Annotated in this window: 47 protein-coding genes; 29 read left to right on the plus strand and 18 right to left on the minus strand. The window is 75.1% G+C overall.

Going from position 1 to position 50332, the window contains the following annotated elements:
* Positions 1-7: 7 nt before the first annotated feature.
* The 3 genes from ACFVU7_RS33170 to ACFVU7_RS33180 form a co-directional block, all read right to left on the minus strand.
* Entirely contained in the window at positions 8-1483 is a 1476-nt protein-coding gene (locus tag ACFVU7_RS33170; protein WP_117485437.1) for an FAD-binding protein, read from the minus strand.
* 1650 nt (positions 1484-3133) lie between these two features.
* Positions 3134-5065 (minus strand): flavin-containing monooxygenase, encoded by a 1932-nt coding sequence (locus tag ACFVU7_RS33175; protein WP_388048761.1) that lies wholly within the window; start codon positions 5063-5065, stop codon positions 3134-3136.
* 44 nt (positions 5066-5109) lie between these two features.
* On the minus strand, positions 5110-6003 hold the full coding sequence (locus tag ACFVU7_RS33180) for a class I SAM-dependent methyltransferase (RefSeq protein WP_074006253.1): 894 nt from the start codon (positions 6001-6003) through the stop codon (positions 5110-5112).
* 1405 nt (positions 6004-7408) lie between these two features.
* On the opposite strand from ACFVU7_RS33180, the gene ACFVU7_RS33185 reads away from it, so the two are divergent.
* Genes ACFVU7_RS33185 through ACFVU7_RS33195 form a run of 3 tightly spaced genes read left to right on the plus strand, consistent with a single transcriptional unit; the run spans position 7409 to position 9449 of the window.
* The gene (locus ACFVU7_RS33185) at positions 7409-7669 is read left to right on the plus strand and encodes a hypothetical protein (protein ID WP_049656300.1); all 261 of its coding nucleotides are present in this window, start codon (positions 7409-7411) and stop codon (positions 7667-7669) included.
* Positions 7670-7710: 41 nt separating this feature from the next.
* Positions 7711-8697, plus strand: coding sequence for a 3-oxoacyl-ACP synthase III family protein (locus tag ACFVU7_RS33190; RefSeq protein WP_049656304.1), 987 nt, complete (start codon positions 7711-7713; stop codon positions 8695-8697).
* Positions 8694-9449: an SDR family NAD(P)-dependent oxidoreductase gene (locus ACFVU7_RS33195; RefSeq protein WP_049656301.1), complete on the plus strand. Its 756-nt coding sequence runs from the start codon at positions 8694-8696 to the stop codon at positions 9447-9449. The genes ACFVU7_RS33190 and ACFVU7_RS33195 overlap by 4 nt, the downstream gene beginning before the upstream one ends.
* Positions 9450-9861: 412 nt before the next feature.
* On the opposite strand, the gene ACFVU7_RS33200 is transcribed toward ACFVU7_RS33195, so the two are convergent.
* On the minus strand, positions 9862-10263 hold the full coding sequence (locus ACFVU7_RS33200; protein ID WP_388048763.1) for an Imm7 family immunity protein: 402 nt from the start codon (positions 10261-10263) through the stop codon (positions 9862-9864).
* Positions 10264-10438: 175 nt separating this feature from the next.
* On the opposite strand from ACFVU7_RS33200, the gene ACFVU7_RS33205 reads away from it, so the two are divergent.
* The 3 genes from ACFVU7_RS33205 to ACFVU7_RS33215 all read left to right on the plus strand — a co-directional run bounded on the left by ACFVU7_RS33205 (position 10439) and on the right by ACFVU7_RS33215 (position 13665).
* On the plus strand, positions 10439-12094 hold the full coding sequence (locus ACFVU7_RS33205; protein ID WP_388048765.1) for an alpha/beta fold hydrolase: 1656 nt from the start codon (positions 10439-10441) through the stop codon (positions 12092-12094).
* A 258-nt stretch (positions 12095-12352) separates the two neighbouring features.
* Positions 12353-12790: a VOC family protein gene (locus ACFVU7_RS33210; RefSeq protein ID WP_387820634.1), complete on the plus strand. Its 438-nt coding sequence runs from the start codon at positions 12353-12355 to the stop codon at positions 12788-12790.
* A gap of 329 nt (positions 12791-13119) precedes the next feature.
* Positions 13120-13665, plus strand: a complete 546-nt coding sequence (locus ACFVU7_RS33215; protein WP_388048767.1) for an SMI1/KNR4 family protein — start codon at positions 13120-13122, stop codon at positions 13663-13665.
* A gap of 489 nt (positions 13666-14154) precedes the next feature.
* On the opposite strand, the gene ACFVU7_RS33220 is transcribed toward ACFVU7_RS33215, so the two are convergent.
* The gene (locus ACFVU7_RS33220) at positions 14155-14811 is read right to left on the minus strand and encodes a TetR/AcrR family transcriptional regulator (RefSeq protein ID WP_388048769.1); all 657 of its coding nucleotides are present in this window, start codon (positions 14809-14811) and stop codon (positions 14155-14157) included.
* Positions 14812-14933: 122 nt separating this feature from the next.
* On the opposite strand from ACFVU7_RS33220, the gene ACFVU7_RS33225 reads away from it, so the two are divergent.
* Positions 14934-15986: an alpha/beta fold hydrolase gene (locus tag ACFVU7_RS33225; RefSeq protein WP_388048771.1), complete on the plus strand. Its 1053-nt coding sequence runs from the start codon at positions 14934-14936 to the stop codon at positions 15984-15986.
* Between the two features lie 238 nt (positions 15987-16224).
* Here ACFVU7_RS33225 and tpx read toward each other — a convergent pair whose 3' ends face one another.
* Both tpx and ACFVU7_RS33235 read right to left on the minus strand, forming a co-directional pair.
* The gene (gene tpx / locus ACFVU7_RS33230) at positions 16225-16725 is read right to left on the minus strand and encodes a thiol peroxidase (protein ID WP_049659074.1); all 501 of its coding nucleotides are present in this window, start codon (positions 16723-16725) and stop codon (positions 16225-16227) included.
* Positions 16726-17236: 511 nt separating this feature from the next.
* Positions 17237-18220 (minus strand): oxidoreductase, encoded by a 984-nt coding sequence (locus ACFVU7_RS33235; protein WP_388048773.1) that lies wholly within the window; start codon positions 18218-18220, stop codon positions 17237-17239.
* Between the two features lie 82 nt (positions 18221-18302).
* Here ACFVU7_RS33235 and ACFVU7_RS33240 point away from each other — a divergent pair, with 82 nt between their 5' ends.
* Positions 18303-18983, plus strand: a complete 681-nt coding sequence (locus ACFVU7_RS33240) for a TetR family transcriptional regulator (RefSeq protein WP_388048775.1) — start codon at positions 18303-18305, stop codon at positions 18981-18983.
* Positions 18984-19135: 152 nt separating this feature from the next.
* Here the strand turns inward: ACFVU7_RS33240 and ACFVU7_RS33245 are convergent, their stop codons facing one another.
* Complete coding sequence (locus ACFVU7_RS33245; protein ID WP_049661667.1) at positions 19136-19498, minus strand: hypothetical protein; 363 nt, start codon at positions 19496-19498, stop codon at positions 19136-19138.
* Positions 19499-19872: 374 nt separating this feature from the next.
* On the opposite strand from ACFVU7_RS33245, the gene ACFVU7_RS33250 reads away from it, so the two are divergent.
* From ACFVU7_RS33250 to ACFVU7_RS33270, 5 genes are all read left to right on the plus strand, one after another.
* Entirely contained in the window at positions 19873-20259 is a 387-nt protein-coding gene (locus tag ACFVU7_RS33250; protein WP_049660971.1) for a VOC family protein, read from the plus strand.
* A gap of 107 nt (positions 20260-20366) precedes the next feature.
* Entirely contained in the window at positions 20367-20684 is a 318-nt protein-coding gene (locus ACFVU7_RS33255) for a helix-turn-helix transcriptional regulator (protein ID WP_198959518.1), read from the plus strand.
* A 101-nt stretch (positions 20685-20785) separates the two neighbouring features.
* Positions 20786-22030, plus strand: coding sequence for an MFS transporter (locus ACFVU7_RS33260; protein WP_388048777.1), 1245 nt, complete (start codon positions 20786-20788; stop codon positions 22028-22030).
* 227 nt (positions 22031-22257) lie between these two features.
* Positions 22258-22680, plus strand: a complete 423-nt coding sequence (locus tag ACFVU7_RS33265; protein WP_388048778.1) for a YwqJ-related putative deaminase — start codon at positions 22258-22260, stop codon at positions 22678-22680.
* Positions 22677-23420 carry an SUKH-3 domain-containing protein gene (locus tag ACFVU7_RS33270; protein WP_388048779.1) on the plus strand — a complete coding sequence of 248 codons (744 nt, stop codon included), beginning with the start codon at positions 22677-22679 and terminating at the stop codon, positions 23418-23420. The genes ACFVU7_RS33265 and ACFVU7_RS33270 overlap by 4 nt, the downstream gene beginning before the upstream one ends.
* 102 nt (positions 23421-23522) lie before the next feature.
* Here ACFVU7_RS33270 and ACFVU7_RS33275 read toward each other — a convergent pair whose 3' ends face one another.
* Positions 23523-24491 carry a phosphotransferase family protein gene (locus tag ACFVU7_RS33275; protein WP_388048780.1) on the minus strand — a complete coding sequence of 323 codons (969 nt, stop codon included), beginning with the start codon at positions 24489-24491 and terminating at the stop codon, positions 23523-23525.
* Positions 24492-24675: 184 nt separating this feature from the next.
* Here ACFVU7_RS33275 and ACFVU7_RS33280 point away from each other — a divergent pair, with 184 nt between their 5' ends.
* Positions 24676-25671, plus strand: a complete 996-nt coding sequence (locus ACFVU7_RS33280; protein ID WP_388048782.1) for a zinc-dependent alcohol dehydrogenase family protein — start codon at positions 24676-24678, stop codon at positions 25669-25671.
* A gap of 45 nt (positions 25672-25716) precedes the next feature.
* Here the strand turns inward: ACFVU7_RS33280 and ACFVU7_RS33285 are convergent, their stop codons facing one another.
* Both ACFVU7_RS33285 and ACFVU7_RS33290 read right to left on the minus strand, forming a co-directional pair.
* Entirely contained in the window at positions 25717-26016 is a 300-nt protein-coding gene (locus ACFVU7_RS33285; protein ID WP_375874208.1) for an ArsR/SmtB family transcription factor, read from the minus strand.
* Positions 26017-26712: 696 nt separating this feature from the next.
* Entirely contained in the window at positions 26713-27585 is an 873-nt protein-coding gene (locus ACFVU7_RS33290; RefSeq protein WP_049659476.1) for a bacterial transcriptional activator domain-containing protein, read from the minus strand.
* A 485-nt stretch (positions 27586-28070) separates the two neighbouring features.
* Here ACFVU7_RS33290 and ACFVU7_RS33295 point away from each other — a divergent pair, with 485 nt between their 5' ends.
* The 14 genes from ACFVU7_RS33295 (at position 28071) to ACFVU7_RS33360 (ending at position 41197) form a co-directional block, all read left to right on the plus strand.
* Positions 28071-29282: an aminotransferase class I/II-fold pyridoxal phosphate-dependent enzyme gene (locus ACFVU7_RS33295; protein ID WP_049659474.1), complete on the plus strand. Its 1212-nt coding sequence runs from the start codon at positions 28071-28073 to the stop codon at positions 29280-29282.
* A gap of 158 nt (positions 29283-29440) precedes the next feature.
* A complete protein-coding gene (locus tag ACFVU7_RS33300; protein WP_388048784.1) occupies positions 29441-30676 on the plus strand; it encodes a beta-ketoacyl-[acyl-carrier-protein] synthase family protein in 1236 nt (411 codons plus the stop codon).
* Positions 30673-31602, plus strand: a complete 930-nt coding sequence (locus ACFVU7_RS33305) for a MaoC family dehydratase (protein WP_388048786.1) — start codon at positions 30673-30675, stop codon at positions 31600-31602. Before ACFVU7_RS33300 ends, ACFVU7_RS33305 begins: the two co-directional genes overlap by 4 nt.
* A gap of 5 nt (positions 31603-31607) precedes the next feature.
* Positions 31608-33128 carry an AMP-binding protein gene (locus ACFVU7_RS33310; RefSeq protein WP_388048788.1) on the plus strand — a complete coding sequence of 507 codons (1521 nt, stop codon included), beginning with the start codon at positions 31608-31610 and terminating at the stop codon, positions 33126-33128.
* A gap of 70 nt (positions 33129-33198) precedes the next feature.
* On the plus strand, positions 33199-33480 hold the full coding sequence (locus tag ACFVU7_RS33315) for an acyl carrier protein (protein WP_049656700.1): 282 nt from the start codon (positions 33199-33201) through the stop codon (positions 33478-33480).
* Positions 33481-33485: 5 nt separating this feature from the next.
* Positions 33486-34514, plus strand: coding sequence for a hypothetical protein (locus tag ACFVU7_RS33320; RefSeq protein ID WP_049656702.1), 1029 nt, complete (start codon positions 33486-33488; stop codon positions 34512-34514).
* Positions 34507-35418 carry a tryptophan synthase subunit alpha gene (gene trpA, locus ACFVU7_RS33325; RefSeq protein ID WP_388048790.1) on the plus strand — a complete coding sequence of 304 codons (912 nt, stop codon included), beginning with the start codon at positions 34507-34509 and terminating at the stop codon, positions 35416-35418. The genes ACFVU7_RS33320 and trpA overlap by 8 nt, the downstream gene beginning before the upstream one ends.
* The gene (locus tag ACFVU7_RS33330; RefSeq protein WP_049656703.1) at positions 35412-35786 is read left to right on the plus strand and encodes an ectoine synthase; all 375 of its coding nucleotides are present in this window, start codon (positions 35412-35414) and stop codon (positions 35784-35786) included. The genes trpA and ACFVU7_RS33330 overlap by 7 nt, the downstream gene beginning before the upstream one ends.
* A gap of 168 nt (positions 35787-35954) precedes the next feature.
* The gene (locus tag ACFVU7_RS33335) at positions 35955-37100 is read left to right on the plus strand and encodes an acyl-CoA dehydrogenase family protein (protein WP_049656704.1); all 1146 of its coding nucleotides are present in this window, start codon (positions 35955-35957) and stop codon (positions 37098-37100) included.
* The gene (locus ACFVU7_RS33340) at positions 37097-37813 is read left to right on the plus strand and encodes a hypothetical protein (RefSeq protein ID WP_074006269.1); all 717 of its coding nucleotides are present in this window, start codon (positions 37097-37099) and stop codon (positions 37811-37813) included. The genes ACFVU7_RS33335 and ACFVU7_RS33340 overlap by 4 nt, the downstream gene beginning before the upstream one ends.
* Positions 37810-38511 (plus strand): indole-3-glycerol-phosphate synthase, encoded by a 702-nt coding sequence (locus ACFVU7_RS33345; RefSeq protein ID WP_049656707.1) that lies wholly within the window; start codon positions 37810-37812, stop codon positions 38509-38511. Before ACFVU7_RS33340 ends, ACFVU7_RS33345 begins: the two co-directional genes overlap by 4 nt.
* Positions 38508-39440 (plus strand): alpha/beta hydrolase, encoded by a 933-nt coding sequence (locus ACFVU7_RS33350; RefSeq protein ID WP_388048792.1) that lies wholly within the window; start codon positions 38508-38510, stop codon positions 39438-39440. Before ACFVU7_RS33345 ends, ACFVU7_RS33350 begins: the two co-directional genes overlap by 4 nt.
* 183 nt (positions 39441-39623) lie before the next feature.
* The gene (locus ACFVU7_RS33355) at positions 39624-40418 is read left to right on the plus strand and encodes an MBL fold metallo-hydrolase (protein ID WP_388048793.1); all 795 of its coding nucleotides are present in this window, start codon (positions 39624-39626) and stop codon (positions 40416-40418) included.
* Positions 40419-40519: 101 nt separating this feature from the next.
* Positions 40520-41197, plus strand: a complete 678-nt coding sequence (locus ACFVU7_RS33360; protein WP_388048795.1) for an NAD(P)H-binding protein — start codon at positions 40520-40522, stop codon at positions 41195-41197.
* A 155-nt stretch (positions 41198-41352) separates the two neighbouring features.
* On the opposite strand, the gene ACFVU7_RS33365 is transcribed toward ACFVU7_RS33360, so the two are convergent.
* The 3 genes from ACFVU7_RS33365 to ACFVU7_RS33375 form a co-directional block, all read right to left on the minus strand.
* Positions 41353-42570 (minus strand): MFS transporter, encoded by a 1218-nt coding sequence (locus tag ACFVU7_RS33365; RefSeq protein WP_388048796.1) that lies wholly within the window; start codon positions 42568-42570, stop codon positions 41353-41355.
* A 67-nt stretch (positions 42571-42637) separates the two neighbouring features.
* Positions 42638-43594: a LysR family transcriptional regulator gene (locus ACFVU7_RS33370; protein ID WP_388048798.1), complete on the minus strand. Its 957-nt coding sequence runs from the start codon at positions 43592-43594 to the stop codon at positions 42638-42640.
* Positions 43595-43660: 66 nt separating this feature from the next.
* Positions 43661-44869 carry a serine hydrolase domain-containing protein gene (locus ACFVU7_RS33375; RefSeq protein ID WP_388048800.1) on the minus strand — a complete coding sequence of 403 codons (1209 nt, stop codon included), beginning with the start codon at positions 44867-44869 and terminating at the stop codon, positions 43661-43663.
* 233 nt (positions 44870-45102) lie between these two features.
* Here ACFVU7_RS33375 and ACFVU7_RS33380 point away from each other — a divergent pair, with 233 nt between their 5' ends.
* Positions 45103-45849 (plus strand): MarR family transcriptional regulator, encoded by a 747-nt coding sequence (locus tag ACFVU7_RS33380; RefSeq protein WP_387968870.1) that lies wholly within the window; start codon positions 45103-45105, stop codon positions 45847-45849.
* A gap of 110 nt (positions 45850-45959) precedes the next feature.
* Here ACFVU7_RS33380 and ACFVU7_RS33385 read toward each other — a convergent pair whose 3' ends face one another.
* From ACFVU7_RS33385 to ACFVU7_RS33400, 4 genes are all read right to left on the minus strand, one after another.
* Positions 45960-47210, minus strand: a complete 1251-nt coding sequence (locus ACFVU7_RS33385; protein WP_388048802.1) for a hypothetical protein — start codon at positions 47208-47210, stop codon at positions 45960-45962.
* A gap of 308 nt (positions 47211-47518) precedes the next feature.
* On the minus strand, positions 47519-48358 hold the full coding sequence (locus ACFVU7_RS33390; protein ID WP_388048804.1) for an alpha/beta fold hydrolase: 840 nt from the start codon (positions 48356-48358) through the stop codon (positions 47519-47521).
* A gap of 108 nt (positions 48359-48466) precedes the next feature.
* A complete protein-coding gene (locus ACFVU7_RS33395; RefSeq protein WP_388048806.1) occupies positions 48467-49423 on the minus strand; it encodes a helix-turn-helix transcriptional regulator in 957 nt (318 codons plus the stop codon).
* Positions 49424-49540: 117 nt separating this feature from the next.
* Positions 49541-50074 (minus strand): pyridoxamine 5'-phosphate oxidase family protein, encoded by a 534-nt coding sequence (locus tag ACFVU7_RS33400; protein WP_380740899.1) that lies wholly within the window; start codon positions 50072-50074, stop codon positions 49541-49543.
* Between the last annotated feature and the right edge of the window lie 258 nt (positions 50075-50332).

Consider the following 50332-nt stretch of genomic DNA (forward strand, 5'->3'; position numbering starts at 1 on the left):
TTGTGTGTTAGGGGAAGATGTTTTGGCCGGGGGTGAGGGTGTGGGTGGGGTCGTAGGTGTTTTTGGCGTTGGTGAGGGTGGTCCAGTGGGGGCCGTAGTGGTTTTGCCAGTCGGTTTGGGTCATGTTGGGGATGGCGCCGACGAGGTAGCGTTTGGCGCCGAGTTGGGTGGCGGTGTTGTAGAGGGTGCGGTTGCGGGTGAGGGCGGGTTGGGGGTTGGTGTTGGGGTGGGGGAAGGCGAGGAAGTCGAAGAGGTAGGTGGTGGGTTCGTTGGGGGTGATGGCGAGGGGGTGGGTGAGTTTGTTGGTGTGGAAGGGGTAGCAGAGGAGGAGGCCGGCGCCGATGTCGTCGGGGGTGATGTGGGGGAGGGCTTGGTTGAGGAAGGTGGGGGTGGTGGTGGCGGGGAGGAAGAGGGAGAGCCAGGGTTTGGGGGCGTTCCAGTAGCCGAGGTTTTTGATGGTGTCGGCGAAGGTGTCGGCGCGGTAGGTGTAGTCGCGGTAGGTGGTGTCGTTGGTTTCGGTGGTGGTGGGGTTGAGTCCGGTGAGGAGGGTTTGGGGGTTGGGGGGTGTGGTGTTGTAGTGGGCGACGGCTTCGATTTTGTAGCGGGGGGGTTGTCCGTTGGGTTGGATGAGGATTTCGCCGACTTGGGAGGGGAAGCGGCCGTCGTTGAGGATGGTTTGTTGGTCGGTGAGGAAGGTGTGTTGGTCGTTGTAGGTGAGGGTGAGGACGAGGGCGCGTGTGGGGGCGGGGATGAGTTTGACGGTGGCGCGGGTGATGATGCCGACTTGGCCGGCGCCGGCGAGGGCGGTGTGGAAGAGGTCGGGGTTGCGGGTGGGGGTGGCGGTGAGGATGCGGCCGGTGCCGGTGACGATTTCGATGGATTCGACGGTGTCGGCTTGGAGGCCGTGTTTGTGGACGGTGGAGCCGATGCCGCCGATGCTGATGGTGCCGCCGATGGAGAGGTGGAGGTAGTCGGTGAGGCAGGGGGGTGTGAGGTTTTGGGCGAGGGCGGCGTCGGTGAGTTGGGCCCAGGTGACGCCGGCGTCGACGGTGGCGTTGGTGGGGGTGATGGTGTGGATGCGGTTGAGGGCGCGGGCGTTGATGCTGATGCCGCCGGCGGCGCCGGCTTGGCCGTAGTTGGAGTGTGATTCGAGGTCGTTGCCGGTGCCGCTTTGGCCGTTCATGGCGACTTTGAGGCCGTTGTGGCGGGCGTAGTTGATGATGTTGGCGATGTCGTGGGGGCCGGCGGGGTTGAGGACGGCGTAGGGGGTGGTGGTGGTGAGGCGGCCGAAGTCGTGGGCGTGGGCGGTGGTGGTGGTGGGGTTGGTGGTGAGGGTGCCTTGGAGGGGGGGTAGGGGGGCGATGTGGCCGGGGGGTGTGGGGGTGTTGGTGGTGGCCCAGGTGCGGGTGGTGGTGTTGAAGCCGATGATGGTGGCGGCGGCTGCGGTGAGGAGGGTGCGTCGGGTGAGGTCGGGGTGGGTCATGCGGGGTGGTCTCCTTGGTGGTGTGGGTGGTTGGTGGTGGGGGGTGGTGGGCGGGCCTGGTTGGTGCGGTGTTCGCGGGGCCGGCGCCCTGGAGGGTGTTAAGTCTCTTTAGCGCCGGGGTGGTTGTGGGCGGTGTCCGGGCCGGTGGTGGTGGCGTCCTGGCCGGGCGGCCGGGTGGCGGTGTCCGGGTGCGCTGGGTGGTGTCCTTGGGCGGGCGGGTCGCGGCGGCCCTGTTGGTCCGGGGTGGTGCGGGAGAGGGGTGACCGACCGGGCCATGGGGCCGGTCGGCGAAGTGAAGTCCCGTTCGTTTCGGGCTTGTTGATGCTGGTATGGGACCTCGGTCTTGCCTGCCTGCCGGTCCTGTCCGGCCCCCTGTCGGTTTCTCCGGTGTTGCTGTACTGCGACGGCGTCCGTCCGTACTGGTTCCTGCTGGGGCTGCCGGCCCCGCTGGCTCTGCCGTTTCGCTCTTGCTGTCCTGCTCCAGCCGGTCGTACTGGCCGCTTCTGCCGGTTTCACCGCAGTGGTCGTACCGGTTGTTCCTGTCGACTGCTTCTACTGGCGTCGTTGTTGCCAGTGCACGGGCTTCGTCGGTTCGGGCCGTGCTGGTCTTCGGGTTCTGCCGGCCGGTGCCCTGTTGATCTGATCGTCGTGGCCTTGCGGGCCGTTCCTGCTGGCCCGTGCCGACCGCTTCCAGCGCTCTGGTCCTTGCCGACTGTTCCTGCTGTCGGTACTGGTCCTGGTGCTCTGGTTTTGCGGGTATCGCCGGTGGTTCCTGCCGGTCCCGTCGCCCAGGTGGACCGGCCCTTCTCGGTCGTGCCGTGGTGCGAGTACGTCCGTCCGTGCTGGCTCCTGCTGGTGCTGCCGGCCCTGCCGGCCCTGTCGGCCTCACCGGCCCGGTCCTGGCGGCTGCCCGGGTGGCTCTGCTGGCCCGGTCGTTCCGGCGCTGCCTGTTCGCTGGTGGTACTGGTTGTGGTGGTGCGGGGCTGGTTCTCTTGCTGTTCTGCTTCAGCTGGTCGCGCCGGCCGGTCTTGTTGGTCCGGCCGTAGTGGCTGTACCGGCTCTCCTGCTGGGCCGTTCCTGCTGGCCCGTGCCGACCGCTTCCAGCGTTCTGGTCCTTGCCGGCTGTTCCTGCTGTCGGTACTGGTTCTGGTGTCCTGGTTTTGCGGGTGTCGCCGGTGGTTCCTGCCGGTCCCGTCGTTCCGAGCGCATCGGCCTTCTCGGTCTTGCCGTGCCGGCGGTGTTGGGTGTTCCTGCCGGTCTTCGGGTCTCACCGCATTTGGCTTCGTTGGTCCTGGCCGTGCTGGCTTTTGCCGCTGCCTGGTGCCCGGTGCCCGGTGCCCGCGCCGTGGGCTGTGTGTTGTTGCTGTGGGGTGGGTGGCCGGTCCGTGGTGTGGGCCGGCCTGTCCGTTGTCCCCTTGCTCGTTGTCCCTTGCCCGTTGTTCTTGTTCCCGGTGCCGGTTGTCCCTGTCCGCGTGTCCTTGCCCCGTTGTCCGTTGGCCTTGTCCGTGTCCCGGTGCCTGTTGGCCTTGTTGGTGTGTCCTCGTCCTTGTTGAGGCCGTGGGCGCGTGCGTGCGGGTGTGGGCGCGGGTGGCCGTTGGCGTGCGTGCGGCCGTGGCGGCGGTGGGTGCCGTGCGTGGGTGTGGGGGTGGGTTAGGGGTTGGGGGTGTGGTTGGTGTGGGTGGTGGTTTGGTAGTTGGTGAGGTCGAAGGTGCGGGTTTGGTGGCGGAAGCGCCAGGTGTAGGTGGGCCAGATGGAGGGGTTGTTGCCTTTGGTGTCGGTGTACCAGCTGGTGCAGCCGCCGGTGTTCCAGACGGTGTTTTTGAGGCGGTTTTGGAGGGTGTTGTTGTAGGTGGTCTGGGCGTGGGGGTGGACGTCGAGGGTGGTGAGGTGGTGGGTGTGGAGGGTTTTGAGGGCGGCGAGGATGTAGGTGATCTGGGCTTCGATCATGACGGTTTGGGAGGAGTGGCCGAGGGTGGTGTTGGGGCCGAGGAGCATGAAGAGGTTGGGGAAGCCGTGGATGGTGGTGCCGCGGTGGGCGGTCATGCCGTCGCGGTTCCAGGTGTCGGCGAGGGTGTGTCCGTTTCGGCCGTGGATGAGGTGGGCGACGGGGCGGTCGGTGGCGGTGAAGCCGGTGGCGAGGATGATGGTGTCGATGTGGCGGGTGGTGCCGTCGGTGGTGGTGATGTGGGTGGGGCCGATGCGGGTGATGGTGTCGGAGACGATGTCGACGTTGGGTTGTTGGATGGCGGGGTACCAGGTGTTGGAGAAGAGGAGGCGTTTGCAGCCGACGGTGTAGTCGGGGGTGAGGCGCTTGCGCAGGGCGGGGTCGGTGACGGATTTTTTGAGGTGGCCGGCGGCCATGTTCTTCATGCCGGTGGTGCGGGAGGGGCGGGACATGAAGAACGCGACGATTTCGCGGCCGTGTTTGTTGAAGGTGCGGCGGAAGCGCTGGTAGCCGGGGAGGTGGCGGAGCATCCAGGTGTGGCGGGGGGTGTTGGGCTTGTCGGGTTTGGCGGCGACCCAGGGGGGTGTGCGCTGGTAGAGGTCGAGGCGGTTGACGTCGGGTTGGATGGCGGGGACGAACTGGATGGCGGAGGCGCCGGTGCCGATGACGGCGACGTCGCGGCCGGTCAGGTCGTGGTCGTGGTTCCAGCGTGAGGAGTGGAAGACGGTTCCGGTGAAGGTGTCGAGGCCGGGGATGTTGGGGATGGCGGGGTCGGAGAGGTAGCCGGTGCCGGTGATGAGGGCCTGGGCGGTGTAGCGGCCGTGTTTGGTGCGGATGTCCCAGTGGTGGTGGGTGTCGTTCCAGGTGGCGTCGAGGAGTTCGTGGTCGTAGCGCAGGTGGGGGTCGACGCCGTGTCGGGTGGCGCAGTCCTTGAGGTAGGCGTGGACTTCGGCCTGGGTGGCGAAGGTGGATTTCCAGTCGGGGTTGCGGGCGAAGGAGTAGGAGTAGAGGTGGGCCTGGACGTCGCAGGCGCAGCCGGGGTAGGTGTTGTCGCGCCAGGTGCCGCCGAGGTCGGTGGCGCGTTCGAAGACGAGGAAGTCGTCGATGCCGGCTTTGAGGAGGCCGATGGCGGTGCCGAGGCCGGAGATGCCGGCGCCGATGACGGCGACTTTGAGGTGGCGGACGGCGAGGTCGCCGGTGGGGTGGGGGGCGGTGGCGTGTTCGGTGCCGGCGGTGGTGCCGGCGGCGGCGACGGTGATGGCCGTGGCGGTGGCCGTACGGGTGCCGGTGCCGGTGGTGCGGGGCGGGGTGCGGGGGGCGGTCGTGGTGGCGGCCGTGCCGGAGGCGGCCGTGCCCGTGCCGGAGGCGGAGGCACTGCCGGTCGTGCCCGTGCTGGTTCCCGTACCGGTGGCCGTGCTGCTGCCGCTGCCGGGGGCCGTGGCCGTACCGCTGCCGGCCTTGCCGGTGCTCGCGGTGCCGGTGCCGGTGCTGGCGGTGTTGGTGCCCGCGTTGGTGTTGGTGGTGGGGGTGGGGGCCACCCCCGCCGCCGGGGCTGTGCCGGTGCTGGCGTCGGTGGGTGTGCCGGTGCCGGTGGTGGTGGTGTTGGTGGTGCGGTTGGGGGCGGGGGTGGTGGTCATGGCGTCGGTGTCCTTGTCTCGGGTGTCCTGGGTGGGCCCGGGGGTCAGGCGCGGCGGGTGAGGGTGACGCGGAAGTTGTTGAAGATGTGGTCTTCGAGGGTGTAGGCGAAGATGTCGAGGTAGCGCTCGAAGCGGGCGACGGTGGTCTCGTCGGTCATGGTGACGGCTTCGTCGCGGCGGGCGGCGAGGAGTTGGAGCCAGGCGCGGCAGGCGCGGGCGAAGGACTCGGGTTCGTTGCGGATCTCGGTGACCTCGAAGAGGCCGTCGAGGCCGGCGGCGAGTTCGGGCAGGCGGGGGATGTGGCAGCCTTCGAACTCCTCGCGCTGGAGGAATTTGAGGTCGTCGAGGAGCTGGCGGCGCAGTGGGGGGTTCTCGACGGTCATGGTGTGCAGGACGAAGCGGGCGCCGGGCTTGAGCAGGGAGTGGACCTGCTTGAAGAAGACGCGGTAGCGCTGGGTGCGCTCTTTGGGGGTGAGGGAGGACAGGACGAAGTGTTCGAGGGCGTTGATGCAGAACGCGGCGTCGTAGGGGGCCTGGCCGTCGGCGAGGCGGTGGTCTTCCCAGCTTTCGACGCGGGCTTCGATGGCGGGGTTGTTCAGGGCGTCGACGAAGTCGGCCTGGGTGCGGGAGAGGGTGACGCCGACGGCCTTCTTGACGCCGTGGACGGTGGTGAGGCGGTTGAGCATGGTGCCCCAGCCGCAGCCGATGTCCAGGACGGTGTCGGTGTGGGCGGCGCGGGCGAGGTCGGTGAAGGCGTCGAGTTTGCGTTCCTGGGCCTCGTCGAGGACGGCGACGAGGTCCTCGCCGTCCTCCCAGTAGCCGCCGGAGTACATCATGGTGGGGCCGAGGATGAGCCGGTAGAGCTCGTTGGGGACCTCGTAGTGGTGGCGGATGGCCTCGACGTCGGGGTTGATGGTGCGGGCTTCGACGGTGGTCATGGGATGGGGCCCCTCGGTTGACGGTTGTGGGTGTGTGGGGTTGTCGGACGGCGGTGGGTCGGCCGGTGCGGGGTGGGCGGGTGGGCGGCCCGGTCGGGCCGTTTCCGTGGTGGCCGGCCCGGTGCGGGCCGGGGTGACAGGTCCGGCCGCTGTCCTGGTGCCTGCCGTGGGCGGCTGGGTGCCGTCCGGTGTCCGGCGGTGGTCTTGCTGAACTCGGCCGCGACCCCGGGTGGTTGGTGCCGTCCGGGAGAACGGTCGGGCCGTTCGGTGCCGCGTGGTGTGGTGCTGGGCCGGCCGTCGTTCAGGGCGGCTGGGTGCCGTCCGGTGTGCGGCGGTGGTTCCGGCTGAACTCGGCCGCTGTCCCGGGTGGTTGGTGTCGTCCGGGGCGGGCGGTGCGGCCGTTCGTGGTTCTTCGGTGTCTGCCGTGTCGGGCGGCTGGGTGACGCCCGGGTGGTCTTGCTGAACTCGGCCGTGTCCCCGGGTGGTTGGTGTCGTCCGGGGTGGCGGGTGCGGTGTCCGGCCGGGTGGTCGGTGGCGCCTGGTGCGGTGCCGGGCCGGTGTTGCGCGGTGGTCGCCGTGCGGGCCGGTACGGCGGGGTGGTGCGGGGGCGGGGCTCGGGGTGGTGTGCGTGCGGGTGCGGTGTGTTGTGGGTCAGGTAAGCGTGTGTCTCGCAAGCGGTGCGCAAGGGGGCGGGGGGTGGGTGGGTTGCGGGCCGGTTGCGTGGGGGCGGGTTTCATGCGGTTTCGGCAAGACACGCGGCCCCCACGGCCTGTCGCGGGGGGTGCTTCGGTTCCCGGGTGGTGTCGACCGCTGTTCCCGGGGGGTCGTGCCGTGTTGTTCCGGAGGGTTCTCCCGCCGGCTGTCCCACCAGTTCCGCTCGTCGTTCCGCCTGTTCCGCCTGCTTGTTGTCCGTCCGTCCGTTCCTTGTGGCCGTGTGTCCGCTCGTTCGTCCGTCCCCTCGGTGCCGTGTGTGGTGTGTTCCCGGGGGCGGGGTGCGGGGGCGCGTGTCCGGGGGCCGGCCGGGGGTGGCGGGGGCGGGGGTGGCGGTGCGGTGGTGCGGGTGGCCGGGAGGGTTCTCCGGAGCGGTGCGGTGCGGGTCCGCGGGTACGGGTTCGCCCGAGCCCTGTACGGGTTCACCCGGGCCCTGTACGGGTTCGCCCGGGCCCTGTGCGGGGTGTCGCCGAGGCGCCCGGTTCCGTCTGCCCGTCTGCCGGCCCGCTCGTGTCCGTTCGTCCGCCAGTCCGTCTGCCCGCCCGTCCGCGTTTGTCGGCCGGCCGGTGGGCGGGGTGGTCGGGGTACGGGTGCGGGGCGGGGTGGCGGCGGTTGTTCCTGGCATGTTCATTCGACGCGTTGACGTGCCCATCACCCGGGAAACGGGGGTGGGCGAGGAGAGGAACGATCACTGATGTCTCAGATTCCCACGATCGAGGACCTGGCCCAGCAGCTCCAGGCGGTCTCCGGCGCTCAGGAGATCGACGCGGACGCCGCGCTGCAGCACATCGCGGACGTCGACTCGCTGGACCTGATGGAGTGGCTGTACGGCTTCCAGAACCAGTACCCGCACATCCCGGCGGACGAGTCGCTGTTCGCGGACATCGACGACACGACGACGCTGCGGGTGGTCCACGAGCGGATCCTGGCGCTCGTGCCGGCCGAGGCCAACTGAGAACCCGGCGCGGGCGGGCGGACGAGGAGAGGGGTCGGGTGGTGAGCGGTTTCGACGTCACCGGCTGGGGCATGTCGGTGCCCGAACGGGTGGTGACCAGTGCCGAGCTCGCGGAGCGTTTCGGCGTGGACGAGCACTGGATCGTCTCGCGGTGCGGGATCCGTGAGCGCAGGGCGGTGGGCCCGGGGCAGACCACGGCGTCGATGGCCGTGGAGGCCGGGCGCCGGGCCCTGGAACGCGCGGGCCTGACGGGCGCGGACATCGCGCACCTGATCGTGGCGACGGCGACCCCGGAGCAGCCCTCGCCGGCGACGTCGGCGTTCGTCCACGACGAGCTGGGCATCGCGGGCAGCGCCCACGACGTGAACTCCGAGTGCGCCGGCTTCGTGTACGGGCTGGTGACCGCGGCGGGCCTGCTGCGCATGGACCCGCGCCCGATCCTGCTGATCGGCTCGGACACCCACACGCTGACCGCGAACCCGCGGGACCGGGACCTGTCGATCCTGGTCGGCGACGGCGCGGGAGCGGTGGTCCTGCGGCCGGGCGCGGTGGACCGCATCCGGGCGTGGAACCTGGGCGCGGACGGCTCGTGCAAGAACAGCCTGAAGGTGCTGGCCGGGGGCTCGCGGATGCCCACCACCGAGCGGACCGTCGCCGAGGGCCTGCACTACGCGCAGATCAACGGCAACGAGATCTACCTGAACGCCGTGCGCTACACGGTGCGCACGATCCGCGAGACGCTGGAGCAGGCGAAGATCACACCGCAGGACGTCGACCACGTCATCCCGCACCAGGCGAACATCCGGATCATCAACTCGGTGCTCTCCCACACGGGGATCCCCGCGGACCGGCTGGTGACGAACCTGGAGCGCTACGGGAACACCGCGTCGGCGTCGATCCCGATCGCGCTGGCGGAGGCCCTGGACTCGGGTCGGGTCAAGGACGGCGACACGGTGCTGCTGGCCGGGTTCGGCGCGGGCATGACGTGGGGCTCGGTCCTGCTGACGTGGGGAGGGGTGGCGCGGTGAGCGGCAAGGACGCCTTCGGCGCCAGGCCCGACTCCCCGGTGGCGCTGGTCACCGGCGCCTCCGGGGGGCTGGGCAGCGAGCTGGCGCTGGCGCTGGACGCGGCGGGCTGCCGGGTCGCGGTGCACTACAACAGCTCCCGGGCCGGGGCGGAGAAGGTCGCCGCCCAGCTGGTCAACGACCACGTGCTGGTGAGCGGCTCGGTCGCCGACTGGGACGCGGTCACCGCGATGTACGAGCAGGTCAAGGCCGCGCTGGGGCCGGTGGACGTGCTCGTCAACAACGGGGCGGTCCGCAAGGACGCGCTGATGGCGATGCAGAACCCCGCCGAGTGGCGGCAGGTGATCGACACGAACCTCGTCGGCTCCTTCCACACCGCCAGGGCGTGCGTGCCGGCGATGCTGCGCGCCCGCTGGGGGCGGGTGGTGAACATCGTCTCCCCGTCGGCGCTGATCGCCACCGCCGGGCAGACCGCCTACTCGGCGTCCAAGGCCGGCCTGATCGGGCTGACCCGCACGCTCGCGGCGGAGTGCGGCCGCCGGGGGGTGACCGTCAACGCCCTGTCACCCGGCTTCATGATCACCGGCATGACGGACACCCTGCCCGAGCACGTGGTGGCGGGCATGCGGGAGAAGGTCCCGGTGCCGCGGTTCGTCACCCCGCGCGAGGTCGCCCGCTCGATCACGCTGTTCCTCGACCAGGACTGCATGACCGGCCAGGTCATCAGCATCGACTCGGGGGCCTCCATCACCTGACCCGGCGCCCCGGGCACCCGTCCGCCCCGGGTGTGTCCGCCCGGGGCCGGGCCGCCGGACCCGTCCGTCCGGGGTGGCCGGGTCCGTCCGCCCGGGTCCGCTCCGGGCCGGACCGGTTCCCGGTCTGCGGGTCGCCTCGTGCCGCGCCCTCTCGGCCCCCTGTCCGGCCCCGTGCCGGACAGGGGGCCGAGGGGGCGCACCCGCGTTCCCGCTCGGGGGTGTCGCGGCAGGCCCCGGCCGGGCGCGCGGCAGCCCCGCCCCGCCCCGCCCGCTACCGCCCGCCGGCCGCTCCGGAAGCCGCCCGCCCGCCACCGCCCGCCGGCCGTCCCGGAAGCCGCCCGCCCGCCTGGCCGGCCTGTGGCCGGCCGGCGTTGTCGTTCCCCTCGCGGGCGGGTCCGGCCGGCGTCGCGTCCTACCCCTGGAACGGGTCCTCCAGGACGGGGACGCAGGGTGACAGCAGCGGATCCGCGTGCTCGCTCACCCGTCCGCGGGCCATCCTGTGGACGAGGACCTCGTTCTCACGGCCGGGGTCCTCGTCGTCGCGTACGTGCAGCAGGCCGTAGGAGCCCGGCGCCCGTTCACCGACCTCGCGGAAGAACGCCGGGATCCGCGCGTCACGGTGGTTCGTGAAGCCGCCGAGGTGGACGAACACCTCCCCGTTCATCCACCGCAGATCGAGCAGGTACGGGCTGCCGATCTCCCGGATGCGCTCCTCGATACCCCCGGCGATCAGGTGGAGACGGTCGTCGTCGTACTCCTCGTCGTCGGCGCCGGCGCTCTCCAGAACCTTGATCCAGCCGTGGTACTCGAACATGGGCCGCAGCCTACCGAGCGGCCGACCGGCGCCCGTGCCGTCGGTGCTGTGGGTGGTGCCGGTGGTGACGGTGGTGTGTCAGTGGCGGGACAGCGTCCTGCCGGTGTGCCGACAGCGGTCGACGCAAGACTCGGTGACGCCCGATCAGGAACACACGACGACGAGGGAGCCGCCCGTGCCCCGACCCCGGCCCGCCACCGCCTTCCGCACCGCCTTCCGTACCGCTTCGCGTACCGCGTTCCGTGCCGCCACCGCCGTGCTCGTGCTGGCGGCCCTGGCCCCGGCCCACACCGCGACCGCCGCGCCCGCCGCGACCGCCGACAACCCCGCCGCGCCCGCCGCGCCCGTGCCGCGCCTGCACTGGGACGGGCCCTGCGCCCAGGGCTTCGAGTGCGCCACCGCCGCCGTGCCGACGGACTACCGCGACCCGCGGGGAACACCCCTGGACCTGGCCCTGATCCGCCACCGCGCCACCGACCCGGCCCACCGCATCGGCTCGCTGTTCTTCAACCCCGGCGGCCCGGGCATCCCCGGCACCGCGGCCCTGCCCGCCGTCTACGGCCTCTTCCCCGAACAGGTCCGCCGGCGCTTCGACATCGTCAGCTTCGACCCGCGCGGCACCGGCGCCTCCACCACCCTCCACTGCTTCCCCGACCCCGCCGCCGAACAGGCCCTCCTCGACGGCCTGCCCGCCGGCTTCCCGACCGCCGCCGACCAGCAGAGCGCCTGGACCCGCGCCTACACCGGCCTCGCCCGCCACTGCGCCGACAACGACACCACCGGCCTGCTCGCCCACCTGTCCACCGCCGACACCGCCCGCGACCTCGACGTGCTGCGCCAGGCCGTCGGCGACCGGCGCCTCACCTACTGGGGCACCTCGTACGGGACCCTGCTCGGCGCCGTCTACGCCAACCTCTTCCCCGACCGGGTACGCGCGATGGTCCTGGACAGCGCCCTGGACCCGCGCGCCTGGTCCACCGGCCGCACCCCCCAGCAGCGCGCCCTGCCCCCGTTCCTGCGCACCGGCAGCGACCTCGCCTCCGCCCGCACCCTGGACGCCTTCCTCGAACGCTGCGCCGCCGCCGGCCCCGCGGCGTGCGCGTTCGCGGCGGGCGACGCGGACGCGACCCGCGCCAGGTTCGCCGCCCTCCTGGAGCGGCTGCGGCGCGGGCCGCTCGCGCCCGGCACGCCGGCGCGGGAGGTGACCTACGCCTTTGCGGTGTCCACCGTGGCGTCGATGCTGTACACGGCCGCGCCGCTGCCGGGCGTCCCCGACAGCGGCTGGGCGGCCCTGGGCGTGTGGCTGCAGGAGCTGTGGACCGCCCCCGACGCACCGCCCGCCCCCGCCCCCGCTCCGGCACCGGCGCCGGGCGCGCTGTCGGGGCAGGCGCAGACCCTGGGCACCCTGTGCGCGGACACCGTCAACCCGCCCGCCGGCGCCGACTACCCGGCCCTGGCCGCCCTCGCCGAGACGCGCTCCGGCGCCGTCGGCCCGTACTGGGTGTGGCAGACCCAGCGCTGCGCGTCCTGGCCCTCCCCGGCCGCCCGGGACCGCTACGACGGGCCGTGGGACCGCCGCACCGCCGCGCCCGTGCTGGTCGTCGCGAACACCGGTGACCCGGCCTGGCCCTACGAGGGCTCGCGCGCGATGGCCGACACCCTCGCCGGGGCCCGTCTGCTGAGCGTCGACGGTTACGGGCACACCGTCCTGGGCAACCCGAGCGCCTGCGCGGCCGGGGCGCAGGAGCGCTACCTGGTGGAGGGGCGGCTGCCGGAGCCCGGGACGGTCTGCGCGCCGGACCGCCGGCCGTTCGCCCCGCCGGGCGCGTAACGCTCCGGGGACGGCGGTGGCGGTGGCGGCTGCATGGGCCGCCGCCGTCGCCGTCGCGGTCGGGGCGGTGCCCGTGCCCCCCTTTGCGCGGCGCGGGCCCGCCCCCTGCCGAGGGCGGGTCGGTTCCGGGGCCCGGGCGGGTCGTTGCGGGTCGCGGTCCGCGTCGTGCGGGGCGCCCGCCGGCGGTGGTGGCCGTGGTGTCGGCGGTGGTGTCGGCGGCGGGCGGTACGGTCGCGGCATCCGAGCGAGGAGGGCCGCATGGCGACCGGGTGGAGCCTGACGATCGACTGCGCGCACCCGGCGAGGCTGGCCGGGTTCTGGGCGCTGGCGCTGGGCTACGTGCACAGGCCCGCGCCGGCGGGGTTCGGGAGCTGGGAGGAGTGGCTCTCCTATCACGGGGTCCCGCGGGAGGAGTGGGACGACGGCGCGTACCTCTGCGATCCCGAGGGGACGGGTCCCGCCCTGTCCTTCCTGAAGGTGCCGGAGCCGAAGGCGGTGAAGAACCGGGTGCACGTGGACGTGCAGGCCGGCGGCGGCCGTGGGACGCCGTGGGAGGTGCGGTGGCCGCGCGTGGTCGAGGCGGTGGAGCGGCTGACCGCCGCGGGGGCGACGGTGGTCCGTGAGGAGGAGCTGCGGGGCAGGCCCGACCATGTGGTGATGGCCGATCCGGAGGGCAACGAGTTCTGCGTGGTCTGACAACGGACATTCCCCTCCCGGAGGCCGCGGCCCCCGGCATCCGGGATCCCGGGTGCCGTCCCGGCCGATCCGGTCCACCCGGCCGGGCGGCCCGGCCGGCGCCGTCGGTCCCGTGTCGTTCGAGGGCTGCCGGTCAGGTCTTCGCGGTTCACGACGCGCGGTATGGCGCGCTCTGCGGGTGCCCGGAAGTCCGCCGCTCCGCTGCCCTGGGCGGTCGGGGCCCGGCGGGACGGGCGCTGGTCCGACAGCCCGCTCGACCTTCACCGGGCGGGACGCCGGGCAGTACGGTGACCGACCGGAACCCGCCACCCACGAAAGGGGACACCGCCATGGTCCACCCGGCCGTCACCCGCCTCTCGGCCCTGATCGGGGAGCCGGGAACCCCGGGCGACAGCGTCGACTGGGACGAACTGGCCCGCACCACGGGCCTGCGCCTGCCCGCCGACTACCGCGACTTCGTCGCGCTCTACGGCGGCGGCGAGCTGGACGAGTACCTCGGCGTCAGCACGCCGCCGGTGGACGGCTCCCCGTACGGCGACCTCCTCGACGCACTGGACTTCGACCCCCGGCAGGAGCCGGCCGCACCCACCGGCGCCGCCCCGGAGGACCTGGAGCAGGGCAGGCTCCTGCCCTTCGCGGGCAGCGCCAATGGCGACGTGGTCTTCTGGCTCTGCGACACCCGCGACCCGGACAGCTGGGACGTCGTCGTCTTCAAGCGCCAGCCCGCATACCGGGAGGAACGCTGGGTCCGCTTCGCGGCGGGCTTCGGCGACTTCCTGGCCGGAACCCTCGACGGCACGCTGGCGAACCCCTTCGGCGACAGCGGCTTCACCAGGACCCCGCACACCTACCGCCACTGGCGCCGGCCGCTGTGACCCGCACGGCGTCCGCACGCGGCCACCGGCTGCCGGTGGCCTGAGCGGGGCTGCCGGTGGTCAACGGCCCTCTCGCCCGGCCCCGTTGGCTTTCCCGGGTCCGCTCGGCGGCGGGCGGCCACGATCGGGGCCGGCCGCCGCATCCCGCTCACCGCGCTCACCGCGCCCGCCGCCTCCCGGCGTCCGGTCCCACCCCCGGCGACGGTCGCCTCCGGTGGCGACGGGAACGGCAACTCCCTGAACAGGGAGCGTGGTTGCGTCGCGGCCGCCGGCTGTTGGCCGCCCGGAACCCGCTACGGGCCCGGTGGGAACACGTGACCCGTTGCGTACCGTCACCGGTCGCAGGACGTGGGCCAGGACCTTGTTCCGGGGCCGCTCGTCCGGTTCCGGGGGAGTGGTCGTCCTGCCCGGCGTGCGCGGGCATGCCGTCGGGCCGACGGCGCCCCCTTCGCCGGGCCGGGGCCGGGGCCGGGGGAGGGGCGGCCGGTGTCAGGGGCGGTGCCGGGGGGCGGTGGCCCGGTTCCCGCCCGTCAGGCCGTCGAGGACCAGGTCCGTCAGGCGTTCGGGCAGGTCCGGTTCGTCGGGGCGGTGGCCGAGCAGGCAGCGGGTCTGGAGGGGGGCGCAGAGCAGTTCCAGTGCCAGGGCGGTGTCGGTGTCCGGGGGGAGTTCCCCGCGGTCCACGGCCCGGGCGATGATGGCGCCGGCCTGGTCGAGGCGGGAGTGCCAGAAGGTCTGCCAGGCCTCGGCGAGGTCGGGGTCGTCGGCGCTGAGGGCGGCGGCCCGGGCGACGGAGCGGCCGGTGGGGGTGGCGAGGTAGCGGGCCAGGGCGCGGGCGAAGGCGGCCAGGTCGGTGCGGACGGCCCCGGTGTCGGGGACGGGGACGCCCTCGTTGCTGCCGGTGAGCATGGCGTCCAGGACGAGTTTCTCCCGGGTGCCCCAACGCCGGTACACGGTGGTCTCGTTGACGCCGGCGCGGGCCGCGACCCCGGCGACGGTGAGCCGGTCGACGCCCTCCTCGGCCAGTACCTGCGCGGCGGCGTCCAGGACGGCCTGGCGCACGCGCGCGGCGCGCCCGCCCGGGCGGCGGCGCACCGGCTGCGGCTCCGACTCCGGGTGCGGCTGCGGGTGTGGCTCGTGTTCGGTCATGTCGATCACCTCGGCCACCACACTAACGCAGGGCCGCTTGCGTTAGGCGCCGGTGCGGGCGCATAGTCGTTAACGCAAGTGTTCCGGCTTTAAGAAGCTTGAGTGCGACAGGAGGCACCACCATGTCCTTCACCTGGCCCCTGGACCCGCGGGACCTGTTCGTCGAGCGCTACCCGCAGATGACCCTCGGCCTGCCCGCCGGCGAGGTGGACGCGGTCCGCGCCGCCGTCACCGTGATGTGGCCCGACCGGCCCGGCGGCTGGGTGTACGAGTGGTCCGCCCTCGCCGCCCGCCACGCCGCCGCCGGGCGCCACCGCGAGGCCGCGCAGGCGTACGGCTGGGCCAAGTTCCCCTCCCTCGCCGACGGGCCCAAGCGCACCGCGCTCGCCCGCCAGGTCGAGCAGTACGTCCTCGCCGCCCCCGGCTTCCCGGTGGAGTTCGAGCGCCGCGTCCTCACCGTCCCCCACCGCGGCGGCGAGGCCGCCGTGCCGGTCCACCTGATGGCCGCCCCCGGCCTGCCCGCCGACGCGCCCCTCGTCCTGGCCAGCGGCGGCGTGGACTCCTGGAAGACCGACCTGCACGGCATGTGGGAGCAGCTCGCGTTCGCCCTGCCGGCGCGGCTGCTGCTGTTCGACCTCCCCGGCACCGGCGAGAGCGCCCACCTGCCGATGACCCCGCACGGCGGGGACGAGGTGATCGCCGCACTGGTCGCCTTCGCCCGCGCGGTCGGCAACGGGAGGGTCGGCCACTTCGGCATCTCGATGGGCGGCTACTACTCCGCCCGCACCGGGCTGACCGGGGCGGTGGACGCCTCCGTGGTGCTCGGCGGCCCGGTCGAGCGCGCCTTCGCCCCCGGCCGCGGCTTCGCCTTCGGCATGGACGGCATCGTCGGCAACGCCCTGGGCTTCGACACCGCGCCCACCAGGGCCGAACTCGACGCGGCCTTCGCCGGATTCGACCTGCGCCCGCTGCTGGACCGGGACGCCAACGGGCCGATGCTGGTCGTCAACGGCACCGAGGACGTCCACGTCCCCCAGGCCGACACCCTGGTGTTCGAGGGCCGCCGCGACACCCGCGTCGAACTGATCCCGGACACCGGCCACTGCGCCGTCTCCCGCTTCGGCGAGGCGATGGCCCTGATCGCCCCCTGGCTGAAGGACACCCTGGCCGCCTGAACCGGCTGCCCCGGCGCCCCGCCACGAGACGCCCGCCACGAGACGCCCGCCGCGGGACGCCCGCCACGGGACGCCCGCCACGGCGGTCGTCCTCCGCCCGGCGCGTCCGGGACGGGCAAAAGCGACGGCGGCCCGCCCCCCGTCCTGCCCGTCCCGCCGGAGCGGGGACGGGCGGGACGCGGGGGGCGGGCCGCCGCACCACAAAAGGGGTCGGCACCGCGGGCGCGGTGCCGGCCGGTCAGACGAGGGCGGCGAGCGCGGCCTCGTAGTTCGGCTCGTCGGCGATCTCCGCGACCAGCTCGGTGTGCAGGACGGTGTCGTTCTCGTCCAGGACGACGACCGCGCGCGCCGTCAGCCCGGCCAGCGGACCGTCGGCGATCGCCACACCGTAGACGTCGTGGAAGTCCCGCCCGCGCAGGGTGGACAGCGTCTTGACGTTCTCCAGGCCCTCCGCGCCGCAGAACCGGGCCTGCGCGAACGGCAGGTCCGCCGACACGCACAGCACCACGGTGTTCTCCAGCGAACCCGCCTTGGCGTTGAACGTGCGCACCGAGGTCGCGCAGGTCGGGGTGTCGATGCTGGGGAAGATGTTCAGGACCTTGCGCCGACCCGCGAAGTCCTTCAGCGACACGTCCGCGAGCCCCTCGCCGACCAGCGTGAACGACGGCGCCTGGCTGCCGGCGGCCGGCAGCGCGCCACCGACCTGCACCGGGTTCCCCTTCAGCGTGACCTGAGCCATGAAAAGCCTCCTACCAGCAGTGTGTACGGGATGCAACGCCGCCGATCCTACTGCCCGCCCCCACCCCCGCCCGGGGCGACCGCCAATACCGGACACCCCGACCGGCCGGAACAGGAAACGGCAGCGGGAAGCGGGAACAGGGACCCGGACAGGGAAGCGGCGAACCGGCCCGCACGGGGCCCACCCCGCGGGCCCCGCCGCACAGACCGTCAACCCGCCCACCACACGCCCCCGCCCGCCGTACGGCCGCGCCCTGCGCCGGTGGTGTCCGGCCGCCCCCTGGCCGGGACCGGTCCGGCGTTCCCGGCGGACGGGGGCGGGCGACGGGTGGGCCGGGACCTGCCGCCCGGTCACGGGGGAGGCGGCACCCGCGGGCGCGCCTGCCGCCGCGGCCCCGGCCGCCGTCGCCGTCGGGCCGTGTCCGCTGCCGTAGCGCGGTCCCCCCGTGCCCCGCTGCGCCCCACCGCGCCGCGCCGGTCGTGACCTCCCCTCACCCCCTCCCGCCCCGGGGTCAGGCGCCGTCCGCCGCGGGCACGGTGAACCGCAGCCCGGTCAGTTCCTGCGACACCTCCCACAGCCGCCGGCCCGCCCGCGGGTCCTGGGCGCGAGGGGCGGGCGAGGTCAGCGCCGGGGCCCCGCGCAGTTCGCCCGGTCCGCCCGGCCCGTACAGCTCCCCGCCGCGCACCCCGGGGGCGGTCGCCGCGTGCAGCTGCGCCAGCGCCCCGCGGGCGGGCGTCTGCGCGAGCGGGCGCAGCAGGCGCCCGAACAGCAGCCGCACCGGTGCGACGGCGCCGGCGCGGGGCAGGGCGGTGGCGGCGTAGCCGGGGTGGGCGAGCACGCTGCGCACGGGGCTGCGGGCGGCGCTCAGGCGGCGGTGGAGTTCGAGGGCGAAGAGGGCGCCCGCGAGTTTGGACTGGTTGTAGTGGCCCATGGGGGAGTAGGCGCGCTCGCCGGTGAGGTCGTCGAAGTCGACGCGGGCGCGGCGGTGGTTGGCGGAGGTGACGGTGACCACGCGGGGGTCGCGGCCCTGGGCGAGCAGGTCGATCAGGTGGGCGGTGAGGGCGAAGTGGCCGAGGTGGTTGACGGCGAACTGGAGCTCGTGGCCGTGCGGGGTGAGGGTGCGCGGGGGTGCCATGACGCCGGCGTTGTTGACCAGGACGTCGGGGTGGACGCCGTCGGCGCGCAGGCGGGTCGCGAAGGCGTGCACGGAGCGGGGGTCGCCGAGGTCCAGGCGGCGTACCTCCAGGCGGGCGGCGGGGTGGGCGGCGCTCACGCGGGCCGCGGCGCGCCGGCCCTTGTCCTCGTCGCGTACGGCGAGTACGACGCGGGCGCCGCGGCGGGCGAGGGCGTCGGTGGTGGCCAGGCCCAGGCCGCTCGCGGCGCCGGTGACGACGAACACCCGCCCGTCCAGGTCCGGTTGCGGCTCCGGGCCGGGGTCCGGCGCGGGGGCGGGGCTGTGGTCGGGGGCGTGGTTGCTTCGGGGCGTACGACTCATACGGCTCAAGGTGCCCTTCCTGTCACCAAGTGTCAAGATGGGCATTGGGCGTCGTGTGTGGCGTGGGAGCTAGGATGGGGCGGTGACCTCCCGACCCGCCGCCACCCTGGCCCAGCGCAAACGCCAGCTCGTGGCCGACGAGCTGACGCGGGCGGCGCTGGAGCTGCTGGCGGGCGGCGGGTTCGACGCCGTCACGGTGGACGAGATCGCCACCGCCGCGGGGGTGTCCAAGCGGACGTTCTTCCGCTACTTCGCGTCCAAGGAGGACGTGGTCGTCCGGTTCCTGGGCGCGCTCGGCGCGGCGATGCGCGAGGAGCTGGCCCGCCGCCCGGCGGGGGAGGCGCCCTCGGTGGCGCTGCGGCACGCGGTGTGGCGCAGCGTCGAGGACTGCGCCGGCCACGAGGAGCGCGCCCGCCAGGTGGTGCGGCTGGTCCTGTCCACCCCCGCCCTGCTCGCGCGCTTCCTGGAGCGCCAGGCGCAGTGGCGCGACGACCTCGCCGAGGAGCTCGCCGCCCGCCTCGGCCTGGACGCCGGGCGCGAGCTGTACCCGCGGCTGGCCGCGGACATGGCGCTGGCGGCCTTCCACACGGTGCTCCAGCGCTGGAGTGCCGACGACGACGCTGCCGGTGGCGCCTCCGGTGGCGGTGGCGGCGCGGCGGTGGACCCCGCCGCGCTGACCGGGAGCTGCTTCGCCGTCATCGCCCCGGCCCTGGACGCCGTCGTGCGCGCCCCCGCTCCCGGCGGCGCCCCCGCCACGGCTTGACCCCTGCGGCGCCGTCGGGCCGCGCCGCCCTCCCGGTCGCCCCGCGGTATCCGGGAAGGCGCCCGCCCCGCGGTGCCCGCGGAGGGGTCCGCGGGCGCCTTGCCGGGCGGGCCGTCACCGTACGGGTGCGGGCGCCGGTCCGGGCGGCCGGGTCAGTTGAAGACCACGACGTCGGTGCGCATCGGCAGCGGGCTGTTCCACCCGATGCTGATCTTGAAGGTCACCACGCCGTTGCCCGGGGCGATGCTCGAGACCTGGAAGGCCGCGGCGCCGACGAACCGGTTGCCGTTGGAGTCGATCTCGGAGGCCGTGATGACGACCGTCGAGTCGATCCCGATGACGTTCCAGGACAGCTGGAGGTTGAAGGTCCCGTTGCCCGGGCTCCACGTCCACCAGGCCCGGTTCACGGAGCCGACGTTGCCGCCGATGGCCGCGAGGCCCTCGTCCCGGCCGGCGGGCAGCGAGCTGTGCGTGATCTGCGGGACCTCGGAGGCGGAAGGTTCGACTGCGGCCATGGCGGCACTCCCTGCGCCGGGAGGGCCCCCCACGAGCCCTCCGGATACCCAGAGTGTCCGCCGTTGCGCACAGCGTCACAATCACTCGTGCGAGTGAACCACCGGCGCGCCGCCGTGCCACCCGCGCCACCGCGGCCCCGGGCCGCGCGCCGCCCGGCGCGCACCGCCCGCCACCCGCCCGCCGGCTGCCGACCCGTCAGTCCGCGGCCCGTCCCACCCCGCCCCGCGTCCCGCGCGGCTTGCCCGCGGCCGGGCGGTGGCCGACGGTGGAGTGCGAAACGCGCCGCGCGGCCCCGCCCGCCCGCGCGCACCGCCGCCCACCCGCCCGCCCGGGCCCGAACCACCCGGGCCCGAGCCACCCGAGGGAGCCCCCCGTGAGGATCAACCTGGCCAGCGTCTTCGTCGACGACCAGGACAAGGCCCTGCGCTTCTACACCGACGTGCTGGGGTTCGTGAAGAAGGCCGACGTCCCGCTCGGCGACCACAGCTGGCTCACCGTCGTGTCGCCCGAACAGCCCGACGGCACCGAGCTGCTCCTGGAGCCCGACCGGCACCCCGCCGCCAGGGCCTACGTCGCGGCCCTGGCCGCCGACGGCATCCCCGCCACCTCCTTCGCCGTGGACGACGTGCACGCCGAGTACGAGCGCCTGCGCGCCCTGGGCGTGCGCTTCACCCAGGCGCCGCTGGCCATGGGGCCGGTGACCACCGCCGTCCTGGACGACACCTGCGGCAACCTCCTCCAGATCGCCCAGTACCACTGACCCCCGCCCCGGGCGGGCCCCCGAGGGCGCCCCGCCTTGACACCCCGGATCGTATCCAGAATATTAGATACGTCCCGAGGGGCCGGACGGCGGAAGGAGCGTGTGCGGTGGACCTGGACCCGCTGGCCGTGCACAAGGCGCTCGCCAACCCGGCGCGCGCGGACTTCCTGCGCTGGCTCAAGACGCCCGAGCGCTACTTCGACGAGCCGTACTACCGCGAGCGCGGCGTCGGCTTCCACATCGGCGTGTGCGTCACCGACATCCAGGAGCGCTCGGGGCTGTCCCAGTCGGTGGTCTCCGGCTACCTCCAGATCCTGCGCGAGGCCGGGCTGCTGGTGTCCGAGCGCGTCGGCAAGTGGACGTTCTACCGGCGCGACGAGGAGACCATCGCCGCCTTCGCCGCGTACGTGCGCGACGAACTCTGACCCCGTCCCACCCCGCTTCGGGGGGCGCCCGCCCGGCGCCCCCTTTTCTTCGACCCAAACGCATCCAACTATCTAGATTTGTGTATCCAATGGAGGCTGTCGTGCCACGCACCGCTCCCGCCCGAAACGCCCTGGCCGTCCCGGTCCTGGCACTGGGCGTGTTCGGCATCATCACCACCGAGATGGGCGTCGTCGGCGTCCTGCCCTCCCTGGCCGAACGCCTGCACGTCACCCCCGCCGCCGCCGGATGGCTGGTCGGCGCCTTCGCCCTCACCGTCGCCGCCACCGGCCCCGTCGGCGTCCTGCTCGCCTCCCGGCTGCGCCGCAAGACCGTCCTGGCCGCGGCGCTCGCCCTCTTCGCCGTCTCCAACGCCGTCTACGCGCTCGGCCACTCCTTCCCGCTCGTCCTGGCGTTCCGGATCCTGCCCGCGCTGCTCCACCCCGTCTTCTTCGCCCTCGCCCTGACCGCCGCCACCCGCCTGGCCGCGCCCGGCAAGGCCGCCCGCGCCGCCACCACCGTCTTCGCCGGCGTCAGCGCCGGCTTCGCGTTCGGCGTGCCCGTCACCTCCTACCTCGCCGAGCACATCTCCCTGCCCGCCGCGTTCTGGGCCGCCGGCGCCGTCAACCTCCTCGCCTGCGCCGGCGTCCTCGCCTTCTTCCCCGACCTGCCCGACACCGCGCCGCCCACCTACGCCGGACAGCTGGGCATCCTGCGCCGGCCCCGGCTGTGGCTGGCCGTCGCCGCCGTCACCCTGGTGTTCGCCGCGATGTTCAGCGGCTACGGCTACATCGCCGAGTACCTGGGGAGCGTCACCGGCCTCGCCCCCTCCCTCACCGGCCCCGTCCTGATGGCCTTCGGCGTCGTCATGACCGCCGGCAACATCCTCTTCGGCCGCCTGCTGGAACGCGGCCTCGTACGCACCGTCACCGCCTACCCGCTCCTCTACCTCGCCCTCTACCTCCTGGTCGACGCCGCCGGCCCCCACCCCCTGCCCATGCTCGCCGCCGTCCTGCTCTGGGGCGCCGTCCACTCCGGCGGCCTCGCCGTCGCCCAGGCCTGGCTCGCCCGCGACGCCACCGACGCCCCCGAGTTCGGCAACAGCCTCTTCATCTCCTTCTCCAACCTCGGCATCACCCTGGGCACCACCCTCGGCGGAGCCGTCGTCACCACCGCCGGCCCCCGCCACCTGCCCCTGGCCGGCGCCGCCCTCGCCGCCGCCGCCCTGGCCGCCGTCCTCCTGCGCCGCCGCCTGGACCCGCCCCGGCAGCCCCGGCCCGACCAGCAGGACGAGCCGCGGCAGGACGAGCCGCGGCACGAGGAGCCCCGGCCCGCCCCGGCCCCCTGACCGGCCCCGCCGGCCCGCGCCCCCTGCCCCGCCCCGGGCAGGGGGCGCACCCGCCCGCCGGCCCCCGACCCCCGCCCGTACCCGCGCCGCCCGCGCGGCCCGCACGCGGGAACCCCGGCGGCCCGCCGCGGACCACCGCTACCGTGTCACCGGCCCCCGCCACCGGCCGTCGCGGCGCTCCCGCGCGCCGCACCCGGCCACGACACGAGACGAGTTGATGCCGCACCATGTCCGACGACGACATACCGCCGGGCGTCGGCGCCGCACTGCTGCGCCCCGGGGCCGAGGCGGTGACGGCGACCAGCACGCACACCGCCACGACGGACGCGCACCCGGCCGTGCGGAGCCTGCCGGACCGGACCGCGCCCGCGATGCGCTCGCTGTTCCACGGGCGCTGCCCGGAGGTCGTCCTGCTGTCGCGGGTCGCCGCCGAGGCGCGGGCGGCGCTCGTCGCCGAAGGCGTCCACGACCCCGGGCACGACCGGGTCATCGAGCGCATGGGCCTGCTGCTGTCCGGGGCGGTGATCGCGGGCATCCTGCTGCGCGAGCCCGGCGATCCGGCGCACGAGCGCCCGATCCCGCCCTGCTCGTCGTGCGCACCCGCGCTCGACGCGCTCGGCGTGCGGGTCGTGGAGGTGCCCGCGCTGTGACGTCCCGTTTCCCCGCCCCCGTCCTCCACGCCCTGACCGCGGCCGGCTGGTACGAGGGCGTCCGCCTGCCCGAGCACGAACTGCGGGCCTGGCTGCGCTCGTGGGGAGACCCGGCCGCGTACTTCCCGGCCCCCGTGATGGCCGTGCCGCGGGAGTTCGGCGGCATGACCGTCCACCAGTACGGGCCGGGTGCGGACATGTCCCGGATGCCGTTTCGGATCGATCCCGGGGTCGGGCTCCACGCGGACCGGAGCCTGCGCGCCTACGGCGCGAGGTACGGCCCGGACCTGGTGCCCGTCGGGGAGTACGACCTGGGACGCGGGCGGCTCGCGATGGACGCCGAGGGCGCCGTCCACCTGTTCTGGGGCGACCTGTGGAAGGTCGCCGACTCCTTCGACGGCGCCCTGGTCGCCCTGGTCGAGGGCCGGCGCCCGAGGCGCCTCGACCCGGCCGCGCCGGCCCCGCTTCCCCCCGGCGAACCGGCGGACGAGGCCAGGGCCCGCGACCTGGCCCGCCACCGCGCCGTCCGGGGCGGCCCCCTCGGCGCGGTGGACGTCGTGCTCCGGGAGTTCGAGCTCGGCTGGCCGGCCTTCCCGGTCTTCGCCGACCCGGACCCGCTCGCGAACGTGGGCGCGGGCTGCCTGATCGTGGACCGCCGCAACGGCCTCGTCACGCAGATGCCCGCCCTGCCCGCCGACCGCGTCCTGGACATGTACCGCGCGTGGTACCCGGCCCGCTGACGCGCCGGCGGCACGTCCCGCCGCCCGCGTCGCGGCGGCACCGCGGCACCCGCCCGGGCACCCCGCGCCCCGGACCCCCGGGGGTCCGGGGCGCGGCCGGGTTCAGGCGTAGCGGTCGAACAGGGCCTGCAGGTAGTCCTCCAGGCGTCCCGTCAGCACGGCGGGCGTCAGGTCGGCGCGTCCCAGCTCGCGCCAGGGCTCGGCGACCTTCCGGGCGTCCGGGGCGAAGGCGAGGGCGTCCAGCAGCCGCCAGTACAGGTGGTCGCGGCCGGCGGCGAGGGTGCGGCCGCCGGCGGCGGTGTAGCGGTCGGCGAAGGCCAGGCCCGCCTCGGGGCCGTGCAGCAGGGCCAGGGCGGTGGAGCAGTGGGCGACGTCCAGGTCGGCCGGCCCCCAGGACGTCTCCACCCAGTCGACGACCCCGCTGACGGCCAGGTCGGCGCCCGCGCCGGTGAACAGCACGTTGCCGGGGTGGAAGTCGCGGTGCAGGAAGCAGGAGCGGTGCGCGGGCACCGCGCCGCCGATCACCTCCACCGCCCGCCGCCACAGCCCGGCGCGGGCGGTGCCCCCGGGCACCTCCACGCGCTCGGGGGCCGTCCACGCCTGCCAGGCGCGCGGCCGGTCCTCCTCGGCGACGTCGAGGGCGTGCACGGCGGCCAGCTGCGCGGCCAGCAGGCCCGCGCGCCGCCCCGCCTCCCCGTCCTCGGCCACCCGCACGGTGCCGGGCAGGTGCGTCATCAGCAGCGACGGGTGCTCGCACACCGCCCCCGACCCGTCCACCGCGCGCAGGCGCGCCGCCGGGACGCCGCCGCCCTCCAGCAGGCGCAGCACCGCCGCCTCGCGGGCCAGCAGCCCCGGGGCGTGGCGGCGGTAGAACAGCTTGACGAAGGAGCGCAGCACCAGCGCGTACGGGCCCGCGCCACCCGGGCGCTCCACGTCCACGCGGCGCATCCGCGAGGTCCACCCGCCCGTGAGCGCGCTCACCGCCGTGACGCGCTCACCGGGCGCGAGGAGCCCCTCCACCCACCGGCGCGTGCCGTCCCACCCCTGGCCCCAGTCCCCACCGTCGATCATGGACGGCAAGCCTACGCCCCCGCCCCCGCCCGACCCGCCCAGGGCAGGCCTGACGAAGAGTCAACTCCCGTACAACCACGGACAGAAGACCTCTATTCCGACAGGTGTCGAAGTTTGACAGGCGGGGCGCGCCCGGGGTTGGCTGGACGCCGATCCGCACCGCACCCAGGGGGAGGGGCCCGCCATGCCCAGGACCGTCGTCTTCGAGACCACCGGAGGACCGGAGGTACTGGCCGTACGCGAGCGCGCCCTGCCCGAACCCGGGCCCGGCGAACTGCGCCTGCGCGTGGCCGCGATCGGCCTCAACCGCGCCGAGGCCCTCTTCCGCGCCGGCACCTACCTGGAGCGGCCGCGCCTGCCCGCCACCCTCGGCTACGAGGCCAGCGGCACCGTGGAGGCCGTCGGCGAGGGCGTCACCGCCTTCACGCCCGGCGACCGCGTCGACACCGTGCCCGCGTTCTCCCAGAACGACTACGGCGTCTACGGCACCCACGTCCTGGTCCCCGCCCGCGCCGCCGTCCCCCACCCCGCCGGCCTCACCCCCGCCCAGGGCGCCGCCGTGTGGATGCCCTACCTCACCGCCTACGGCGCCCTCGCCGAGGACGGCCACCTGCGCCCCGGCGACCACGTGCTGATCACCGCCGCCGCCTCCGGCGTGGGCCTGGCCGCCATCCGCACCGCCCGCCGCCTGGGCGCCCACCCGATCGCCACCACCCGCACCCGCGCCAAGGCCCGGCACCTGCTGGACGCCGGCGCCGCCGAGGTCGTCGTCACCGGCGAGGACGACCTCCTCGCCCGCGTCGACGCGGCCACCGGCGGATCCGGCGTGCGCACCGTCCTCGACCCCGTCGCCGGACCCGGCGTCCTGACCCTCGCCCGCACCCTGGCCCCCGGCGGACGCCTGACCGTCTACGGCCGCCTCGACCCCCGCGACACCCCGATGCCCGGCCAGGACACCTTCGCCCCCGTCACCAGCCGCTTCTTCTCCATGCACGAGGTCACCCGGGACGACGAACGCCTGCGCCGCGCCCACGCGTTCGTCACCGCCGGCCTGGCCGACGGCTCCTTCACCCCCGCCGTCGACCGCGTCTTCGAAGGCCTCGACACCGTCGCCGAGGCCCACCGCTACCTGGAGGCCGGCACCCAGATCGGCAAGATCGTCCTGACCGTCGGCGACTGAACCACCACCCGAGGCCGAACCGCCGCCGCCGGGGCCGGCGGGCCCTCAGGCCCCCGGGGCCCGGCGGGCCTCCGCGTCGGCGGCGGCCACCACCGCCGCCAGCAGCCCCGGGAACCGCCGCTCCAACTCCTCGCTGCGCAGCGCGTTCATCTTGGTGGTGCCCACGTAGTACTGGCGCAGCAGCCCCGCCTCGCGCAGCACGCTGAAGTGGTGGCTGGAGGTCGAACGCCCCACCGGCAGGTCGAAGGAACCGCAGCTGAGATCGGCCCCCGAGTGCGCGAGCGTGCGCACCACCGTCCTGCGGGCCGGATCAGCGAGCGCCTCCAGCACCTGCTGGACGCTCACGTCCTCCACACCAGGGTGCACGATCACCCGCGCCGCCACGCGTGCCCGCCCCACACCCACCACCCCTTCCCAACACTCGACCCCCGTCTGTCCGACAGTCAAAAACCGCGCCGTGTGCGCGACTTCACGAGCACGACGCTACCAGGGACGATCGCCCGGCCCCCGGCCTCCGCCCCCGGGAGGCGCGCCGGACCCCCGGACCGCCCCCGCGCCCCACCCGCCGCCCACACCCACCGCAACACCCGCGCAACACGCCCCGCCGCCCGGCACGGGGCCGGCCGCGGACCGCGCGGGAGCGCCGGGCACGACGGCGCGCGGCCGAGGACGGCCGGGAAAGAGGGGATGCGCGGCGCGGCACGGCGGGGGAGGGACGCGGCGCCGGGGAGGGCCCCGTGACGGACCGCCGAGGACCGCCCGGGCACCACCGGGCACGACGGTGCGCGGCCGAGGACGGCCGGAAAAGAGGAGGCGCGTCGTGGCGGGCGGCACGGGGGAGAGGCCCCGCAAAGGGCCGCCGAGGACGACCGGGGACCGCCGAAGACCGCCGGGCACGACGGCGCGCGGCCCGGGGCGGCGGCCGGAAGGAGAGGGCCCGCGGAGACAGGCGGCGCGCCCCGCCGGACCGGGGACCGGCAGGGCACGCCGCAGCGGCACAACGGCAGCGGCAGGCGCGGGCGCAGGCGCGGGGCCCCGGGCTCAGGCCGCGCGCACCGGCGCCGGCGCCGCCCGGGCCAGGCGGGTCAGCGCCAGCGGCTCGAAGATCCCCATCAGCACCGGGTCCACCGCCCGCACCGCCGCCGGCGCCGGCGCCGCCGGCACGGGGGAGCGCAGCATCGCCAGGTAGAGCTCCTGGGTCTCGGCGGCCGGGTCGATGCCCAGCTCCTCGGCCAGCACCTGGCGCAGCTGCTGGTAGCAGCGCAGCGCCTCCGCCCGGTTGCCGGAGGCGGCCAGCGCCTCCATCCGGCAGCGGTAGGCGCTCTCCCGGAACGGCGCCCGGCGCACCGCCTCGTCCGCCCAGCGCAGCGCGTGGTGCTCCTCGCCCAGCGCCGACGCCGCCAGGCTCGCGGTCTCCAACGCGCTGATGCGCAGCTCCTCCACGTGCTCGCGCACCCCCTGCGCCCACTCGCCCTCGTGGTCGGGCAGGAACGCCCCGCGCAGGTTCGCCAGCGCCCCCGCGGCCAGCTGCTGCGCCACCGCGTGGCCGCCCGCGGCCAGCGCCTCGCCGGCCTCGCCGACCGCCGAGGCCGCCGCCTCCAGGTCCACCGCCGCGTCCGCGGGCAGCCGCAGCACGTACCGCCCGCCCTGGGAGATCAGCGGGGTCGCACCGGGCCCCTGCCCCGGATCGGTGACGAACGCCCGCACCCGGCTCACCACGCTGCGCAGCGCGGAGGCCCAGGTGTCGGGCAGGCCGTCGGGCCAGATGGTGTCGGCCAGCTGGTCGCGGCTGGTGCCGCTGGAGCGCTCCAGCACCAGGCGGGCGAACGCCACCTGGGCCTGGGCGCTGGACAGGTGCTGCGGGGCGCCGTCCTCGTGCTCGACGGCCACCAGACCGGTCAGGCGGATCAGCATGCGCGGGCCCCCGATCTACCGGACGGACCGTCTTCCCTGAAGCCTTTCAACACGAGCTCCAACCCCCTCGAGCCAAAGCGGAAGTGACGGCCCGTTCCGGCCGTCGGCGTGGGAAATTGCGGATCGGAACAATAAACCGCCGACCAGCCGTTCGGTTTCGGCGGATTTCGACCATACATTCGCCGCATCGCGCGGTGTCAACACCGGTTGCGGAAACATACCCACCGGCCGGTCAATGCGTCGTGGACGCAAGGTTTCCGCACGTCAGAGCGTTCCCGCAGGCCAGGAAAGCGCCTATTGCGGACGCCTTGCGCATCCTGCCGTAGAAATGTAGCCATCCTTGAGCACCCCGCGTGAAGGCTTCGAGAAACACCCCGAGCCGCGAAAAGCCCCGAACAACCGCGAAACAGCCGCACGCAACCGCGAAACAGCCGCGAACAACCGTGAAAAGCCGTGAACACCGTGACGCCGTGAAGGAGAAACCCGTGAACGCCACCGGAGCATGGGACCGCCTGGAGCCGAAGCTCGCCGCAACGAACGCCCGCGTGGCCGCACTGGAGTCCGACCCCTCCCGGCGCAACAGCTTCGTCGCCTACACCATGGAACGCGACAGCGCCTACTGCGACCTCGACGGCGAGCGCCTGCTCATGATGTCCGGCTACAGCTACCTCGGCCTGGCCGGCGACGAACGCGTCGTGGCCGCCGCCAAGGCCGCCGTCGACGTCTACGGCACCGGCAACCACGGCGTGCGCGCCCTGGCCGGCACCATCCCCCTGCACGAGGAACTCGAAGCCGAGGTCGCCCGCTTCGCCGGCCGCGAACGCGCCCTGGTCTTCGGCTCCGGCTACGCCGCCAACGTCGGCACCGTCGGCGCCCTCGTCGGCCAGGGCGACACCGTCCTGATCGACAAGTACGACCACGCCTCCATCGTCGACGGCTGCCGCCTGTCCGGTGCCACCGTCACCCGCTTCCGCCACAACGACGTCGACCACCTCGAGCGCCGCCTCAAGGCCGCCGCCCCCACCGGCGTGCGCCTGGTCATCGTCGACAGCGTCTACTCCATGGACGGCGACATCGCCCCGCTGCCCGAACTGCGCGAGGTCTGCGACCGCTACGACGCCCTCCTCATGGTCGACGAGGCCCACGCCCTGGGCGTCATCGGCAAGACCGGCGGCGGCATCGAGGAGCACTTCGACCACAAGGTCCGCGTCGACGTCAAACTCGGCACCCTCTCCAAGGCCATCCCCTCCATGGGCGGCTGGATCGCCGGCAGCCACGACCTCATCGGCCACCTGCGCTACGCCGCCCGCCCGTTCCTGTTCTCCGCCGCCCTCGGCCCCGCCCAGACCGGCGCCGCCCTGGAGTCCCTGCGCATCCTGCGCCGCGAACCCGAGCGCGTCACCCACACCCAGACCCAGGCCCAGCGCCTGCGCACCCGCCTCAACGACGCCGGCATCTCCACCATGGACTCCACCACCGCCGTCCTGCCCGTCATCGCCGGCAGCGACGACGCCGCCTACGACTACGCCACCGCCTGCCGCAAGGCCGGCGTCATCGGCCTGCCCGTCGTCACCCCCGCCGTGCCCAACGACCTCGCCCGGCTGCGCATCGCCGTCACCGCCCGCCACACCGCCGCCGACATCGACTTCGCCGCCGAGGCGTTCCTGACCGCCGCCGCCCAGACCGGCCTGATCTGACCCGCCCGGCCCGCCCGATCCGGCCCGCCCCGCCCGCCTGATCCGGCCTGCCCGGCCGGACCGGCCCGCCTGATCCGACCGGCCGGCCCGGACCAGCCCGCCCCGCCCCCGCTGCCACCGCCGGGCCGCCCGCGCGACCGCGCTAAGGAGACGAAGCCATGGCCCCCCACCACCGGCCGCCGATCGCCGTCACCGGCCTCGGCGTGGTCAGCCCCGCCGGCCACACCGTCGAGGACCTCTGGCGCACCGTCGCCTCCGGGCGCTCCACCGCCACCGCCCTCACCGACCCCGCCCTGGCCCGCCACCGGGTGCGCCTGGGCTGCAGGGTCACCGACCTGCCCGACAACGACCTCGTCCCCGCCAAGGACGCCCGCCGCCTGGACCCGTTCGCCCACTACGGCACCCTCGCCGCGCTCGCCGCCCACGCCGACGCCGGACGCCCCGAACCCGAACCCGGGCGCAGCGCCATCGTGGTGGGCACCGCCGTGGGCGGACGCACCACCAGTGACCGCGAGTCCGCGCTGTACACCGAGCACGGGCCGCTGCGGGTCTCCCCGCTGATGCCGCTGGTCACCATGCCCAACGCGGCCGCCGCCCAGATCGCGATGCGCCTGCACTGGAACGGGCCCGCCCTGACGATCGCCACCACCTGCGCCTCCAGTGCGGACGCGATCGGCCACGGCGCCCTGCTGCTGGAGACCGGGCGCGCCGACGTGGTGATCGCCGGCGGCTGCGAGGCCACCCTCACCCCCGTCACCCTGGCCGCGTTCGGCAACCTCGGCGCGCACTCCCTGCGCAACGACGAACCCCGGCGCGCCTCACGGCCCTTCGACACCGACCGCGACGGCTTCGTGATGGGCGAGGGCGCCGGCTTCCTCGTCCTGGAACGCCTGGACGACGCCCGGGCCCGCGGCCGCACCCCGTACGCGCTGCTCGCCGGGTACGGCGCGAGCGCGGACGCCTACCACCTGTCCAACCCGCGCCCCGACGGCGCCGGCGCGGTGGCCGCGATGCGCGCCGCCCTCGCCGACGCGGCCCTCGCGCCCGGCGACATCGCCCACGTCAACGCCCACGGCACCTCCACCGTGCACAACGACCGGGCCGAGGCCGCCGCCCTGCGCGCCGTGTTCGGCCCCCACGGCGTGCCGGTCACCTCCACCAAGGGCGCCATCGGCCACCTGATCGGCGCCGCCGGCGCCGTCGAGCTGATCGCCGCCATCGAGGCCATGAACGCCCGCACCGTCCCTCCCACCGCCAACCACGAGAAGACCGAAGAGGGCCTGGACCTCGACGTCGTGCACACCGCGCCGCGCCCGGTGCGCGCCGGCGCGGCCCTGTCCAACTCGTTCGGCTTCGGCGGCCACAACACGACCCTGGTGGTGACCCCGCTATGACCGCACCCACGACCACACCCGCCGCACAAGCCGCACCCGCCGCACAAGCCGCACCCGCTGCTCCCGCCGGACAGGCCGGACAGGCCGTACCCGCCGTGACCGCGCCCGCCGGTCCGGTGTCGCGCACCCGCCTGCACGTCACCGACCGGGACCTGGCCGCCTACCGGGCCGCGGCCCGCGCCCGCCTGGGCGCCCCCGCCCGCGCCGGGGCCGGCCCCGCGCACCCCTTCGTCGCCGCCCACGCCCTCGCCCAGCACACCGTCAGCGCGCTGACCGCCGGCGACCACGGGTTCACCGGCGTGGTCCACCTCGCCCAGGAGATCCGCACCCACGCCCCGCTCACGGCGGGGGACGTCGACGTCGCCGTCGAGGTCGCCGCCGTGCGCCGCGAGGCCCGCGGCACCCGCCTGGCCCTGACCACCCGCCTCACCGACGCGGCCACCGGCGCCCCGCTCGCCGACCTCGCCACCGCCGCGCTCCTGCTGGGCGCCACCGGCACCGAGCCGTACGGCGCCCTGCCGCCGGCCGCCCACCCCGGCTCCGTGCCCGACGGCCCGCCCCTGGTCCTCACCCACGTGCTGGACGCCGGCGACACCCGCGCCTACGCCCACGCCTCCGGCGACCTCAACCCCATCCACCTCGACGACGACGCCGCCCGCGCGGCCGGCTTCCCCGGCGTCATCGCCCACGGCATGCACCTCGTCGCCCTGGCCGCCGAGGAGATCACCGACCGCCACGCCGGCGGCGACCCCGCCCGCGTCACCGCGCTCGGCGCCCGCTTCGCCGCCCCCACCCGCCCCGGCACCGAACTGCGCCTGACCCTCCAGCCCCACGACCGGGGCACCGTGGTGCGCTTCACCATCGCCACCGAGGCCGGCACCGCCGTCAAGGCCGGCTGGGCGCGCATCGCACCGGCGGGGGAGTGAACGCCATGACCACCACCCCCACCACGGCCCCGTTCGGCCGCCCCGTCCAGGACACCGCGCTGCCGCCGCTCGCCCTGCCCGACGCGTTCACCGCCCACGCCCGCACCCGCCCCGACGCCCCCGCCCTGCTCTGGCACGACCAGAGCGTCAGCTACCGGGAGCTCGCGCAGGCCGCCGACGCCGAACGCGCCCGCCTGAACGCCCTCGACCTGGCACCGGGCGAACCGGTGGGCCTGTACGCCGTCAAGTCACCCGCCGCGGTCGCCCTGGTGCTGGCCTGCCTGATGGAGCGCCGCCCCTTCCTGCTGCCCTCCCCGCAGCTCGCCCCCGCCCTGCTGGCCGCCCTCTTCGCCCAGGCCGGCGCGCGGCGCCTGCTCGCCCCCCTGGGCCAGGACGCCCCCCGGCTGCCCGCCCTGCCCCACCCCGCCCCGGTGCCCACCCTCGCGGCCGGCACCTCCTTCATGCTCACCACCTCCGGCTCCACCGACCTGCCCAAGATCGTCCCCCTCGCGCAGGGCGCCGTCGACCGCTTCACCGCCTGGGCCCACGACACCTTCGACCTCGGCCCCGGCCGCACCGTCGCCAACTACGCGCCCCTCAACTTCGACCTCGCCCTGCTCGACGTGTGGGCCACCCTCGCCGCCGGCGGCACCTGCCTGCTCATCGACCCCGCCCACGCCCTCAACGCCCGCCACCTGCTCGCCCAGCTCATCCGCCACCGCCCCCACGTCCTGCAGGCCGTCCCCCTCGCCTACGCCCTGCTCGTCCAGGCCGCCGCCGGCGCCCACGTCCTGGACAGCGTCGAGCACGCCGCGTTCACCGGCGACGCCATCGACGCCCGCACCCTCGCCGCCCTGCCCGCCCTGCTGCCCGGCGCCGAGCTGTACAACATCTACGGCTGCACCGAGACCAACGACAGCTTCCTGCACCGCCTGGACCGCCTGGACGCCGCCGCCGCCCTGCCCGTGCCCATCGGCACCCCGCTGCCCGGCGTGCGCACCCTGGTCGCCACCGCCGACGGCACCCCCCTGGACGGCCCCGGCAGCGGCGAACTCTACGTCTCCACCCCCTTCCAGGCCGCCGGCTACCTCGACCGCTCCCGTGACACCGGACGCTTCACCACCCAGCCCGAAGGCGCCGGCGAAGGCCGCCGCTGGTTCCGCACCGGCGACCTCGTCACCCGCGACGAGGCCGGGCGCGTCCACCTCACCGGCCGCGCCGACTTCCAGGTCAAGGTCCGCGGCGTCGCCGTCAACACCGCCGAGATCGAACGCGTCCTGCTCGCCCACCCCGACGTGCGCGAAGCCGCCGTCGCCGCCGCCAGCGACCCGCTCACCGGCAAACGCCTGCACGCCGCCGTCCAGCGCACCCCCGGCTCCACCCTCAACAGCCTCGTCCTGCGCGAGCACCTGGCCCGCAACCTGCCGCGCGCCGCCGTCCCCGAGAAGCTCGCCATCCACGACGCCCCCCTGCCCAAGACCGCCACCGGCAAGGTCGACCGCAAGGCCGTCCTGCCCGCCCCGTAACACCCCGCACCACCACCCAATCCCATCCAATCAGCGGCCACCAGGCCACCGACGCAAGGGAGTTGCCGACATGAGCAACATCGCCCAGATCAAGCGGTTCCTCATCGACGAGTTCCTGCCCGACATCACCCCCGACCAGCTCGCCGACGACCACGACCTGCTCTCCGACGGCGTCATCGACAGCCTCGGCGTCCTCAAACTCATCGCCTGGGTCGAGGACCACTTCACCCTCCCCGTCGACGACACCGACCTCGACCCCAACAACTTCCGCTCCGTCGCCGCCATCGACGCCTTCATCACCGAACGCCGCACCACCGCCGCCACCGCCGCCGGCGTCACCGTGGGCGGCTGACAGCCATGCACCAGGCCCTCACCGCGCTCCTCGCCGCCCGCCCCGTCGACCTGGCGGCCTGGCGCTCGTGGTGGGACCAGCTCGAACACCGCACCCTGGGCCCGGCCGACAGCGACCGGGCCCAGGCAGCGGCCCTGCTGGCCGCCCTCACCACCCGCCTGCCCGACCCCGACACCCTCACCGCCCTGCACACCTCGCTCACCGAACGCACCCCCGACCCCGGCCCCGCCCACCCCGGCAGCGTCAACATCGTCGGCACCGGCGGAGGACCCGCCACCTTCAACCTCTCCACCGCCGCCGCCCTCACCGCCGCCGCCATCGGCATCCCCGTCGTCAAGACCGGCTCCCGCGCCTACACCAGCGCCGCCGGCTCCGTCGACCTCCTCGAACGCCTCGGCATCACCCTCACCTCCAGCCACACCGCCACCGCCGACCACCTCGCCCGCCACAACATCGCCTTCGCCGGCCCCCACGTCTACCCGCCCGCCCTCACCCGCCTCGCCCGCACCCTCTACCCGCTCACCCTCAAACCCTTCGGCGCGTTCCTCAACACCCTCGGCCCCCTGCTCGCCACCGTCCCCGTCACCGCCCAGCTCACCGGCACCGCCACCCCCACCGCCCTCGCCGCCCTGCGCCCCCTGGCCGCCAACACCACCACCCGCACCGTGTGGCTCGCCCACAACAGCGCCGGCGCCGACGAACTCCTGCCCTTCGCCGACAACACCCTCCACACCCCCGACGGCGACATCCACCTGCCCGCCGGCGCCGTCGCCCCCGCCGAAGGCACCCTCGCCGACCTCGCCCCCCACCCCCACGACCTCACCGGCCACTTCCTACGCGCCCTCGCCGGCCGCGCCGGAACCACCGCCACCCACACCATCGCCCTCAACGCCGCCGCCCTCGCCCTCGCCTCCGGCCGCCACACCCGCTGGCACACCGCCTACACCACCGCCCTGGACGCCCTCGCCGACGGCGCCCCCCACGCCCTGGCCACGCGCCTGGCCACCCGCCCCAGGGAGACCGCCGGTGTCTGAACCCCTCTTCCCCCGCGACGACCTGGGCCTGGCGCTCTTCCTCAACGCCGGCGACCCCGCCGGCCGCCTCACCGACCTCGCGCTCATGCTCGACGACCAGCGCGTCGACGTCCTCGAACTCGCCGTCCCCTTCCCCGACTCACCCACCGACGGCCCCGTCATCCGCCGCTCCGCCACCCGCGCCCTGGCGGCCGGCACCACCCTGGACACCGTCCTCGCCGAACTCGCCGACCTCACCCCCCGCCTGACCCACCTCAAGGTCGCCCTGCTCGCCGACTGGAGCCACAGCCTGCGCCACCGCGACCCCACCGCCACCGCCACCGCCATCCGCGACGCCGGAGCCCGCGCCCTGCTCGTCCACGCCCTGCCCCCGCGCCTGCGCCCCGCCTGGCAGCACGCCCTGCACCACACCGGCCTGCCCCAGGTCACCACCTGCTACCCCGCCTCCACCCCCGAGGTCCTCACCGCCGCCGCCCACGGCGCCACCGACGCCTACGTCTACCTCGTCGCCCACTACGGCCGCTCCGGCACCACCCCCGCACACGGCCACCGCGCCCTCGCCGACACCGTCACCGCGCTGCGCACCGCCGCCCCCGCGACCCCCGTCGCCGTCGGCTTCGGCGTCAAGGCCGCCGCCGACCTGGCCGCCGTCGCCGCCGCCGGCGCCGACGCCGCGATCGTCGGCTCCGCCGCCGTCGCCCGCGTCGAGCACGCGCTGACCGAACGCCTCGACCCCGTCGACGAGTTGCGCGCCTACCTCACCGACCTCCGCCCCCGCCCCGCCCTCCCGGAGCGGCCCGGCGGACCCCGCACCACCACCGGCACCACCGGCACCACCGGCACCACCGGCACCCGCACCACCCCCGCCGGCACCACGACCCGAGAGGAACAACCCGCATGCTGATCCGCGACCTGGCCGACGTGAAGACCGTCGAGTGGGGCAACGGCCTGTCCCGCCGCTTCCTGGTGGAGAGCGACGGCCTCGGCTACAGCCTCACCGACACCGTCGTCAACGCCGGCACCAAGTCCCGCCTGGAGTACCGCAACCACCTCGAGGCCTGCTACTGCATCGCCGGCTCCGGCGAGGTCATCGACATGGACGGCACCTCCCACCCCATCACCCCCGGACGCCTCTACGCCCTCGACGAGCACGACGCCCACTACCTCGTCGCCAGCCCCGAGGAGGACCTGCGCCTGGTGTGCGTCTTCTCCCCGGCCCTGCGCGGCGACGAGGTCCACCAGCTCGACGCCCACTCCTCCTCCGCCTACTAGAGGCACCAGAGGCACCCCGCGCCCCCACCGGGGCCCGCCGCCCCCGCACCCCCGGGGGCCCGGGCCCCCGGGACGGGCCCCAGGAACCGACGTGAGCCGGCGCCACCGGGCGCCGGCCTGCCACCCCGCGCCCCGCACCGGCGGCCCGGGAGGAAGGCGGCACATCCCATGATCCGCTGGAACGCCGACCAGACGGCCCTGCGCGAGGGCCTGGCCCGCTTCGGCGACGACCTCAGCGCCGGCCACATCGAAGGCGACGAACAGGCCGCCTTCTCCCACGACAAGTGGCGCATGATCCAGAAGACCGGCATCCTCTCCCTGCCCTTCGAGGAACGCTACGGCGGCCTGGGCCAGTCCCTGCTCACCACCATGTACGTCCTCGAAGGCCTCGGCCACACCTGCCGCGACGGCGGCCTCAACTTCTCCGTCACCACCTCCATGGCCTCCACCGGCGTCCCCCTGCAGGCCTTCGGCTCACCCGCCCTCAAGGACGCCTACCTGCCCCGCATCGCCTCCGGCGAGGCCATCGGCGCCCACGCCATCACCGAGTCCGAGTCCGGCTCCGACGCCATGCAGATGCGCACCCGCGCCGTACGCGACGGCGACCACTTCGTCCTCAACGGCGCCAAGACCTTCGTCTCCAACGGCCCCGTCGCCGACGTCGTCGTCGTCTACGCCCGCACCCACCCCCAGGGCGGCGCCCTCGGCGTCACCGCCTTCCTCGTCGACGCCGACACCCCCGGCCTGACCACCGGAAACCCCATCAAGAAGATGGGCCTGCGCACCTCCCCGCTCTCCGAGCTCTACTTCGACGACGTCCGCGTCCCCGCCGACCGCGTCCTGGGCCGCGTCGGCGGCGGCTTCCTCGTCCTCGACCACGTCATGAAACGCGAGATCCTCTACACCTTCATCGTCAACACCGGCGAGATGCAGCACCGCCTCACCCGCTGCCTGGACTACGCCAAGACCCGCATGTCCTTCGGCAAGCCCATCGGCTCCTACCAGTCGGTCGCCAACAAGATCGTCGACACCAAGATCCGCCTCGAGACCGCCCGCAAGTGGCTGTACGACACCGCCCAGCGCCTGGAGGCCGGCGACAACGTCACCGTCGACATGGCCATCGCCAAACTCCTCACCAGCGAGTCCAACCTCGCCACCTCGCTGGCCGCCGTCCAGGTCTTCGGCGGCAACGGCTACATGTCCGAGTACGGACTGGAGAAGGACGTGCGCAACGCGGTCGCCGGCACCATCTACTCCGGCAGCAACGAGATCCAGTACAACCGCATCGCCGCCATGCTCGGACTCGGCAAATGACCGCCCCCGCCCTGCTGGCCCCCCGGCGCGCCGGCCACCTCAAGGTCTGCGGCGCCCGCACCCGCGCCGACCTCGCCCTCCTCGCCGACACCGGCCCCACCCTGGTGGGCCTGTGGCACGGCGTCCCCGGCGGCCCCGCCGACCTCGAAGCCGACCGCCTCGCCGACCTCGCCGCCACCGCCATCCGCCTGGGCCTGGAACCCGTCCTCGTCACCTTCCTCGACGACGCCCGAAAGATCGCCGCCCTCGCCCGCGCCACCGGCATCCGCTGGATCCAGCTCCACGCCTACCAGAGCCCCGCCCTCGTCGCCGACCTGCGCGAACAGCTCCCGTACGCCGTCCTCGTCAAAGTCCTCCACCTCTCCCGCGGCCGCTGCCTGGAACGCGCCTTCACCGGCGCCTTCGAACGCGCCGGCTGCGACCTGTTCCTCCTGGACACCGTCACCGACGACGGCCGCGTCGGCTCCACCGGCCAGGCCCTGGACCCCGCCCACGTCCACGCCCTGCTGCCCCGCCTCACCATCCCCTTCCTCCTCGCCGGCGGCCTCAACACCACCAACCGCGACACCTACCGCACCGTCACCGACCACCCCCTGTACGCCGGCGCCGACATCGACACCGCCGCCCGCGACCGCACCGGCCGCTTCACCCACGAAGCCGTCACCGCCCTCACCCGCGCCTGGCACCCGCGCCTCCAGGAGACCCCCGCATGAGCCCGAGCTTCATCGACGCCCTGCTGGCCGCCCCCCGCCCCCTGGTCATGGAGGTCAAACTCCGCGACCCCCACGGCGCCGACCTCCTGGGCCCCCGCACCGTCACCGACCTCGTCACCCGCTACGAACAGGCCGGCGCCCCCTGCCTGTCCGTCGTCACCGGCCGCTGGTTCGGCGGCACCCCCCGCCTCCTGCGCGAGGTCACCGCCGCCACCCAACTCCCCGTCCTCCAGAAGGACTTCCTCACCCGCCCCGCCCAACTCGAAGCCGCCCGAGCCCTCGGCGCCTCCGCCGTCCTGCTCACCGCCGCCCTGCTGCCCGCCACCTCCCTCACCCGCCTCGTCACCACCGCCCTCGACCTCGGCCTGACCCCCTTCGTCGAGATCACCGAGGAACGCGAACTCGACACCCTGCCCCGCATCGCCGAATGCGTCGTCGCCGTCAACAACAAGGACATCCGCACCCGCGAACGCGACCGCGGCGACCTCGGCCGCAGCCTGCGCCTGCTACCCGCCCTACGCGCCGCCGGCTGCCGCGCCCCCGTCTCCGCCTCCGCCATCACCGACCCCCACGACGCCGCCCGCCTCCTCGACGCCGGCTACGCCGCCCTGCTCATCGGCACCTCCCTGATGCGCACCGGCGACCTCACCGGCTGGCTCGCCGACCTCGACGCCGCCAGAGCGGGGGTCGCCGCGTGAAGAACGACCTGCGCACCCGCTCCCTGGTCCTGGACGCCGCCGGCATCCCCGTCTCCGCCCTGGTCGCCGAACCCGAACACCACGCCCCCAAGGCCGTCGTCCTCGCCATCCACGGCCGCGGCATGCGCGCCGCCTACTTCGCCGGCCCCGCCCACCCCGACACCAGCCTGCTCACCCTCGCCGCCGACCTCGGCTACACCGTCCTCGCCGTCGACCGCCCCGGCCACGGCGCCTCCGCCCACCGCCTGCCGCACGGCCAGCTCATCGCCGACCAGGCCGCCACCCTCCACGCCGCCCTCACCGACTACGCCCGCGCCCACCCCACCGGCGCCGGCGTCCAACTCCTCGCCCACTCCTTCGGCGGCAAAATAGCCCTCCAACTCGCCGCCCACTGGCCCGACGACCCCCGCCTGCCCCTGCTCGGCTGCGACATCTCCGGCCTCGCCCAGCACTACGCCCCCGGCGCCTGGGACCGCCCCGACGACCTCGCCGGCGGCGGCCGCCTCAACTGGGGCCCCCTCCACCTCTACCCGCCCGGCACCTTCCACGCCGCCCGCACCCTGCTCACCCCCGTCCCCGCCCTCGAATCCCGCGAACTGGCCACCTGGCCCGCCCGCTACAACGCCCTCGCCGCCCGCGTACGCGTCCCCGTACGCCTCACCCTCGCCGACCACGAGCACTGGTGGCGCCTGGAGGCGGCCCACCGCGCCGCCCTGACCGCCGCCTTCCCCGACGGCCTCGCCCACCTGGCCACCGCCCGCCGCGCCGGCCACAACCTCTCCCTGGGCCACGCCGCCCGCCCCTACCACCTGCGGGCCCTCGCCTTCACCGACGACTGCCTCACCCGCCCCGCCCCCGCCCCCGGCGCGGCCGCACCCGCCGCCGCACCGGCCGACGCGGCCCCCGGGCCCCTCCTCGCGGCCGTCTGACGGCCCCACAGACCATCTGGCGCGGGTGGAAGGGCCCCGCCGCCCCCTCGGGCAAGGGGCGGCGGGGCCCGGCCCCCCACCGGCGGGAATCCCCGCCCGCCCGGCACGGTTGCCACCGATGGCCCACGAACGGACCCCCGTTCCACCCGGGCCCACGACGCACCGTCACGAGAGGGGCAGCACATGAGGATCGGCGACATCGAGGTCCTGGCGGTCATGGACGGAGAAGGCACCGAGACCGCCGCCGAGATCCTCACCCGCCCCGGCACCGACCACCCCTGGGCCTGCCACGCCCACCACCTCGACCCGCACGGCACCCTCACCCTGCCCCTCGGCGGCTTCCTGGTCCGCAGCGGGGAGCGGACCGTCCTGGTCGACGCCGGAGTCGGGCCCCGGGACGTCGGCCGCTACCACGGCGGCGCCCTGCTCGGCTCGCTCGCCGCCCACGGTGTCACCCCCGCCGACGTCACCGACGTGCTCTTCACCCACCTGCACTTCGACCACGTCGGCTGGGCCGCCGTCGACGGCCGGCCGGTCTTCCCGCGCGCCACCTACCGCGCCCACCGCGCCGACTGGCAGCACTTCGTCACCGGCCCCGCCGCCACCCCCGAAGCCGTCGCCACACTCACCCCCGTCGAAGACCGACTCGAGCTCTTCGACACCGACTTCACCATCGCCCCCGGCATCGACGCCCTCCACGTGCCCGGCCACACCCCCGGCACCACCGCCTACGTCCTGTCCTCCGGCGGCCGCCGCGCACTGCTGCTCGGCGACATCGCCCACTCCGTCGTCCAGTTCGGCGAACGCGACTGGCAGGTGATCTGGGACATCGACCCGCAGGCCGCCTCCGCGGCGCGCAACCGCATCGCCGACGAAGCCGCCGACACCGACGACCTCCTCGTCGCCGCCCACTTCCCCGGCATGCGCTTCGGCCGCATCCTCGCCGCCGACGGCCACCGCCGCTTCGTCGCCGTCTGACACACCACCCGCCCCGCCCGCCGCCGCCGCGCCTCGCCCGCCCCGCCCCGAAACGCGCGCCGGTCGCGGCCGGGCGGGCACCGGCCCCGTAAGGTACCGGCATGTCGGTTGTGATCGCGGGCGGCCACGGCAGGGTCGCACTCCTGACGACCCGTCTCCTCACCACCCGGGGCCTACCGGTGACCGGGATCATCCGGCGCCCGGAACAAGCCGCCACCGTACGCGCCGCCGGCGCCCAACCCGCCGTCACCGACCTGGCCCACACCACCCCCCACCACCTCGCACACCTGCTCACCGACGCCCAGGCGGTGCTCTTCGCCGCCGGCGCCGGCCGCGGCAACGCCCCCGGACAGGCCGACCCCGTCGACCACGACGCCGCCCTCACCCTCGCCGACGCCACCCAACTCGCCGGAGTACGACGCTTCGTCATGCTCTCCGCCATGGGCGCCGACCCCGCCATCCACTACCCGCCCGACCCCCTCGTCGAGACCTTCCTCCAGGCCAAGGGCAGAGCCGACCAGGACCTGCTCTCCCGCCCCGCCCTCGACTGCACCGTGCTGCGCCCCGCCTGGTTCCGCGACGGGCCCGGCACCGGCCGGGTCCACCTCGCCGAACACACCGGCCCCGGCGAGATCGACCGGGCCGACGTCGCGGCCGTCCTCGCCGACCTGCTCACCACACCCGCCACGCACCCGCGCGTCCTGGAACTCGTCTCCGGCACCGTCCCCGTCCACGAGGCCGTCGCACGCACCGCCCTGCGCCTCGTCGCCGACCACTGAACCCCCCCGACCACTGAACCCCCCGACCGCCGAGCCCGCCGGCCCGCTAGTGACGGCGCCGGTGTCGGGCACGCGCGGCGGCGTGATGCGACCGCTCGGGCCCACCGGTCGCATCACACCCCGCAGACGGGCCGGTCCGCCCGCCGGCCCGGGCGCTACCCGCGCCGGTCGCTGCGCTGCGCCGCCCAGGCCAGCGCCAGTCCCACCGCGCCGAGTGCGGCGGCGATCCCCAGCGGTGCGGTGTACCCGGCCCCGGCGGACAGGGCCGCGCCCGCCAGCAGGGGGCCGCCCGCGTTGCCGATGTTGAAGGCGGAGATGTTCGCGGCCGAGGCGAGGTTGTCCGCGCCGCTCGCCCGCGCCAGCACCCGGGCCTGCAACGGCGGGATGACCGCCCCGCCGGCCAGGCCGAACAGCAGGAAGACGGCGGCCACGGCGGCCCGGCTGTGCACGGCGGCGAGCAGCAGCAGCGGAACGGCCGTCACCCCGGCCAGCGCCGCGTACAGCGCGGCCGCCGGCGCCCGGTCGGCCAGCCGGCCCGCCAGCGGGGTGCCGACCACCATGCCCACGCCGACCAGCATCAGCACCACCGGCACCGCGCCGGACCCGAAGCCCGTGACCTCGGTCAGCAGCGGCGAGACGTAGGTGAGGACGGTCAGGAAGGGCGCCCAGCCGAAGGCCGTCGCGGCCAGGGCCAGCCACACCCCCGCACGCCGGAACACCCGCAGCTCGGCCCGCAGTCCGGCCCGCGGGGCCGCCGGCCCGTGCGGCAGCAGGACGGCCAGCGCGACCAGCAGCACCACGCCCAGCGCGGTCACCGCCCAGAACGTGGCCCGCCAGCCCAGCGCCTGCCCGAGCGCGGTACCGCCGGGCACCCCGAGCACGTTGGCGAGGCCGAGCCCCGTGAACACGGCGGCGATCGCGCCGGCCCTGCGCCGCGCGGGCACCAGCGAGGTCGCCACCGCGGAGGCGATCCCCACGTACGCCCCGCCGGCCAGCGCGGACAGCACCCGCCCCGCCAGCAGCGCGCCGAAGCCCGGCGCGAGCGCGGTGACCAGGCCGGCCGCGATGAACAGGCCGACCAGGTAGAGCAGCATCCGCCGGCGGGCGACGCGGACCCCGAGCGCGGTCAGCAGGGGAGCCCCCACGACCATGCCCACCGCGTACCCGGACACCAGCACCCCCGCCGTGGGCAGGGACACCCCCGTGTCCTCGGCGATCCGCGGCAGCAGCCCGGCGACCACCACCTCGGCGGAGCCCACCGCGAACGCGCCGAGGGCGAGCGCGAACAGGGTGGCGCCGGCCGGAAGTTCAGGCGCACGGGCGTTGGTGGGGGAGGGGCAGGGGGCGCGGCGCGCCGAGAGATCGCTGGTCATGGCACCAGCCTGGCCGCCGCCGCCCCGCGGATCAGCCCCCGAACGCGCAACGACCGGTAAGCCCGGCTTACCGGTCCCGGCCCACCGCCCCCACCGCCACCGCCGCTGTCGGGGGCTCCGCCCACTCCCGGTTCCACCCCCGGGCCCGCTCCACCGCGACCGCCGCGAACGCCCGCACCCGCGCACTGTCCCCGCCCGCCCGCCACACCAGCCCGTACTCGAGCGGCTCGGCGTCCACGAACGGCACGAACACCACCCCCGGCGGCGCCGAGTGCGCCGCCACGTCCGCCCCCACCGGCGAGATGCCCTGCCCCGCCCCGACCATCGCCAGGGTCTCCGCCAGCGTCGCCGCCGACCGCCCGCGCTCCACCACCCGCCCCCCGGGCGTCACGGACGGCGCCAACCACTCCTGCCAGTACCCGGGGACGTGCCCCGTGCAGGCGAACACCCGGTCCCGCGCCAGGTCCTCCACCCCGACCGACTCCCGCCTGGCCAGCACGTGGTTGGCCGGCACCGCCAGCATCCGCGGCACCCGCAGCACCATCGGGCCCCGTACGAGGTCCTCCTCCTCCACCGGGAACTGGGTGACCAGCACCTGCGCCCCGCCGCCGCGCAGCGGCTCGAACATGGACGCCACCTGCGTCTCGTGGATGCGCACGTCGATGCCCGGGTGCCGGCGGGCGAAGGCGCCGATCACCTCCATCACGAACTCCCCGGCCGCACCGCCGAGGTAGCCGACCGTGAGCACCCCCTCGACGCCCCGGGCCGCGGCCCGCGCCCGCTCCAGCCCGTCCCCGATCCGCCGGTACGCCGGGCCGACGTCCTCCAGCAGCCGCCGCCCCAGCTCCGTCAGCCGCACCCGCCGACTGGTCCGCTCGAACAGCGGCGCGCCCACCCGGCGCTCCAGCCGCTGGATCGTCTGGCTCACCCGCGCCCTGGAGACCCCCAGCCGCTCGGCCGTCCGCCCGAAGTGCAACTCCTCGGCCAGGACCACGAAACCCTCGATCTCCAGTCGCTCCCACACCCGCCCGATGCTACGCCCGGCCCCCGGCCGGATCCCTGGGTCGTACCGACCGGGGCCCGGTGCGGGTCAGGGCCGGGGGCAGAACTCGGCCTCCAGCTCGGAGGTGAACACCGCGATCGGCCAACTGCCGTTGGTCCAGTCGCCGTTGATGTTGGTGGTGAGCAGGTGGCCGCCGTCGCGGGTGCCGAAGGTGTAGGTCCAGGAGCCGTTGATGGCGCCGCCCATGCCCCAGAGGGTCGGTCCGCAGTCCAGGGTGACGGAGCCGACGCCGAGGCCGTACGCGGCGTTCGGGATCCACGCGCCGGGCGGTGTGGGGACCATCGTGAGCAACTCCCGCTGCTGGGCGGGCGGCAGCAGCCGTCCGCCCAGCAGCGCGGCGAAGAAGGTGTCGAGGTCGCGGGCGGTGGAGACCATGTCGCCGGCGGCGTAGCCCCAGGAGGGGCTGAGCTCGGTCACGTCGTGGACGGGGGCGGTGGGGGAGGGGTCGCCCAGGCGGGAGTAGGCGCGTGCGTGCGGGCCGCGCAGGGCGGTGTCGTCGGGGTCGGGGGTGTAGGTGCCGCTCAGGCCGAGCGGGGTGATGACGCGCTGGTCGACCTGTTCGGCCAGGCTGGTCCCGGTGGCCCGTTCGACGATCAGCCCGGCGAGGACGTAGCCGGTGTCGGAGTACGTCCAGCCGGCGCCGGGGGCGAAGTCCGGGCGGTTGGCGGTGCCGGTGCGGACGAGCTGTTCGGGCGTGTAGGTGTCGAAGCGGTGGAGCAGGAAGCCGGTGCCCTCGTTCTCGGCGCGGACCTTCGCGTCCATCGCGTAGTTGTAGACCCCGCTCGTCATGCCGAGCAGCTGCCGGACGGTGATCCGGTCCGGCTCGTAGCCGGGCCCGTCGACGAGGCCGGGCAGCCACCGCTCCACGCTGTCGTCCAGGTCCAGCCGGCCCTCGGCGGCGAGTTGGAGGACGACGGTGGCGACGAAGGTCTTGGTGGTGCTGCCGATGCGGAACCGCTCCTGGGCGTGGCGGGGGCGCCCGGTGGTCAGGTCGGCGACGCCCGCGGTGCCGAACCAGGCGCGGTGCCCGTCGCGGACCTCGGCGACGATGCCGGGCACGCCGCCCTCGGTCACGGCGCGGTCCAGGACCCGCTGGACGCCGGGGTGCCCGTTCCGGGCGTCCGGGGTCGCGGGCGCCGGCGCGGCGGTGGCGGTGCCGCCCGCGATCAGGGCGGCGGTCAGGGCGGTGGTCAGGGCGGTGGCGGTCAGCGCGGTGGCGCGCCTGGTGATTCCCATGCTGGTGTTCCCCCTCGGTGTGGTGTTCGTGGCCTGGGAAGAAACTAGGAGCCGCTTCACGGTCGGGTCAACGTCAACTCCATTGCCGTGGACGGTTTGTGCAGGTGGGAGCGGGGACATCCTTGCAATGGTCGTGCCGACGAATGCAACAGCTGCCTGCGTTCCATTGCAACAGTCGCCGGGGTCGGCCGATACTGGGCCGACCGAGTCCGACCGAGGAGGGGCGGGGACGGATGCCCGGAGCCAGACTGACCCAGCAGGAGCGCCACCGGATCGCCACCGGGCTGGCCGAGGGGTGGGGGTACGGCGAGATCGCCCGGCAGCTCGGGCGGCCGACGTCGACCGTCACCCGGGAGATCGCCCGCAACGGCGGCCCGTCCGGCTACCGCGCCGACCGGGCGCAGCGGGCCACCGTCCAGCGCTCCCGGCGCGGGCGCGCGGCGGCCGGCCGGGAGGCGGTGCCGGAGCCGGCGGTGCCCGGGCGCGACACGGAGGAGGTCCGCCAATTCGGTGACCGGCTGGCCGAGTTCCTGGCGCTCGGCGGCATGCCCCGGATGACGGCGCGGGTGCTGGTCTGCCTCCAGCTCACCGAGGACGGCGCCCTGACGGCGGGTGAGCTGGTGCGGCGCCTGCGGGTCAGCCCGGCGTCCGTCTCGAAGGCGGTCGGCTACCTGGAGGTCCAGGCCCTGGTCCGCCGGGAGCGCGACGGGCGCAACCGCCGCGAGCGGTACGTCATCGACGACGACGTCTGGCACCGCGCGCTGCTGGCCAGTGCCGAGCGCAACGCGGTGCTCGCCGGGATCACCCGCCACGGCGCCGAACTGCTCGGCCCGGCCACCGCGGCCGGGGCCCGGATGGACGGCGCGGCCGCGCTGCTGGACCGGATCGGCCAGGACATCGTCCGCGGCATCCGGCAGTGGCACGAGGAGAGCCGGCGCGGCCGGGAGGACGCCGGGGCGGGCGCGGCCTCCCCGCCGTGAGCGGTCTCCCGGCCCCGGCCGGGGTCTTCGGCGGCCGGCCGCCCGCCCGCGGGGGTGCCCCGTCCCCTTGTCCCGGGCCGTACCCGGGGCTGGGCGGGGGCGGCCGGGTGTCACGGGCGCCAGACGGCGGCCTGGCGGTAGGGGTAGAGGCTGCCCGGCGGCCGGAGCATTCGCACGCCGACCACCAGGCCCGTGTTGTTCACGAACCGGGCGCTGTTGGTGGTGTCGGCCGGGTCGAGGTCGGTGACGGTGTTGTCGGGGGCCCAGACCTTGCCCGACTGGTACTGCCGGGAGGGTATGCCGTCCCACGCGTAGCCGGCCACGGTGCCGGAGTCGTTGATGTCCGCAGCGGTGGTCCTGCCCACCGTGGGCCGGTCCAGTTCGAGCCGGGTGAGGGTGCCGTCCGGGCTCCACCGCGCGGCGTACGTCCGCGGGAGGTCCGGGTCGGGCTGGTGGTCGCCGACGGTGGCGCCCGAGCTGTTGATCGCCCCGGGGTAGGTGCGCGGGCCCAGGTCGTGCAGGGTGCCGTCGGCCGAGCGGAGCAGGCCGTGCCAGACGCTCCCGATGCCCGGTTCCGGCAGGGAGACCCGGCCGGCCACGGCGCCGGCGTCGTTGATCCGGTCTGCCGAGCTGGCGGCGGCGGCCGGGTCGGTCACGAACGCGGTGGCGGTGCCGTCGGGGTTCCAGACGGTTCCGTGCCGCAGCCCGGTCCAGGTGTAGGACTGGCCGACCGCGACGCCCGTGCTGTTGACGTCGTAGGGCACGGCGTTGTCGTCGCCGGGCAGGGGGGCGAGGGCGACGGTGGTGCCGTCCGGGTGCCAGGCGACGGCGTGGCTCTTTCCGGTGGCGTCGGTGGAGGCGCCGACCACGATGCCGCTGCCGCCGATCGCGGTGGGGTTGCTGTGGGTGTCGCCGGGCAGCGGGGGCAGGGCGGTGGGTGTGCCGTCGGCGGCCCAGCGCACGGCGGTGGCCGTCGAGTAGGCCCGGGGGGCGGGCCAGGAGGTGCCGATGGCGGTGCCGGCGTCGTTCACCCCCAGGGCCCGCGCGTAGTCCTCGCCGGGCAGTGGCGGCAGGGTGGTGGGCTGGTGGTCGGGGTTCCAGCGGATCGCGCTGGTCTGGTTGCTCTGTCCGTCGGCCCAGGCGTAGCCGACGACGACATCGGCGTTGTTGACGGCGGTGGGATCGCTGAAGGGCTTGTCGGGCATGCCGGTGGCCAGCACGGTGATGGGCGGGGTGACGGCGGCGGGGGCGGGCGTGGGGGCGGGTGCGGCGGCGGCCGGGGCTGCCAGCAGTGCCCCGGTGGCGAGCGCGGCCGCTGCTGCCGCGGCGGCTGTGCGGCGGAGGGCGGTGCGGATGGTCATGACACGGGTTCCCTCGTCTGCTCGGCGACATGGCGGCCGGCCTGCCGCGATGCGGATCACGCCGGATCGGGCCGGGCGGGCCGGTGGTGCGGTGGAACGGGATGGACCGCGTGCTGCCGCCGGTGTGCGGCCGAAGACCCGGGCCGCGCGAACCGGCGGCGGTCTGTCATGGACGCGACTCTAGTGGCCGGGTTCCTCTCCCGCAGGTGAACAAGGCGTTCCGGTCGTGGTTCCGAAGGCGCGGCCGGGGCCGCGGGTGCGGCCGTGGCCGTACGGGCTGCCCGGGCCCTCGCGCCGGGTGGTGCGGGTCATCCGGCCGCGGTCGCGGGGGCCGCCGGGTGGGCGTGGTCGAGGAAGGCGTGGACCTGGTGGGCGAAGGCGTCGGGGGCGTCCGTGTGGAGCCAGTGCCCGCTGTCCGGGATCTCCGCCAGGCGGGTGTTCGGGCGTTCGCGGGCCATCCGGCGGGCGGTGGCGGGGGTGAGGAGGAAGCTGTCGGCGGCCCGCAGGAGCAGGGCGGGCTGGGCGGAGGCGTTCCAGACGGCCGTGAAGTCGCCGGTGAGGGCGGCCTGGGAGGCCGTCATGTCGGCGGTGTCGAAGAGGAAGCCCCAGCCGTCGGGGAACTCGGCGGCGCTGTCCATGAAGTAGCCGGCCGGGACGCCGCGTTCCGCCAGCGCCCGGGCCAGGGCGCGGCGGGTCGGGGCCCGGCGGGGCCAGCCGGACACGTCCAGGACGGGGCTGGTCTCGGGCTCCCGGTTGAGCGTCGTCATGTCGGCGACCACGAGCGCCGCCACGAGGTCGGGGCGCCGGCGGGCGAGGTGGAAGGCGACCGCGCCGCCCATCGAGTGCCCCAGCACGGCGGCCGGTACCGGGCCGAGCGCCTCCAGGAACGCCGCCGCGTCGGCCGCGTAGGCGTCCGGGGTGAACTCGCCCCCGTTGTCGGACAGTCCGTGCCCGCGCTGGTCGAGGGCGAGGACCCGGTAGCGGCCGGCGAGCGCGGCGGCCAGCGGCGCGAAGATCCGGCCCCGCCCGAAGTGCCCGTGCAGGGCGAGCACGGCCGGCCCGGGGCCGCCGAAGTCCAGGTAGGCGAACCGGCGTCCGCCGAGCCGGACGAACGACTCGGCGGGCCGGTCCGCGGGTCCGTCCGCCATCCCGTACGCCCCCTCTCGCGAACCGCCGTGTGCGGCAGGGGAAACCTATCCCGGGCGGCGCGGACGGCGGCGGGCCCGCTCCAGGGGGCCGGTCGGGGGGCGGGGCGGTCAGGTGTAGAGGGCGGCGGCGCGGCGGGTCGCCTCGGCCAGGCGGGCCCGCAGTTCGGGCGGGTGGAGGACCTCGGCCTCCGGGCCCAGGCGCAGCAGTTCGAGGTAGCCGATGTCCCAGCTCTCGACCGGCAGGGTCGCGGTGACCCAGCCGTCGGCGTCCGCCGGGCCCGCGGTGGCGAGGGCGTCGGCGGCGGCGGTCGGCTCCAGCAAGGCGGCGAGGTTCTCGACGGCGAACGGGCTCAGCCGCACCACCGCCCGCTCGCGCAGCATGGCGCGGGTGAACTCCCGGGCGGCCGCGGCCCAGTAGGCGGCGAGGTCGAACTCCGGGTCGCGTTCGAACCGTTCGTCGCCGGCCTCGGCGCTCTCGAAGCGGTCGACGCGGTACGAGCCGACCCGGCCGGAGGTGCCGCGCGCCGCGAGGTACCACTGCCCGGCCTTCAGGACCAGGCCGTACGGTTCCAGCCGCCGCTCCCGGGTGCCGGAGCGCGCCGCGTAGCGGGCGTGCAGGACGCGGTCCTCCCACACGGCGCGCGACACCTCGGCGAGCAGCGCGGGGGTCGGGGCGTCGCGGAACCAGGCCGGCGCGTCGAGGTGGAAGCGCCGGGCGGCGGCCGCGGGGGCGTCGCCCAGGGCGGCGGCGACCTTCAGCCGGGCGGCGAGGGCCTGCCCGGCCAGGCCCATGTCGCGCAGCGGGCCCGGCAGTCCGGCCAGGTGCAGGACCTCGGCCTCGGCGCGTTCGAGGCCGGTGAGGCGGGTGCGGTAGCCGTCGACGAGCCGGTAGCCGCCGCCGCGGCCGCGCTCCGCGTACACCGGCACCCCGGCCTCCACCAGCGCGGCGACGTCGCGCTGCACGGTGCGCTCGGAGACCTCCAGCTCGGCCGAGAGCTCCGTGGCGGTCATCGTCCGCCGGCTCTGCAGGAGCAGCAGCAGCGCGATGGCCCGGCTCGCCCGCACGTCGCCCCTTCCGTCGCCTGCCTGGTGTCGCCTGGTGGGCCTGGTGGGCCCGCCCGTGTGTGCCGACTGCGGTGCGGTGGCCCGGCTCCATTGTCGCCGGGCCCGGTGCGGGCGGGGTCAGGCCTCGTCGGCGGCTGCGTCGAGCTTGGCGGGGTCGGGGGCGAACGCGGTCATCCACTGCGGGTGCAGCCGGTAGTAGACGACGTCGTTGTCCCAGTCGAAGGCGTCGTGGCCGTAGAAGTCCCGGAAGTACGCGAGCAGTTCCGGCCAGTCGGCGGCCGGCTCGCCGCCGTGCGGGTTGAGGACCTCCGCGGTGCCGTGGGTGAACACGCCCAGGTCCTCCCCGCGCAGGTGCGCGGCGCTGACGGCGGGCCGGGCGGCGAGGTGCCGGGCCTTGGCGGCGCCGCGCGCGGTGCCGAAGTGCCACATGCCGTGCAGGAAGTGCCCGTCCACGCCGCTGATCCGCGGCTCGCCCTTCGCCGTCACCGTGGACAGCGCGAGCGTGCACATGCCGGTGAGCACACCGGTGAGCTGGTCGGCGGTGAGCGTGCGCTCGCTGTTGATGATCGACCGCAGGTGCGCGGTGGAGCGGGCGAGCGAGGCGTCGAGGAGGGCCTGGAGCCGGTGGAGCTCGTCGGGTGTTTCGCGCATGGGGGGTCCTTGTCTGTCCGTCGTCCCGGCCCGTGCCACCACGACACCGACCGGCGCCCCCTACTGTCCCCGCGAAACCCGACACCTTCTGTCGTGATTTCCCGCGGTGTCCTGCGGTTTTCCACGCGCCCGGCCGCTGGCGGGGGAGTGGGGGGTGGGGGGGGGGGGGGTACCCCGCACCCCGGGGGCGCGGGGGGCGCGCGGGGGCGGGGGCCGGCGCGCCGGGGGGGGGCGGCGGGGGGGCGGGGCGGGCCGCCG

Source organism: Kitasatospora sp. NPDC058046 (assembly GCF_042885595.1).
Classification (GTDB): Bacteria; Actinomycetota; Actinomycetes; order Streptomycetales; family Streptomycetaceae; genus Kitasatospora.

Excerpts from the sequence above, each read along its gene's own strand:
- ACFVU7_RS33390 (WP_388048804.1), bottom strand. The coding sequence starts at position 48,358 with ATGGCGGACGGACCCGCGGACCGGCCCGCCGAGTCGTTCGTCCGGCTC.
- ACFVU7_RS33300 (WP_388048784.1), top strand. The coding sequence starts at position 29,441 with ATGGCCCCCCACCACCGGCCGCCGATCGCCGTCACCGGCCTCGGCGTG.
- ACFVU7_RS33275 (WP_388048780.1), bottom strand. The coding sequence starts at position 24,491 with ATGATCGACGGTGGGGACTGGGGCCAGGGGTGGGACGGCACGCGCCGG.
- ACFVU7_RS33365 (WP_388048796.1), bottom strand. The coding sequence starts at position 42,570 with ATGACCAGCGATCTCTCGGCGCGCCGCGCCCCCTGCCCCTCCCCCACC.
- ACFVU7_RS33345 (WP_049656707.1), top strand. The coding sequence starts at position 37,810 with ATGAGCCCGAGCTTCATCGACGCCCTGCTGGCCGCCCCCCGCCCCCTG.
- ACFVU7_RS33185 (WP_049656300.1), top strand. The coding sequence starts at position 7,409 with ATGTCTCAGATTCCCACGATCGAGGACCTGGCCCAGCAGCTCCAGGCG.
- ACFVU7_RS33320 (WP_049656702.1), top strand. The coding sequence starts at position 33,486 with ATGCACCAGGCCCTCACCGCGCTCCTCGCCGCCCGCCCCGTCGACCTG.
- ACFVU7_RS33380 (WP_387968870.1), top strand. The coding sequence starts at position 45,103 with ATGCCCGGAGCCAGACTGACCCAGCAGGAGCGCCACCGGATCGCCACC.
- ACFVU7_RS33175 (WP_388048761.1), bottom strand. The coding sequence starts at position 5,065 with ATGACCACCACCCCCGCCCCCAACCGCACCACCAACACCACCACCACC.
- ACFVU7_RS33400 (WP_380740899.1), bottom strand. The coding sequence starts at position 50,074 with ATGCGCGAAACACCCGACGAGCTCCACCGGCTCCAGGCCCTCCTCGAC.
- ACFVU7_RS33310 (WP_388048788.1), top strand. The coding sequence starts at position 31,608 with ATGACCACCACCCCCACCACGGCCCCGTTCGGCCGCCCCGTCCAGGAC.
- ACFVU7_RS33375 (WP_388048800.1), bottom strand. The coding sequence starts at position 44,869 with ATGGGAATCACCAGGCGCGCCACCGCGCTGACCGCCACCGCCCTGACC.
- tpx (WP_049659074.1), bottom strand. The coding sequence starts at position 16,725 with ATGGCTCAGGTCACGCTGAAGGGGAACCCGGTGCAGGTCGGTGGCGCG.
- ACFVU7_RS33170 (WP_117485437.1), bottom strand. The coding sequence starts at position 1,483 with ATGACCCACCCCGACCTCACCCGACGCACCCTCCTCACCGCAGCCGCC.
- ACFVU7_RS33385 (WP_388048802.1), bottom strand. The coding sequence starts at position 47,210 with ATGACCATCCGCACCGCCCTCCGCCGCACAGCCGCCGCGGCAGCAGCG.
- ACFVU7_RS33235 (WP_388048773.1), bottom strand. The coding sequence starts at position 18,220 with ATGAGTCGTACGCCCCGAAGCAACCACGCCCCCGACCACAGCCCCGCC.
- ACFVU7_RS33280 (WP_388048782.1), top strand. The coding sequence starts at position 24,676 with ATGCCCAGGACCGTCGTCTTCGAGACCACCGGAGGACCGGAGGTACTG.
- ACFVU7_RS33200 (WP_388048763.1), bottom strand. The coding sequence starts at position 10,263 with ATGTTCGAGTACCACGGCTGGATCAAGGTTCTGGAGAGCGCCGGCGCC.
- ACFVU7_RS33330 (WP_049656703.1), top strand. The coding sequence starts at position 35,412 with ATGCTGATCCGCGACCTGGCCGACGTGAAGACCGTCGAGTGGGGCAAC.
- ACFVU7_RS33215 (WP_388048767.1), top strand. The coding sequence starts at position 13,120 with ATGGTCCACCCGGCCGTCACCCGCCTCTCGGCCCTGATCGGGGAGCCG.
- ACFVU7_RS33305 (WP_388048786.1), top strand. The coding sequence starts at position 30,673 with ATGACCGCACCCACGACCACACCCGCCGCACAAGCCGCACCCGCCGCA.
- ACFVU7_RS33315 (WP_049656700.1), top strand. The coding sequence starts at position 33,199 with ATGAGCAACATCGCCCAGATCAAGCGGTTCCTCATCGACGAGTTCCTG.
- ACFVU7_RS33265 (WP_388048778.1), top strand. The coding sequence starts at position 22,258 with ATGTCCGACGACGACATACCGCCGGGCGTCGGCGCCGCACTGCTGCGC.
- ACFVU7_RS33335 (WP_049656704.1), top strand. The coding sequence starts at position 35,955 with ATGATCCGCTGGAACGCCGACCAGACGGCCCTGCGCGAGGGCCTGGCC.
- ACFVU7_RS33225 (WP_388048771.1), top strand. The coding sequence starts at position 14,934 with ATGTCCTTCACCTGGCCCCTGGACCCGCGGGACCTGTTCGTCGAGCGC.
- ACFVU7_RS33180 (WP_074006253.1), bottom strand. The coding sequence starts at position 6,003 with ATGACCACCGTCGAAGCCCGCACCATCAACCCCGACGTCGAGGCCATC.
- ACFVU7_RS33210 (WP_387820634.1), top strand. The coding sequence starts at position 12,353 with ATGGCGACCGGGTGGAGCCTGACGATCGACTGCGCGCACCCGGCGAGG.
- ACFVU7_RS33290 (WP_049659476.1), bottom strand. The coding sequence starts at position 27,585 with ATGCTGATCCGCCTGACCGGTCTGGTGGCCGTCGAGCACGAGGACGGC.
- ACFVU7_RS33355 (WP_388048793.1), top strand. The coding sequence starts at position 39,624 with ATGAGGATCGGCGACATCGAGGTCCTGGCGGTCATGGACGGAGAAGGC.
- ACFVU7_RS33245 (WP_049661667.1), bottom strand. The coding sequence starts at position 19,498 with ATGGCCGCAGTCGAACCTTCCGCCTCCGAGGTCCCGCAGATCACGCAC.
- ACFVU7_RS33360 (WP_388048795.1), top strand. The coding sequence starts at position 40,520 with ATGTCGGTTGTGATCGCGGGCGGCCACGGCAGGGTCGCACTCCTGACG.
- ACFVU7_RS33220 (WP_388048769.1), bottom strand. The coding sequence starts at position 14,811 with ATGACCGAACACGAGCCACACCCGCAGCCGCACCCGGAGTCGGAGCCG.
- ACFVU7_RS33340 (WP_074006269.1), top strand. The coding sequence starts at position 37,097 with ATGACCGCCCCCGCCCTGCTGGCCCCCCGGCGCGCCGGCCACCTCAAG.